Below are 57,671 nucleotides of genomic sequence, written 5' to 3'. Positions count from 1 at the left end.
GTTCGAGGACGCCTTCGACGCCTCCTGGCGGGGACTGGGCGAGTCCGACCGGTTCAACACCCTGGTGGTCCGCGCCGGGCTGGACTGGCGCCAGCTCACCGTGCTGCGCGCCTACGCCAAGTACCTGCGCCAGGCCGGGTCCACCTTCACCCCCGACTTCCTGGCCGACATCCTGGCCGCCAACGTCGGGATCACCGGCCTGCTCGTCGACCTGTTCCAGACCCGCTTCGACCCGGACCAGTCCGACGAGGGGCGGACCGAGCGCACCGAGGCCCTCGTCCGCAAGATCGAGGGCGAACTGGAGTCGGTGGCCAGCCTGGACCACGACCGCGTGCTGCGGTCCTTCCTGGCCGTCATCAGGGCCACCCTGCGCACCAACCACTACCAGGAGCACCCCTACCTGGTGCTCAAGCTCGACCCGCAGAGCATCCCGGACCTGCCCCAGCCCCGGCCCAAGCTGGAGATGTACGTCTACTCGCCGCGTGTCGAGGGCGTCCACCTGCGCTTCGGCAGGGTCGCCCGCGGCGGCCTGCGCTGGTCGGACCGGCTGGAGGACTTCCGCACCGAGGTCCTGGGCCTGGTCAAGGCGCAGATGGTGAAGAACTCGGTGATCGTCCCCAGCGGCGCCAAGGGCGGTTTCGTCTGCAAACGCCTGCCCGAGGGCGGCACCCGCGAACAGGTCATGGCCGAGGTCATCGCCTGCTACAAGGACTTCATCAGCGGCATGCTCGACGTCACCGACAACCTGGTCGACGGCGCCATCGTCCACCCCGAGCGCACCGTCCTGCACGACGGCGACGACTCCTACCTGGTGGTGGCGGCCGACAAGGGCACCGCGACGTTCTCCGACACCGCCAACGCGATCTCCAAGGAGCGCGGCTTCTGGCTGGGCGACGCCTTCGCCTCCGGCGGCTCGGTCGGCTACGACCACAAGGCCATGGGCATCACCGCCCGCGGCGCCTGGGAGTCGGTCAGGTACCACTTCCGGGAGATGGGCGTCGACGTCCAGAACGAGCCCTTCACCACGGTCGGCATCGGCGACATGTCCGGCGACGTGTTCGGCAACGGCATGCTGCTGTCGCAGCAGATCAAGCTGATCGCCGCGTTCGACCACCGGCACGTGTTCCTCGACCCCGCCCCGGACCCGCACACCTCCTGGGTGGAGCGCAAGCGGCTCTTCGACCTGCCGCGCAGCAACTGGGAGGACTACGACCCGGCGCTGATCTCCGAGGGCGGCGGCGTGTACCCGCGCTCGGCCAAGTCCGTCCCGGTCAGCCCGCAGGTCCGCGCGGCCCTGGGCATCGAGGACGAGATCACGGCGCTGACCCCCGACGAGCTGATCCGCCGGATCCTCACCGCGCCGGTGGACCTACTGTGGAACGGCGGCATCGGCACCTACGTCAAGGCCGTCTCCCAGACCCACGCCGAGGTCGGGGACAAGGCCAACGACCAGGTCCGGGTCGACGCCACCGAGCTGCGCGTCAAGGTCGTCGGCGAGGGCGGCAACCTGGGCCTGACCCAGCCCGCCCGCATCGAGTTCGCCCGTGAGGGCGGCCGGGTCAACACCGACTTCATCGACAACTCGGCCGGCGTGGACACCTCCGACCACGAGGTGAACATCAAGATCATGCTCGACCGGGAGGTGCGCGACGGCTCCCTGGACGCCGACGAGCGCGACCGCCTGTTCATCGACATGACCGACGAGGTCGCCGAGCTGGTCCTGGACAACAACTACGCGCAGAACACGGTGCTGGCCACCGCCCGCAAGCAGGCCCGCCAGATGCTGCACGTCCACGGCCGCTACATGCGCCACCTGGAGCGCACCAAGGTCCTCAAGCGCAAGCTGGAGGACCTGCCCTCCGACAAGGCGATCGCGGAGCGGCGCGCCGCGGGCCAGGGCCTGACCGGCCCGGAGTTCGCGACGCTGCTCTCCTACACCAAGATCAGCCTCAAGGACCAGATCGGCCTGTCCGACCTGGCCGAGGACCCGTACCTGACCGACACCCTGGTCCGGTACTTCCCGACGCCGCTGCGCACGGAGCGGTTCGCGCAGGCGGTGGCCACCCACCCGCTGCGGCGGGAGATCATCGTCAACCAGGTGGTCAACCAGATGGTCAACCGCTCCGGGCTGACCTTCGCCTTCCGCCTCAACGAGGAGCTGGGCTCCAGCGGCGCGGACATCGCCCGCGCCTACCTGGTCTCCCAGGAGGTGCTGCGGCTCCAGGAGTTCTGGGGCGGGGTGGAGGACCTGGACCACCGCATCTCGGTGGACGGCCAGCTCACCCTGTTGCTGGAGACCCGCAAGCTCGCCGAGCGCTCGGCCCGGTGGCTGCTGCGCAACCGCACCTTCCCGTTCGACATCCGCACCGAGATCGGGTTCTTCGCCGAGGGCGTGGGCGAGGTCCTGGGCCGACTGGTGGACCTGCTGCGCGGCCGCGACCGGGAGGCGTTCGTCGAGCGCCGCGACCGGTACATCGGCCAGGGCGTCCCGGCCGACCTGGCCGAGCGGGTCGCGGTCATGGTGCCCGCCTACTCCACCCTGGACCTGGTGGAGATCGCGCACCGCACCGGCCGACCGGTGGAGAAGGTCGCCGAGCTGTACTTCGAGCTGGCCGACCGGCTCAACATCAGCTGGTGGCGGGAGCGGATCATCGACCTGCCGCGCGACGACCGGTGGAGCACGACGGCGCGCGGCTCGCTGCGCGACGACCTGTACGCGGCGCACGCGGCCCTCACCGGCCGGGTGCTGGAGTCGGGCGCACCGGACGACTCGGTCGAGACGCTGATGCGCTCCTGGTTCGAGCAGAACCGCGAGGCGGTCCAGCGGGCCGGGATCACCCTGTCGGAGATCCAGGAGAACGAGCGGTTCGACCTGGCCACCCTGTCGGTGGCACTGCGGTCCTTCCGTTCCCTGATCGACGACTGACCCCTGCCCGCTCCGGCCCCCCGCTCCGCCCGACCGTCGCCCGCCACCGCCCCCGAAGGGCGGCCCGGCGGCCGACGGTCCTTCCCGGGCGGTGCCCGGGCGCCCGCGGGTCGGGAGTCGGGTTTTCAGGAAGCACGACGGCCCGGAGCGGAGGTCCTCGCCCGCCACCGCCCCCGAAGGGCGGCCCGGCGGCCGACGGTCCTCCTCCTCGAAGGCGTCCGCTCCGGGCCTCCGGAACCCCGTGCGCCCTCGCCGGGCGAGCCGCCTGCTGACCGGGGCCGTCCTTTCGGGCGGCCCCGGCCGCGTTCGCCGGTGGCCGTCCCCGCGGGGCGGGGGCCTACACTGGGATCCGTGGCAGAACTGGACCCAGCAGAGAAGATCAAGGACCTCGCGGCGACCCTGGCGAGCGTCACCGCCGTCTTGGACCTGGAGGCGATGGGCACCCGGATCGCGGAGCTGCGCGAGCAGTCCGCCGACCCGGAGCTGTGGGCCGACCAGGGCAACGCGCAGAAGGTGACGCGCGAACTCTCCAGCCTGGAGTCCATGGTCAACAAGATCGAGGGCATCGGCCGGCGGCTCGACGACCTGGGCGTGCTCTACGAGCTGGCCGAGGCCGAGGAGGACGCCGACACCAGGGCCGAGGCCGACCGCGAGCTCGACCAGCTCCGCAAGGAGATCGGCGAGCTGGAGGTGCGCACCCTCCTCAACGGCCCGCACGACGAGCACGAGGCCCTCGTCACCATCAACTCCCAGGCGGGCGGCGTGGACGCCGCCGACTGGGCGCAGATGCTCCAGCGCATGTACCTGCGCTGGGCCGAGCGGCACGGCTACCCCACGGAGATCTACGAGACCTCCTACGCGGAGGAGGCCGGCATCAAGTCCACCTCGTTCGCGGTCAAGGCGCCGTTCGCCTACGGCACCCTGCGCGGCGAGCACGGCACCCACCGCCTGGTCCGGATCTCCCCGTTCGACAACCAGAACCGGCGCCAGACCTCCTTCGCCGGGGTGGACGTCGTCCCCGTGGTGGAGCAGAGCGACCACATCGACATCGACGAGACCGAGCTGCGCATCGACGTGTACCGCTCCTCGGGACCCGGCGGCCAGGGCGTCAACACCACCGACTCGGCGGTGCGCATCACCCACCTGCCCACCGGGATCGTGGTGTCCTGCCAGAACGAGCGGTCCCAGCTCCAGAACAAGGCGACCGCGATGACGATGCTCCAGGCCAAGCTGCTGGCGCGCAAGCGCGAGGAGGAGCAGGCGGCGCTGAACGACATCCGCGGCGAAGCGGTGAGCAGCTGGGGCACCCAGATGCGCAACTACGTGCTCCAGCCCTACCAGAGCGTCAAGGACGTGCGGACCGGCATGGAGACGGGCAACACCGCCGCGGTGCTGGACGGCGAGATCGACGGGTTCATCGACGCCGAGATCCGCTGGATGCGCAGCCGGGAGCGGTCCGAGGAGGCCTGACCCCGCGACACGCCGACCGGCCGGGAGGCCCGCACGGAACCGGGGACCTTCCCCGTAATGTGCGGGAACCCGGCCGTTCCGGTCTCCCGGGGGGGCGGGTATCGGTCCGCGGGCGACCCCGCGGACCGGGGTCCTTCTCCCCGTAATATCCGGGATCCGGCCGCGCGGAGCGACGGCGGTGGCACCTTGGGTGCCGGTGCGGATGCTACGGGTGAGCACACCGGGAAAAAGTGCAGGTTGTATCCCAATGGTGATGCTCACGACTCCGCGGTTTTACCGAAACGGCTATATGTGAACGTTATCATCGGTTGACACCTCCGATATGCTCGGGGCTGTTGTCCGATAGTGTGCGGAATCTTCGGGTGCGACGCGGCCTGGACGATCCGGGTCGTTCCCCCCTCTACACTGTCGGTTGGCCATGCGGCCGGTACGATCCCCGCACGGAGTCCTCTCCGCAGCGGGTACCCATACCTTCGAGAACCTTGTGATGCGCCTGTGATCCACTTCGACAACGTCACCAAGGTCTATCCGACCCAGAAACGCCCCGCGCTCGACGGCGTTTCCATTGACGTAGACAAGGGCGAGTTCGTCTTCCTCGTCGGCCCGTCCGGCTCCGGCAAGTCGACCTTCCTCCGCTTGGTCCTCAAGGAGGAGAAGCCCGACAAGGGCCGCGTGCACGTGGCAGGCAAGGACCTCGCGCGCCTGTCCAACTGGAAGGTGCCGCACCTGCGCCGCCGCATCGGCTGTGTCTTCCAGGACTTCCGGCTGCTGCCGAACAAGAACGTCTTCGAGAACGTCGCGTTCGCGCTGGAGGTCATCGGCAAGCCCCGCAGGTTCATCCGCAAGGTCGTCCCCGAGGTCGTCGAGCTGGTCGGCCTGGAGGGCAAGGCCGGCCGTATGCCCAACGAGCTCTCCGGTGGTGAGCAGCAGCGTGTCGCGATCGCCCGTGCGTTCGTCAACCGCCCGCAGATCCTGCTGGCCGACGAGCCCACCGGCAACATCGACCCCGCGACCTCCATCGGCATCATGAAGGTCCTGGACCGGATCAACCGCACGGGTACCACCGTCGTCATGGCGACCCACGACGCCGCCATCGTCGACTCGATGCGCAAGCGCGTGATCGAGCTCGAAGAGGGCCTCGTGGTGCGCGACCAGTCGCGCGGCGTCTACGGCCAGGCTTACTGACCTTCTGGCGCGCCCGGCGCCGGGCGTCCCACCCCGCCGAGGACCCGACCGGCGCGGCGAACCACCCAAGGATGGACCTTTAACAGATCATGCGAGCACAATTCGTTCTCTCCGAGACGTGGATCGGCCTGCGTCGCAACCTGACGATGACGATCGCCGTCATCACGACGGTGGCCATCTCCCTCGCCCTCTTCGGCGCGGGCCTGCTGGTCAACCAGCAGGTATCCGAGATGCGCAACTACTGGGACGAGCGGATCACGCTCACCATCTACATGTGCAACGACATCTCGCCGACCGCCGTCTGCCAGGAGAACGGGCCCGCGACCGACGAGGACCGCTCCGCGCTCCAGGACAAGCTGGAGGGCATGGACCAGGTCCAGGACGTCACCTACCTGACCGCCGCCGAGGCCTGGCAGGACTTCCAGGAGCGCCTGGGCGCCTCCAACGAGGCCCTGGCCGCCGCCGCCCAGGAGGGCGACATCCCGGACAACTTCCGGGTGCAGCTCAGCAACCCGGAGTACTACGACACCGTGCGGGCCGCCGTCGAGGGCAGCCCCGGCGTCGACTCCATCTCCAACGACCAGCGGGTCCTGGAGCAGTTCTTCGGCCTGCTGGACGGGCTCAAGTGGTCCGCGCTGCTGGTCGCCGGCGTGCAGCTGGCCGCCGCCGCGCTGCTGATCGGCAACACCATCCGCCTGTCGGCCTACAGCCGCCGCCGCGAGACCGGGATCATGCGCCTGGTCGGCGCCTCGAACTTCTACATCCAGCTGCCCTTCCTCCTGGAGGGCGCGATCGCCGGCCTCGTCGGCGGTCTCATCGCCTCCGGGTTCATCGTGGCCACCCGGTTCACGCTGCTGACCCGCGTGGAGGAATGGTTCCAGTTCGACATCGCACTGGGCACCGGCGCGCTCATGTACGTGATCGGTGTCTCGATGATCCTCGGTGTGCTGCTGTGCACCGTCACCTCGTTCCTCACCCTGCGCCGTTACCTCAAGGTCTGACGCGGACAGTCGGGGACGGACACGACCGAACCGGGGGGCCTCGTGCCCCCCGGGCGTATTGAAAGGGACACCGCTGTGGCACGGGAAACCGGGCGCAAGCTCATCGCGCAGAACCGGCGCGCCCGGCACGAATACCACATCGACGAGACCTATGAGGCGGGCATCGTCCTCACCGGCACCGAGGTGAAGTCGCTCAGAGAGGGCCGGGCGTCCATCGTCGACGGTTTCGCGCACATCGGCGACGGCGAGGTGTGGCTGGAACACGTGCACATCCCCGAGTACTCACAGGGCACGTGGACCAACCACGCGTCCCGCCGATCGCGTAAGCTACTCCTGCACCGCGCGCAGATCTCGCGGCTCATCGGCAAGACCCGCGAGCCCGGGTACACCCTGATCCCGCTGGCCCTGTACTTCAGCGACGGCCGGGTCAAGGTCGAGATCGCTCTGGCGCGCGGTAAGCGCGAATACGACAAGCGTCAGGACATCGCCGAACGCGAGGCGAAGCGGGACATGGAACGCGCGCTCCGCCAACGCAACCGATGAGGCGCCCGAAAGGAACACACACGGTGTCCCCCCGTCCCACCGGCCGCAGGATCGCGGCCGCCGGCAGCGCCCTGATCCTCGTTGCCACCCTGGCCGCCTGTACCCCGAACCCCAGCCCCGAAGTGGCGGTCAGGTCCTTCCTGCTCGCCTGGCAGGGCGGGGAGCACGCGGAGGCGGCCCGGTACACCGACGGTGACCCCGAGGAGGTCGAGCGCGCCCTCACCGACATGAAGGAGCAGCTCGACCTCGCCTCCCTGCGGTTCGGGCTCGGCCCGATCTCCCGGGAGGAGGACAACGCCACCGCCGAGTTCTCCGTCCACGCCGACCTCGGCATGGGCGACCCGACCTGGGACTACACCGGTCGGATGCCGCTCACCTGGGGCCCCGACGGCTGGAAGATCACCTGGTCCTCCGGGGTCCTGCACCCCGACCTGAACGCCGAGGAGCGCCTCGCGGTCAGCTACCAGGCCCAGGAGCGCGGCCAGATCCTCGACAGCCAGGGGCGGCCCCTGGTCACCGCCGACCGGGTCAGCGCCTTCGGCGTGGTGCCCGCCGAGATGGAGGACAAGGAGGCCGGGGTCACCGAGCTCGCCGACCTGCTCGAAGAGGACCCCGACCGCCTGCTCAACCGGGTGCGCTCCGCGCCGCCCGAGCAGTTCCAGCCGCTCGTGCTCATGCGCAACTCCAGCGTGAACGGGGCGCTGCTGGCCGACGTCCGCGAGATCTCCGGCGCGGACGTGCAGGAGGTGGAGATCAACCTGACCCCGGCCGCGGCGCCGTTCGTGGTCGGCGAGGTCGCCGGCACCGCCGAGCACCGGGTCTCCTCCCGCGTCCCGGGCACCTACCAGGCCGGCGACACCGTCGGCCTGAGCGGGCTCCAGAACATCTACCAGCACGAACTCGCCGGCTCGGCGACCACCCAGGTCGTCACCCTGGACGCCGACGGCCGGATCACCGGGGTCCTGGAGTCCTGGGAGGGCGAGCAGAGCGGCGGTGTCGACACCACGCTCGACGCCGACGTGCAGCGGGCCGCCGAGCACGCGCTCACCGGGATGCCCGGGAACGCCTACCTGGTGGCCGTCGACCCCGGCAGCGGCGAGATCCTGGCCGCCGCCAACGCCTCCGGCAACACCGGCGACGACAACGCCTTCACCGGCTCCTACAAGCCCGGCGGGACCTTCGGCGTGATCGCCGCCCTGGCCGCCCTGGACACGGGTGCCGCCACCCCGACCAGCGAGGTGCCCTGCGGGCCCAGCGTCGAGATCGGCGGGCAGACCTTCACCAACCCGAGCCAGGGGGCGCTGAGCTTCGACCCCAGCCTGGTCCGCAACATCGCCTTCGGCTGCAACGTCGGTTTCGCCGCCCTGGGCGAGGAGGTCGGCGCCGAGGCGCTCACCGCGACCGCGCGGGACCTCGGCATCGGGCAGGAGTGGCAGCTGCCGGTCCCCGCGTCCGCCGGCGAGGTCGAGATCAGCGGCGGGGAGGTCGAGCTGGCCTCGGCGATGATCGGCGAACACGGGGTGCGGGTCAGCCCGCTGGCCATGGCCCTGCTCGCCGGTGCCGTCGCCGACGGCTCCTGGCACCCGCCGCAGCTGGTGACCGACGAGGCCGCCGCCGCGGGCACCGCCCTGGACGGGACCGGCCTGGGGGTGGTCCGCGAGGGACTGCGCGAGGCCGTCGTCCAGCGGATGCCCGAACTGACCATCGGCGTCGGCGAGGGTGAGGTGTACGGCCAGGCCGCGCGCACCCAGCAGGGCGAGACCGCGCTGCACTGGTTCGTCGGCTACCAGGGGGACGTGGCGTTCGCGGTGCTGGCCGAGGTGGACCCCGCCCAGACACAGTGGTCGCAGTACGCGGTCACCGCCGCCCAGTCGTTCCTGTCGGGTATGGCCAACGGGGTGCCCGAGACCACCACCGAGACACCCCTGACCGAGGCCGACCTCACCGCCACCGAGGAGACCGGCTGGTAATCCGGTCGTACATACCATGACCCAATGGGGCAAAACGGGCGGCTCTTCCGCAACCTTCGGAAGGGCCGTCCGCGTCTTCCCGGATACCTGGCACCGCGACAGGGGGTAGCGGGCCAGCGTGGAGGCAGGACCTCATCTCGGGGGAGATCCTGTCGGTTTCCAACGGTCGGCCCGACCCTGCCGACCGGCCCCCGCGGGAGAGCGTCGACCACTCTGAGTCCGCCCCGCGGGGGTTTCTCCCTGTTCGAAACCTGTTCACGCCCGCGGGAATCGGCTTGGCCCCCGCGGCGTTGACCCGGTAGAGTGACAAACGAGCCGAAGGACCACGGTCCGGACGCTCGTTGCGGGCACCGCCGGCCACGGCCGCCGGAGCCTTGACAACTTCACAGGGGGTGATCGGTTTCGACTTCGGTAGGCGTTTCAGGGGAAGCGGGTCGAGGGTTGTGTCTGTGACCTCGTTAATCCTGCATTCACGCTAAACACAAGTGCCAATTCCAAGCGCACTGAGTTCGCTCTCGCTGCCTAAGCGATAGTGACTCTGTCGGTCCGGGCTCGTCATCGGCCCGGGTACCGGCATCAGCCAGATGACTCACCGCACGGATCAGGCCACAGGGCCCGAGCGGGACATTTCAGTGGCTGGGCCCGTCAGCGATGTGTCTGTACAAGCGCTGGGGCCGAGTAGAACGACACTACAGACTGCACCCGGAGAAGCTCTGGTGCGTCATCGAAGGACGCGGGTTCGATTCCCGCCACCTCCACTCGACTCTGGGCGACTCGTGCTCGGGGGCCTACGGCCGCCTCGCAGGAGTCGCCTTCGTCATGTCCGCCGGGGGGAGACCCCCCGAACCCCCCGAGGTGACCCCCTTGGGTTGCGGTCGCGGGTATCGGGATCGTTTGCGGTCTGTGCTGTTACGTCGTGGTGCTGCGGGCCGTGCCCGTGTGGGGCGATTCGTGCTCGGGGGCCTTCGGCCGCCTCGCAGGAGTCGCCTTCGTCATGTCTGTCGGGTGAGATCCCCGCACCCCGAGGCGACCCCCTGTGGCGGGGGTCGCGTGCGTCGTTCAGGTCGGCGGGGTGTGCTGTTGCGTCGTGGTGCGGGTCGTGCCCGTGCGGGGCGACTCGTGCTCGGGGGCCTATGGCCGCCTCGCAGGAGTCGCCTTCGTCATGTCCGCCGGGTGAGTTCCCCGCACCCCCTGAGGTGACCCCCTGTGGCGGGGGGGCGGTCCTGCCGGTGGTGTGTGCTGTTGCATTGTGATGCGGGCTGCGCCCGTCGTGGTCGAGGCGACTCCTGACGGAGTCGCCTTTTTGTGTGCTGGCGCCGGTTTCTGGCCGGGGTGCGGTTTTGTCGGCATGATGGGGGTCCGCGCCCTGCTCCTGCGTTCGTCGACGGGGAAGGGCGTGGGGATGCGGTCTCGGCGGGGGTTTCTGATCGGGGGAGGGGTCGCGGCAGCGGCAGCGGTGGTGGGCGGTGGGGCCGCGGTGCGATGGGCGTCCAGGAGTCCGGAAGAGCGGCTGGCGGACCTGGTCCCCGAGGGGCCCGAGGTCAGTGTGGTGGCGGCGGACGGCGATCCGTTGGTGGCCGTGGGGATGGACACCGCGAGGGACGTGTGTTCGGTGACCAAGCAGTTCACCGCGGCCGGTGTGATGCGGCTGGAGATGGACGGGGAACTGTCGGTCGAGGACCCCGTGGACGCCTTCCTGCCCGGGGCGCCCGAGGGGGTGACCCTGCACCGGCTCCTGACGCATACGGGCGGGCTGCCGGACGCATTGGGGGACGACTACGAGCCGCTCGGGCGGGAGGAGTTCGTTGCGGCGGCGGCCGCGGCGGAGCCGGTGCGGGGCTACCTGTACTCGAACGTCGGCTACGGGTTGCTGGCGGCGGTCATCGAGGTGGTGGCCGGGTCGTACGAGGGGTTCCTGGCGGAGACGCTGTTCGGGCCCGCGGGGATGACGCGGACCGGGTACGTGCTGCCGGAGTGGGACGACGCCGGGGTCGCGGTGGAGTACGACGCCCAGGGTGTTTCGGTGGGGCGGCCGTACGAGCGGCCGTGGGCGGACGACGGGCCGTACTGGAACCTGCGGGGCAACGGCGGGATGCTGTCCACCGCGCGGGACATGCTGGCCTGGCACCGGGCCCTGGACGGGGGCGCGGTGCTGTCGGAGCGGGCACTGGAGCGGATGTTCACGCCGCACGTGGCCGAGGACACCCAGGGGACCTCGCACTACGGGTACGGCTGGGTGATCCTCGAAGCGGAGGGCCGGACGGTGGCCTGGCACAACGGGGGGAACGGCGCGGCCTACGCGGAGATGCTGCACGTGCCAGGCGGGCCGATGGCGTTCTGGGCGACCGGGGCGGTCGCCAGGGATGGGGAGTGGGACCTGGAGGACGCCGATGTGGCGGCGCGCATGGGGGAGATCCTGTTGAGGATGTGAGCCGGACCGGAGGCGGAACCGGACGACCTGCCCGCGCCGGGGGCCTGCCGGTCATCGCCGTGTCGCTGGTGGTCGCACTGGGTGCGATCGTGTCCCGGGCGGCTGGCGGCCGAGGGGCCGGAGGAACCGGCGGGCCCCGTGGTGGGCGCGCTCGTCGGCGTGGGACTGGTCGTGGGCGTGATGTGGGCCGGGGGCCGGGTGATCCGGCTGGTCCGCGACCGGCACTGAATCGAGACCGGCACCGGCTGCCTCCTGTCGTTCACCCGGTCGGGTGGGTAACGTCGGGGACTTCTCCGTCCCCGTTCGATGGGAGCCTCGCGATGTCCACGTCCTCTGCCCCTTTGGACCGAAATCGAGCTTCTTTCCTGCACAAGGTCCGTTACGCGCTGCGCAATCCGGGGAAGATGGGGCCGTATCTGCGCCGCTCCGCCCGTGACCTGGGGCTGCGGCTGCGACACCGCGACCACGTCTCCTACTACCGGGCGGTGATGGCCGCCGACACCGCCCGGGACCCCAGGGCGGCGGTGGGCAGCCGCAACGAGGAGCGGTGGCTGGAGCTGGGCCGGATGCAGTTCGACTACCTGGTCGGCCACGGGCTGCTGCCCGGGCACCGGCTGCTGGAGATCGGCTGCGGCAACCTGCGCGCCGGATGGCGGTTCATCGACCACCTGGACGCCGGCGGGTACTACGGGATCGACATCTCCCCGGACATCCTCATCTCCGCGAAGGAGACGCTGACCGCGAGGGGGTTGCAGGCCAAGCTGCCGCACCTGACCCTGGTCCGGGACCTGACCTTCGACTTCCTGCCCGACGGGTACTTCGACGTGGTGCACGCGCACAGCGTGTTCTCCCACTCGCCCCTGGAGGTCATCGACGAGTGCCTGGCGCACGTGGGGCGGGTGCTCGCCCCCGGCGGGTTCTTCGACTTCACGTTCGACCGCACCGAGGGGGCCGAGCACCACGTGCTGCGGGAGGACTTCTACTACCGCACGGAGACGCTCGTCGCCCTGGCGGAGAAGCACGGGCTGCACGCCCGGTTCATGCAGGACTGGGAGGAGCTGCCGCACGGGCAGTCGAAGATCCGCGTCACCGTTCCAGAGCGGAGCTGAGCCGGGCCCGGATGCTCGGCCGGTTCCCCGACGCCGTCGACGGACCAGGAACACGGTGTCGGGTCCTCGCTTTGATCGACTTCCAGAACCGAGTCCACCTGGTACGGTAAAGCCGTACGAGTCAAGAGGAGGGTCATGTCGATCAGCGCGAACGAGGCCAGAGCGAACCTCTACCCCTTGATCAAGAAGGTCCAGGAGGATCACGACGTCATCCACATCACCTCTCGCCAGCACGGCAACGCCGTCCTGATGAGCGAAGAGGACTGGAATGGCTGGATGGAGACCGTCTACCTGATGCGTTCCCCCGCCAATGCCTCCCGCCTGCTGGCGGCGATCGCCCGTGATCAGGCCGGCGGCGAGGAAGTCGACGTCACCCTGGACGAACTTTCCGATATGGCGGAGGACCGGTGAGGGATGTCCGGTTCGACCCGGTGGCGTGGGAGGACTTCCGCTACTGGCTGGAGGCGGACAAGAAGGTCGCCCGCAGGATCGTCGGATTGATCGAAGAGGTGCGACGTGCACCGTTCGAGGGCATCGGCAAGCCTGAACCCCTCAAGGGAGATCTCTCCGGCTACTGGTCGCGCCGCATCACGGATGAACACCGCATCGTCTACCGGGTGACCGAGAACGAGGTGAGGATCGTTCAGACGCTTTACCACTACGGGTGACGGGTTCGCCACCCGGTCCGGCAGGGGACCGGGTGGCCCAGGTCGTCGCGGTGCCGGATCAGGTGCTCCGGCTCGGGTGGTCGGCCAGGCGGCCGGTGCGCCGGCGGACCAGGGAGGGGCCCAGGATCTTCATCTCCGGGTCGCCGTTCCACTCCGGCGCCAGGCCGTGGCGGCGCAGGGTCTCCACGATCTCGCGGCCGACCGCCTTCTCGGCCTCGGCGCCGGTGGTCCCGACGGCGCCGAACCCCAGGTAGGGCCGGAGGCGTTCGGCGTCCTGGGCGTGGTAGAACACGAAGCCGTGCGCCGGGGGCGATTCCTCGCGCTCGCCGTTCGCGGACGAGATCTCCCCGGGCATGGCGGTGTACGCGCACCTGTTGCAGCACTCGAAGCTCTCCCGCGCGACGATCCCGGCGGCGTCGAGCTCCTCGAAGGCCGCGGTCAGCCGCTCGGCGTCGGTGGGCTCCCCGTCCTCGCCCTGGGCGCTCAGGTGGGCGGCGAACTCGGCGTCCAGGACCGAGACCAGCCAGGCCCGGGTCTGCTCCCTGTCGGCCTCGGGCAGCAGGTGGGGCTCGAAGACGTAGTTCTCCAGACCGTCGATGACGTAGTCCTCGACCTCGTGCGCGACGATCTCGTCGAAGGTGCGCAGACCCAGGGCGACCTGGGTCCGCAGGTTCTCCAGGACCTCGCCGAGGACGTCTTCGGGGTTCAGCCCGTCGAAGGGGGTGCTCATACGCCGATTATGGTCCCGCCGTACGACGTCTCGGGAACGGTGTCCGTCATGGACGCGGCGGAATCGGACGGCCGGCGGGAGATCGCCCACCTGTTGCGCCCCCTCGCCGGTGCCGCTCGCCGGCGGCGGTCACCCGGGACCGGGCGACCGCCGAGGCGGGCCGTCAGTGGCCGACGACGGGGCGGGGGGTGTAGTGGCGCTCCAGGGCGGCGGCCTCGTCGTCGGTCAGGTCCAGGGAGAGGGCGGCGACCGCGTCCTCCAGGTGGTGGGGCTTGGTGGCGCCGATGATCGGCGAGGTCACCACGGGGTTGCGCAGCAGCCAGGCCAGGGCGACCCGGGCCCGGGACACGTCGCGCTCCTTGGCGATCGCGCCGACGGCGTCCACGATCTCCCGGTCGCCGTCACGGTAGAGGGTGCCGCCGAAGGCGTCGCCCCTGGTGCGTTCGGTCTCGGTGCCCCACTCCCGGGTGAGCAGGCCGCGGGCCAGCGGGCTCCACGGCAGCACGGCGACGCCCTCGTCCGCGCACAGCGGCAGCATCTCCCGCTCCTCCTCCCGGTAGAGCAGGTTGTAGTGGTTCTGCATGCTCGCGAACCGGGTCCAGCCGTTGAGCTCGGCGACCTTCAGGGCCTTGGCGAACTGCCAGGCGTACATGGACGAGGCGCCCACGTAGCGGGCCTTGCCCGCCTTGACGACGTCGTGCAGGGCCTCGACGGTCTCCTCGATCGGGGTGTCCGGGTCCCAGCGGTGGATCTGGTAGAGGTCGACGTGGTCGGTGCCCAGGCGGCGCAGGCTGTGGTCGATCTCGGTCATGATCGCCTTGCGGGAGAGCCCGCCCCCGTTGGGCCCCGGCCGCATCCGGCCGAACACCTTGGTGGCCAGGACGATCTCGTCCCGGTCCGCGTACTCCTTGAGCAGGCGGCCGACGATCTCCTCGCTGGTGCCGTCGGAGTACACGTTGGCGGTGTCGAAGAAGTTGATCCCCATCTCCAGGGCCCGGCGGATGAAGGGCCGGGCGGCCTCCTCGTCCAGGGTCCAGGGGTGCGTGCCCCGGTCCGGCGCCCCGTAGCTCATGCACCCCAGGGTGATGGGGGAGACCCGCAGTCCGGTCCGGCCGAACGCGATGTGTTCCATGGAGCGCTCCCTCTCCTCGATGTGGTGTCCGTGCGGAACCCTAGACCCCGGCTGTATGCGGGGAAAGGGCCAATCAGGTGACCATTGGGACGCATCGGATTCCAGTCGGACATAGGGCGCAAAAAGGAATCTACGTCGTAAGGGGCGGCCGGGGGAGGACCCCGCACGGCGGCGGGGCGGTGCCGGTCCGGCACCGCCCCGCCGCCGAGTGGTCAGGCCTTCGTGGCGCCCACCAGCCAGGCGATCTTGTGCGCCGTGACCCCGAGGCTGCCGCTGCTGCCCAGATGGACGCCGAAGGAGGCGATGAAGGCGTAGTCGTGCTCCCGACGCTCACAGATCACGTCCTCGACCGCGTAGGTGGACGCCGGGTTGCTCACCCGCAGACAGGGGCCGTGATCGTCCACCACGTCCGCGCGGACGTCGTAACGGGACAGCTCATCGGCGAGTTTGTCCAGGTGCCCGCGCTCCTCCGAGGGTGCACAGGTCTCCTGTTCCTGTCTGGGTCGGATCATGGCGGTGGGTCCTTTCACGTCACGGAACCGGGTCGGTGTCCCACCGCCATTGTCACCCAGCGTCTTATAGCGACAACGGAGTGTTGTGGCGACACGCCGTTACTCCACCCTCTCGCCCCGGTACAGCACCTCGGCGACCGAAAGGTCGTCCGCCAGCACCAGCAGGTCGGCGGGCGCACCGACCTCGACCCGGCCCGCACCGGACAGCCCCAGCGCCGCGGCCGGGACCGACGAGGCCGAGCGCACCGCCTCCGGGACGTCCACGCCCAGGCCCTCCACGGCGTTGCGCACCGCCTGGGGCAGCACGATCGTGCTGGAGGCGATCGCCCCCGTCTCCACCAGGCGCGCCTCGCCGCCGCTCACCCGCACCCGCAGGTCGCCCAGCGTGTACTCGCCGTCGCCCAGCCCGGTCGCCGACATCGCGTCGGTCACCAGTGACACCCGCCCTGCGCCCGCCGCCGCGAAGACCAGCCTCGCCGCCCCGGGGTGGACGTGGACGTTGTCCATGATCAGCTCCACGGTCACCCGCTCGTCGCCCAGCAGCGCCGCGATCGGGCCCGGGTCGCGGTGGCCCAGCGGGCGCATCGCGTTGTAGATGTGGGTGGCCACCGTCGCGCCCGCGTCCACGGCCGCCAGCGTCGTCTCATAGGACGCCTCGGTGTGCCCCACCGCGGCCACCACTCCGGAGGAGGCGGCCGCCCGGACCAGGTCCAGGGCGCCGGGCAGCTCAGGCGCCACCGTGATCATCCGGACGTGCCCGCGGCCCGCCTTCAGCCAGGCGTCGAACTCGGCGGTGTCCGGGTCGCGCAGCAGGTCCGGGTCGTGCGCGCCGCACTTGGACCTGGCGATGAACGGTCCCTCCAGGTAGATCCCCGCCAGCTCGCCCGCGTCGCACAGCTCGGCCAGCGCCGCCACCTGGCGGACCGTGTCCTCCGGGGTGGCCGCCACCAGGCCGCCCACCATCGCGGTCACCCCGCGGGAGCGGTTGAACCGGACCGTGGCCAGGGCGCCCTCGGGGTCGGCGTCGGGGAAGGCGTGCCCGGCCCCGCCGTGCACGTGGACGTCGACCAGGCCCGGGGTCACCCAGGCCCCGCCCAGATCACGGACCTCTCCGGCGGGCGTGTCCGCGGAGTCGGGCTCCAGGGCGGCGATCCGGCCCTCCTCGATCCGGACGCGGCCCCGGTGGACGCCGTCGGGGGTGACCACTCGCGCGCCGGTGAGCGTGACGGGGTCGTGCACCATGTTCGTGACTCTCTCTCGCGTCGAACCCCGTGCGCAGGGCATGTGTGTCGCACATTACATTCGCGTGACCGGGCTGCCGGGAAGCGGACCGTGCACCTCCGCTCCGGCCCGCACACCCCCTGCGGAGCTGGGAAATCCCGATCCTCGGGACGCCTGTCCGAAAGGTGGACCGTCCGATCCGGGGCGGAACGGATCCCGGGCGGGTCGCCGGTACGCATTGACGATAGCGGCCGCGTCGCCCCATGATGGAGGCATGTCCGCCGGTGAGCTGCTTGTCCAGCGCCTGCACGTCGATCTCCGACAGCAGGCGAGCGCGCTCTGTCGTAGCTAGCGCCAAGCGGGGCCTCGCGCCCCGCGCCACGGGTGTACCCCGTGGTCCGACCTTCGCAGACACCGGACGCTCATCTTCTCCCAGTTCTGGGTCCCGGACCGTGCATCGGTCCGAGGGAGCACCCCTGCCAGACCCGACACACCACGTCTTGGACGACGAGGTCCGCGCACCGTGTCGGTAAGGGGAACGACGGTCCTCTCCGGTGTCACCGAACCGCAGTCCCCACTGTCGGGGAACCAGGTCCCGATCACCGCCCCGACGGTTCCTCCGGTCGATCCCGGCTCGCTCTGACCGAACCCAGGAGTTCTCGCATGACCCGCTTCACCGTGCTCGTCGCCGCCCCCCGTTCCCGCGCCTCCGTCCGCTCCGCCGCCCTGGCCGCCGCCGCCGAGGTCGCCGCCCGCGCCGGCGTCACCGAGGCCCCCGAGGTCATCGACCTCGGCGACCTGGGCCCGGAGCTGCTCTCCGACTCCTCCGCCGCCGTCGACGGCGCCCTGGAGAAGGTGAGCGAGAGCGATGTCCTGCTGGTCGCCTCCCCGCAGGCGCACGGCACCTACACCGGACTGCTCAAGGTCTTCCTCGACCGCCTGCCCGAGCTGGGGCTGGGCCACACCGTCGCGGTGCCCCTGGCGATCGTCGACGACCTGCGCAACAGCCGCGGCATCGAGGAGGACCTGCGGGTCCTCCTGGCCGACCTGGGCGCCTGGGTCGCCGAGCCCGGCCTGGTCCTGGCCGAGGACGAGACCGATCGCCCCGAGAGCGTGGTGCGCGCCTGGGCCGACGTCGCCGCCCCGGGCCTGCGCCGGGCCGTCTCGGTCGCCGTCTGACATCCGCCGGCCGCCGGGGCCCGTCCGGGGTCCCGGCGCCGCCGTGTCAGCCCTCGACGAGGGAGGCGGCGCGCTTGCGGCTGGTGTCGGCCTCGGCCCGGGCCACGTTGCCGCGGACCAGCACCACCACGACCAGGGTCAGGGCGAAGCCGCCGATCCGCAGGCCCAGCAGCACCGGGTCGTCGGGCAGGTCCTCGCCGAACAGCAGGGTGCCGGCCACGACCATGAACACGTTCCCGACCACGTTGGACACCGGTGCGGTGATCGAGGCCCGGGAACGTTGCAGAGAGGTCTGGAACAGCACGATCCCCACCGCCCAGCCCAGGGCGTACAGGTAGGGGAACGGGGAGAGGAGCGCGGGGACGACCGCGTTCCACAGGCCGTGGTCGCTGAGCAGCCCGCCCAGGCCCTTGCCCTGGAGCCCGGCGCTGCCTTGGGCGAGCCCCGCGGCGGCGCCCATGGCGGCGGCCGACACGTACCGGCCGCGGCCGCCGACGAACGCCATCACGGCGACGCAGGCGATGACGGTGGTCACGCTGACGCCGACCAGCAGCGGGGTGTGCGCGGTGGTGCCGGTCTCGCCGCCGTCGGCGGTGGACAGGCCCAGCAGGCCCAGGGCCACCGGCATCAGGCCCAGGGCGACGTACTCGCCGCGGGTGATGCGCTCGCCCAGGACGAGGGTCGTCACGAGCAGGCCGCAGGCCACCCCGGCGGCGAAGGCGGGCTGGACGACCGACACCGGGGCCAGGCCCAGGGAGACGATCAGGCCGACGCTGCCCAGCGCCGCGAACACGCAGCCGAGCACCCAGCGGGGGTTGCCCAACAGGACGCGGGCCAGGTGCAGGGGGCGGTTGACGGAGATCGACTCCGAACCGTGCAGCGCCCGCTGCTCCACGGTCAGGCCCACGGTGTAGACCACGGCGGCCAGCAGGGCGACCACGAGTCCGATCACGGATGCGCCTTTCGGATCGGGGAGGGCGGCGGGGGCGGGAGGGGGGTGTCGCGCCGGGTACGGGGTGCCGCTAACGTCGTGTTCTGCGGCCCTCTCCTCCTGGACGGGGTGTGCTCGGGTTGACGGCCTCCATATAACCAGTTCTAGTCTGGTGTGGCCAGCTTTGTGTCGCGCCCGTCACCCCTTACCGCAGGTAGAGAGTGCGGCGGGTGTTGATATAGAACACGTTCCGATACCGCTGTGGCGGTGGAATTGGGGAACGGTGCGGGAGCCGGGTGAGCCCGAAGAGGACGCCTCCGCATCCTCTTCGGCGGAGGGCGGAGCCGAGTCGAGTGCTGTCCGGGCTCCGCTGCGGGAGACGCTCGCCCGCCGCCGCGACGCCCTGCGCGCCGCGCTCGCCGAACGCCTCGCCCACTGGCGCACCCTCACCTGGCAGGACGTCAGCTGGCGCACGCTCACCTGGCGCGGACTGGCCGCCTGGCGCCACCGGGGTTCCGGGACCCCCCGTTTCGAACCCGGACCCCTGGGCCTGCTCGGCGTCATGCTGGCGGCGATGGCCGTCACCCTGCTGTTCATCCAGGTCGGTTCCCCGGGGCTGACCGGGGAGGACGGCCCGGCCGCCGACGGTCCGCTCCCGGTGCCCGGGCCGCCCCCGGGCGAACTGAAGGTGATGGTCGTCGGGGACTCCCTCACCCAGGGCAGCAGCGGTGACCACACCTGGCGCTACCACCTGTGGCGGCACCTGACCGGGAGCGAGGTCGCGGTCGACTTCGTGGGCCCCTACGACGACCTCTACGACCTGGCCGGCGAGGAGTTCGGCGACGACTCCTACGCCGCCCCCGACTTCGACCGCGACCACGCCGCCCGCTGGGGGCACTCGGCCGGCGAGCTCTCCGACGAGGTGTCCTTGCTGGCCGCCGAGTACGAGCCGCACTACCTGCTGCTGCTCTCCGGCCTGGAGGACATCCTGGCCGGCGGCAGCGCCGACCGCGCCCTGGAGGGGGTCGGCGAGACCATCTCGACGGTGCGCGTGGTCCGGGGGGAGACGCGGTTCGTCGTGGGCGAGCTGCCACCGGTGGAGGGGACCGCCGACGACGCCCGGGCCAACTCCGAGATCGCCCGCTTCAACATGGGCGTGGTCGCCCTGGCCGAGCAGCTGACCTCGGCGGACTCCCCGGTCGTCATCGCCCGGGTCGCCGACGGGTACTCGCCCGCCCGGGACAACTGGGACCAGGCGCACCCCAACGCGCGGGGGGAGCTGCGCATCGCCGCGGCGTTCGCCGACGCGCTCGCCGACCCCCTGGGGGTGGGGCCGGCCCACCCGCGGCCCCTGCCCGAGACGGAGGTCGGTCCGCTGACCGCGCCGGCGCCCGAACCCGAGGAGGGCGAGGACGGCCTGGTGCTCAGCTGGGCGGCGGTGCCGGGGGCGACCGACTACCGGGTGATCCAGCGCCGGGTGGGTCCCGACCCCGACGGCGAGACCGTGCTGCCGCTGGAGATCGAGGAGGACGGCGGGAAGCGCTCGGCACTGGTGGAGGGGCTGTTCAGCGGGGCCCGGTACGAGTTCACCGTGATCCCGTTCAAGGGGCGCGACTCCGGTGAGGCCTCCGAGCCCATCCAACTGGTGTGGCGCGAGGACCCGCCGCCGGGGCCCGACCGGATCCGCCTCCAGGACGGCGGTTCCACCCTGGTGTGGGAACAGGTGGAGGACACCACCCACTACGAGGTGTGGGTGCGGCCGCTGGACTGCACGTTCGCCGACGACCGGCGGCCCCCGGCCGACACGACCGACGGGGCGCGCTCGCCCGACGACGGGTCGGAGGAGCCGGCGCCGGACGGGGGCGACCCCAGCCCCCGGCCGCCCGGCCCGCAGCCGACCCCGACGCCCCGGCCCGAGCCCGAGCCCGAGCCGCCGGTGTCGCCGCCGCCCGGGGAGCCCCGGTGCGAGCGGCGCGACGACCGGGGTCCCGACGGCGGCGAGGGGTGGCGCACCCTGGGCTCGACCGGTACGGAGTCGCGGTGGACGGTGACGGTGTCGGGCGACTACGAGATCGTCGTGCGGTCCCACCGCGACTACGTCGAGGGAGGGTTCTCCGACTCGATCCTGACGGCGCGTCCCTGAGGTGTGGTCGTACCGGTGAGGAGGGCGCGCATGTCCCGCTGGCTGCCCTGGGCGGTGGGTCTGGTCGCGGCGGTGCTCGCACTGGGCCCGGCGCTGGGGCGCGGCTACGTGCTGCGCTACGACATGGTGTTCGTGCCCGACCTGTCGCTGCCGACGGTGCTGCGCGGCGCGGACGGGTTCCCCCGGGCGATCCCCAGTGACGCCGTGGTGGCGGCGCTGTCGTGGGTGCTGCCGGGGGGCGTGGTGCAGTCGCTGGCGCTGGCGGCGGTCTTCGTCGTGGGCGCGGCGGGTGCGGCCCGGCTGATGCCGTCCCCGGCGGCCGCGGTGGTGGCGGGTGCGGCGTACGTGTGGAACCCGTTCGTGGCCGAGCGCCTGCTGCTGGGCCAGTGGGCGATGCTGCTGGGCTATGCCGGGCTGCCCTGGGTGGTGGGGGCGGCGCGCGGGCCGTTGGCGGGTGTGGTGCGTTCGCTGGTACCGGCGGCGGTGGGCGGGTTCTCCTCGGTGGTGCTCAGCGCCCTGACGGCGGGGCCGGTGGCGCTGTGGGGGCGCGGCGGACTGCGCCGCGGCGGGTTCTTGGCGGCGGCGCTGGCCGTGGTGTCGCTGCCCTGGCTGGTGCCTGCGCTGACGGCGGGTGCGGCGGGTGCGACGACCGACCCGGCCGGGGTGGCGGCGTTCGCGCCGCGGGCCGACACCCCGTTGGGGACGGCGGGGTCGCTGTTCCTGCTGGGCGGGGTGTGGAACGCGCACGCGGTCCCGGCGGGGTACGGGGATCCGGTGGCGGCGGCCCTGCGTCTGGCACTGTGCCTGGCCGCGGTCGCGGGTTGGGCGTGGTGGCTGTACCGGGACCGTCCGGAGTTCGGCCCGGGGCTGACCGCGGCGGCGGTGCTCGGGTTCGGGGTGGCCCTGCTGGGCGCCACCGAGCCGGGCCGGGGCGCGCTCGCCTGGCTGATCGGCCTGTGGCCGGGGTTCGGGCCGCTGCGCGACGGCCAGCTCTACGTGGCGCCCCTGGCGCTGGTGCAGGCCCTGGGGCTGGGCGCGGTGGCCCTGTGGCTCTCCCGGCCCGCCGTGGGGGCCGCGGCGGCCTCCGGTGCCGGCGAGGCGGTCCGTGGTACCGGGGAGCGGGTGTCGGCGGCCGGGCGGATCGCGGGGGCGGTCGCGGTCGCGGGTCTGGCGCTGCTGCCGGTGGTGGCGCTGCCGGGGCTGCTCTGGGGCGCGCGGGGGGCGCTGGCACCGGTGGAGTATCCGCGGGACTGGTCGGCGGCGCAGGCGGCGGTGGCCGCCGACGACCGGCCCGGGGCGGTGCTGGTCCTGCCCTGGAGCGCCTACCGGGGGATCGACTGGTCGGGTGGGCCCGTGGTGGTGCTGGATCCGGCGACCAGGCTGTTCGACCGGCGCACCGTCTGGAACGACGACCTGGCGGTGGGCACGCCCGACGGCGGGACCGTGGTGGTGCGCGGGGAGGACGAGCGGGCGCGGGAGGCGGCCGGGGTGCTGGAGCCCGATCCCCGGACCGGTCTGCCGGAGTCCCTGGACGCGGCCGCGCTGGCGGGTCTGGGTGTGCGGTACGTGGCGGTGTCCGCCCCGGTCGATAACCGGTTCTGGTCTGATGCGGACGGGTTCTCGGTGGTGGTCGAGGGGCCTGATATGACCCTGTTGGAGGTGCTCGAAGCCCCGATCAACACCGAAGAAGCGGACATTCCGGGGTTGGAAGTTACCTGTGGGTTAGTTACAGTTGGGGCAATCATCTGGTCTGTAGGTAGATCAGGTTCTAGTCTCGGGTTCCAGCGCACCGGCGTCGAACGGCGTCCGGGCGCGCGGAAGGAGATCCCCTAGTGATCAAGGTAATCGCCGCCTGCGTGATCGGTGCGGCTCTGGCTGGCGGGTCGGCCTACATGGTCACCAACATCGCCACCGAGTCCACCGCCACCGCGGAACCGGTGAACGAAACCCTCTACAACTACGGCGACCGCTAGTCCGGTCCGCCCGAGTTCGTCGAGGTCCTTCGGGCGCCTCGCCCCCAGCGGGGCGCCCATCCGTTCCCTCGCCCCGGCGGTCCCCTGTCCCGGCCGCCACCATCCCCACAGACGTCCGGTCGATGGGCCTGTTCGGCGTGCGCACCGCTCTTCCCGTGCGCCATCGCTCTCCGTGTTGTCTTGAATTCGGAGGGTGTCGAGCGCGCCGGGTCCCGGACACCCCGCGGAAGGAGAGCGCGTGGTCTTCTCGAAGGTCCACCACCGAGGCCTGCCCACGGTCACCGCGAACCCCGCCCCGGTCCCGGCGGCCGCCGAGGAGGACCCCATCGACCCCGGCCCCCGGCTCGACGGCGTCCGCCTGGTCATGATCAACTGGCGCGACCCCTGGCAGAGCGCCGCCGGCGGCGCCGAGGAGTACGCCTGGCGGATCAGCCGCCACCTGGCCGAACGCGGTGCCATCGTCACCTTTCTCACCAGCCGCGAGCCCCACCAGGCCCGGGTGGAGACCAAGGACGGGATCGTCATCCGCCGCATGGGCGGCCGGTTCACCGTCTACCCGCGCGTGATGGCCTGGCTCGCCCTGTGGCGCCGCGAGTACCAGCTCGCCTTCGACTGCATGAACGGCATCCCCTTTCTGTCCCGCCTGGTGCTGCGCCGCCGCACCAGGGTGGTCAGCGTCGTCCACCACGTCCACGACCTCCAGTTCAACGCCTACTTCTCGGCGCCGCTGGCATGGTTCGGGAGGTTCGTCGAGTCCACCGTCGCCTCGTGGGTCTACCGCGGCTGCACCACCGTCACCGTCTCGGAGTCCTCCCGCCGCGCCCTGCGCGAGAAGCTGGGCTGGCGCGCGCCCATCGAGATCATCCACAACGGCGGTGTGCAGGGCCCCCTCAAACCGCTGGACGACGCCCCCGAGGACATGGGCGACCCGGCGATCGTCAGCCTGGGGCGCCTGGTGGTGCAGAAGCGCGTCTCCCAGGTCGCCGACCTGGCCCGCACCCTGGAGGGGGAGTACCCCCGGCTGCGGATCCACATCGTCGGCCGCGGCCCCGAGGGCGGGCACCTGGCCGCGCAGATCTCCCGGGACGGCACCGCCGACCGGGTCCGCCTCCACGGGTTCCTGCCGGAGGAGGACAAGAACAGCGTCCTGACCTCCAGCCACCTGCACGTCACCGCCTCCGAGTTCGAGGGGTGGGGCCTGACCGTCATCGAGGCCGCACGCCTGGGCGTGCCCACCGTGGCCTACGATGTGGACGGACTGCGCGATTCGGTCCGCGACGGCGAAACCGGATGGCTGGTGCGCGAGGGTGAGGAACTGGCCGACGTCGTCTCCCGGGCGTTGAAGGAGCTGTCCGACCCCCACCGCAGAGCCGCCGTCCGCCGGGCCTGCCGGGCCTGGGCCGACCGCTTCACCTGGGAGGCCAGCGGCGCGGAGATGACCCGCCTGGTCGCCCGCGAACTCGATCTCCCCGGTGGCGCGGACGCCCCCGACACGACGTCAGGCAGGGAAGCAGAGAAGTGATTTCGGCGGAATCCACCGCCAGGCGCGGACCGGAGGATTCCAGGACACCGTCCCCCGCCCCCGGGGGAGTGGACGAGAAGCTGCTGCGGCGGCTCAAGGTCCTCGCGGTGTGCCTTCTCCTGGGCGCGCTGGCGGCCAGCATCGACCCCGGTCGGATCGTCAGCGACACCAAGCTGGACCTGACGGTCAACCCCCTGGGGTTCATGGAACGCGCCCTGCACCTGTGGGACGCCTCCTACTTCGGGCAGATCCAGAACCAGGCCTACGGGTACTTCTTCCCGAACGCGCCCTTCCACCTGCTGCTGGAGTGGCTCGGCATGCCCGAGTGGCTCGTCCAGCGCTCGTGGATGGCGGTGCTGCTGATCGCCGCGTTCCTGGGCGTGTACAAGGTCGCCGAAGCGCTGGACATCGGCACCGTCAACACCCGCATCCTGGCCGGCGTCGCCTACGCGCTGGCCCCCCGGGTGCTGACACTGCTGTCGTACAACTCCGCCGAACTACAGCCGATGCTGCTCATGCCGTGGGTGCTGCTGCCGCTGGTCCTGGGCGCCCGGCGCGGGTACCCGCCGGCCCGGATGGCGCTGCTGTCGGGGGCGGCGTTCCTGCTGTGCGGCGGCACCAACGCCGCCTCGGAGCTGGCCGTCCTCATCGTCCCCGGCCTGTACCTGATCACCCGCGCCCGCGGCCCGCGCAAGCGGCGGATGATCCTCTGGTGGTCGGTCGCGCTGGTCGCCGCCACGTTCTGGTACATAGCGCCGCTGCTGCTCATGTCGCGGTACGTGTACTCGTTCATGCCCTACACCGAGGACGCCGCCGTCACCACCGGCATCACCTCGCTGCTCAACGCGCTGCGCGGCACCTCCAACTGGATGGGCTTCCTGCCGGACCAGGGCAACACGGCGCTGCCCTCGGGCGCGGCCCTGTCGCTCACCCCCTGGCTGATCGCGGTGACCGCGCTGGTCGCCGGGCTGGGCCTGGCCGGGCTCATCAACCGGCGCACCCCCGAACGCCTCTTCCTGGTCACCACCCTGCTCACCGGCACGGCGATCGTCGTCGCCGGCTACACCGGCGACCTCACCGGCCCGTTCGCCCAGACCATGCGCGAACTCCTCGACGGCGCGCTGGCCCCGTTCCGCAACGTCCACAAGTTCGACGCGCTCATCCGGCTGCCGCTGGTGCTGGGCCTGGCGCACCTGCCCGTGGTGGTCGCCCGCGACCGGGCCGACCGGCGCGGCGAGCCCGTCTCGGGCCGGGTACGGCGCACGGTGGCCGCCGTGTGCGCGACCGCGTTCCTGGTCACCCTCATCCCCATCGCCACCGTCGGCGTTGCCCCGGCGGGCGGGTTCACCGCCATCCCCGGGTACTGGCGCGAGGCGGTGGACTGGCTCGACGACCGTTCCGACGAGCGCGGCATGACCATGGCGCTGCCCGGCTCCGGGCGCGGGGAGTACGAGTGGGGCCGCCCCCTGGACGAGCCCCTGCAACCCCTCCTCGACGGGGCCTGGACCAACCACCAGATCATCCCGTGGGGTTCGGGGGGCGTCTCCCGGCTCACCCACGAGATCGACCAGCGGGTGTCCTCCGGGCGGGGCTCGGCGGGGCTCTCCGCCACCCTGGCCCGGATGGGCGTCACCCACCTGCTGGTCCGCAACGACCTCCAGCGCGTGGACAACCACGGCGGCTGGCCCGCCCGGGTCCACCAGGCGCTGAACTCCTCGCCCGGCATCACCCCGGTGGCCGAGTTCGGGGCGCCCATGGGCTCCCTGGACCACCACTCCGCCTCGCAGTGGTTCGACCAGCCCTACCCGGCGCTGACGATCTACGAGGTGGAGGACGCCGCCCCGATGGTGGGCGTGGTGCCCGCCGGCGAGGCGGTCCGGGTCACCGGCGGCCCCGAGTCGCTGCTGTACCTGGCCGAGCAGGGGCTGATCACCGACGACCGGCCGGTGCTGCTGGGCGACGACCCCGGCGCCGAGCAGGTGCCTGCGGAGAACACCATCGTCACCGACACCGCCCGCCGCCGCGAGGTCGTCTACCCCGACGTCCGCCGCAACGTGTCGGCCACCCTCACCGAGGACGAGGAACTCGAACGCGACGTGCCCGCACCCGACATCGTCGACCCGGCCTGGGAGGGCTACACCGCCCACGCCGAGGACATCGGGATCGCGTCGGTGCGCGCCTCCTCCTCCGAGGCGGGCGCGGGCGCCCGCGCCGCCGACCGCGACCCCGGGCACGGCCCGCAGGCCGCGCTCGACGACGACCTCACCACCTCGTGGCGGTCCAGCGCCTTCACCGGCGCCCTGGGCGAGTGGATCGAGGTCGAGTTCACCGAACCCCAGGACCTCACCGGCCTGACGGTCGCGTTCGAGCAGTTCGCCAACGACCCGCCGCCCTCCCGGATCAGCGTCGTCACCGACACCGGCGAGGTGGACGCTCCGGTCGCCCAGACCGGTGACCCCCAGGAGGTCATGGTCCCGCCCGGGGCCACCACCACCCTGCGGCTGCGGGTGGACGAACTGGCCTGGGAGCCCGAATACCGGTTCGGTACCCGGGTGGGCGTCACCTCCATCTCCGTGCCCGGCCTGGAGCCCGCCCGCACCCTGCGCGTGCCCGGCCCGACCGACGCCGGGACCCTGCTGTTCACCGGGTCCACCGGCACCGCGCCCGGGTGCATGGAGGGCTCCCACGTGTGGGTGTGCAACAGCGGCCTCCAGGTGCAGGGCGAGGACGCCCGCCGCCTGGACCGCACCTTCGGCCTGTCGGGGGCCGCGGCCGCCGCCCCGCACTCGGTGTCCGGCGAGGTCGTCCTCACCGACCCGCGCGAGGCCGAGAACGCGGCCAACCGCGCCGGGACGTACCCGTACGTCACCTCCTCCTCCACCGCCGTGCAGCACCCGGCGGCGATGGGCCGCGGCGCCCTGGACGACGACGAGGGCACCGTCTGGTACCCCGACCCCGAGGAGAAGCACCCCTGGCTCGACATCGAGCTGGGCCGGGCGGTCGAGCTGGGCCACCTCGCGGTGGACTTCCCGCGCGCCGACAGCGTGCTGCGCCCCATCAAGGTCACCGTCGAGGGCGGCGACACCGTGCGCGAGGGGTGGCTGGACGGCAGCGGCCGGGTCGACTTCGCGCCGTTCGTCGCCGACGAGCTGCGGATCACGTTCGAGCGCCCCGAGGGCCAGGCCCTGGAGATCGGCACCATCACCCTGCCGGGCGTGGACCCGGTCGACCCGGTCCCCGACGGCGACGCGTCCACCGCCTGCGGCCTGGGCCCCACCCTGCGGGTCAACGGGCAGCGGGTGGAGACGCGGATCAGCGACGGCACCCTGGCCGACCAGCTCACCGGGCGGCCGCTGCGCTACGAGAGCTGCACCGCACTGGACCTGGTGGAGGGCGAGAACCGCATCGTCGTCGACCCCGGCAACCGGTACGAGGTCCGCTCCGCCGTGGTGGCGTCGGGGGAGTCGGCGGCCGAGCGCCCCGAGGTCTCCCTGACCGCCCCCGCGACCGTTCACGAGTGGGGCCCCGGGGAGCGCCGCTTCGACGTCGAGGCCGTCGGCGCCGACTCCTTCCTCGTCGTCAACGAGAACTACAACGAGGGCTGGCAGGCCCGCCTGGAGGGCGGGGAGGTGCTGGAGCCGATCCGGCTGGAGGGGTGGAAGCAGGGCTGGCTGCTGCCCGAGGGCAGCGCGGGCACGGTCACCCTGACCTACACCCCCGACGCCGCCTACCACCGGGCCCTGATCGCGGGCGGCGTCCTGGCCGCACTGCTGGTGGTCGCCGCCCTGTGGCCGCGTCGGCTGCTGCCGGGCGGCCGCGGTGCCGCCGGGGCCGTGCGCGGATCGCGCGCGCTGCCCGCGGCCGGGGCGGCCCGGCCGTCGCGGTGGCTCGTGCTGCCGCTGGGCCTGGTGTACGGGGTCTGGGTCGCCGGCGCGGTCGGCGCCGCCCTGGTCGGCGTCATCCTGCTGTGCATGTGGTGGCTGGGCCGCCGCGCGCCCGCCCGGCTCCGGCACGCCAAGCCGGGGAGCCCGTCCATGGGCGGCCGGGTCCTGCCCTCCCTGGCCGGGCCATGGCCGGTGGCGGTGTCGCTGGGGCTGGCCGGGCTGTCGATGGCGGTGGGCACCCACCTGGCGATCCACATGCCGTTCCACGACGTCACCGACCTGGTGGGCCGGCCCCTGCGCGGCTGGGTCGCCCAGCTGCTGTGCCTGCCCGCGCTGGCCCGCCTGGTGCTGGCCCTGGGACAGCGCCCCGACCCGTCCCGGGCGGACGCCCACCCCCGGAAGGCGGGCGGTCGGAGCGCCTCCGGTCCGGGGGCCGCACAGCGGTCCGGGCCCCGGACCCGGCCGCGGAGCGGCAACGGCTCCGGCCCCGACCCGGTGGCCGGCGGCCGGGAGAGCGACCACGAGGAGGCCCGCACATGAGCGCGGACGACACCGCGGGGCGGCGCCCCCTGCCCCGGGGCACGTTCCCGGCCGCGATCGGCGCCTTCCTGCTGACCCTGGCCGCGATGCTGCCGCTGTACGTGTACGACCGGGTGGCGGTGCTGCCCGCCCAGGGCCGGTTCGAGGTGACGATGGTCGCCGACGGCGCCGGGTACCTGGACACCTCCCGGTGGGTGTGGGTGGACGGGGTGCGGATCGTCCGCAACACGTCCGTCGGCGCCCAGGCCCACGGCCCGGACTGGTCGGCCTGGGAGATGTCGGTGGACACCGTCGTCGAGGGCGCGATGATCGACCACTGGAGCCGTCGCACCATCGTCGACCGGGGCACCGGCCGCGCCGTCAACTGCTGCGGCGAGCACGTGAACGGGGACCGGGCGGTCCGCCAGGCCGGGCTGGTGTTCTCCTGGCCCCCCGGGGTGGGGGAGGCCGACCACCCCTTCTACGACGCCGAGGTGCGGGCCGCGCCCGTCATGGAGTTCCAGGGGGCCGACGAGGTCGCCGGGATCACCGTGCGCCGCTACACCCAGGAGATCCCGGCGACCCAGGTGCCCGAGTCGGCCCGCGAGGTCCCCGCGTGGCTGTTCACCCCCGGCGCGGAGGGCACGGTCACCGCCGGGCGCTGGGTACAGGTGATGCGCACCTACTGGGTGGAGCCGGTGTCCGGCACGGTCGTCAACACCCACGAGGCGCGGCTGGAGACACTGCGTCCGCAGAACGCCCCCGGCGAGGTGTACCTGCTGTACGCCGAACTGGGCCTGCGGGAGAACCAGATCGTGGGCCGCGCCGAGCAGGCCCGGGTGCGCTCGCTGCTGCTGCGTTCCCTGGACTCGTGGGCGCCCTGGGCGCTGGGACCGGTCGGCGGCCTGCTGCTGGCCGCCGGGGGGGTGATCGCCCTGCGCGACCGCTCCCGGGACGCGGACCGGAACGGTCCCGGCGACGCGGAGGAGGCGGGAGCGCCCGCGGATTCGGATGCCACGGGCGGGGAGCGGGTGCCGTCGGCGTAGGATCGGACGCATGTGCGGTCGTTATGCCCAGTCCAGGAACGTACAGCAGCTCCGGCTCGACTTCGGCCTCCCGGAGGAGTCCCTGCCCGGCGAGGACGTGGACACCCGCGCCTGGCCGCCGCTGGAGGAGCTGGAGCCGGACTACAACATCTCGCCCGGCCGCCCGGTGTACGCCGTGCTCGGCCCACCCCCGCAGGGCGGGGACACGGCCCCGCCCGGGCCGCGTTCCCTGCACACCCTGCGCTGGGGGCTCATCCCCTCCTGGGCCAAGGACCGCAACATCGGCTACCGGATGATCAACGCGCGCAGCGAGACCGTGGCCGACAAGCCCGCGTTCCGTACGGCGTTCCGGCGCCGCCGCTGCCTGCTGCCCGCCGACGCCTACTACGAGTGGCAGCTCATCGGCAGGGACGGCACCGTCCAGGCCAGCACCTCGCCCGCCACCGACCCCGAGCACAGGAAGCGCAAGGCCAAGGCGGACAAGAAGCCCTACTCCATCCACTACCCCGGTGGTGGGGAGCCGCTGGCGATGGCCGGGATCTTCGAGCGCTGGCGCGACCCCGAGGCCCCCGAGGAGGACCCGGCGGGCTGGGTGTGGAGCTGCGCCGTCATCACCACCGAGGCCGCCCCCGCGCTCGCGCACATCCACGAGCGGATGCCGGTCATCGTGCCCCGGCAGGACTGGGCGGCCTGGCTGGACCCGGGCACCGGGCCCGACGAGCTGACGCACATCATGGCCGACACCCCGGCGGACCGGCTCACCGTGGACGAGGTGTCCACCGACGTCAACACCATCAAGAACAACCGCCCCGACCTGCTCACGCCGCTGGCCGCCGGGGGCGGCGGTCCGGAGCCGGGCGCCCTTTTCTGACCGCGGAGCCCCCCGGTTCCGGGCCCGGCCCCCCTGGACGGGACCGGGGTGTCCCTGTGTACAGTGTCCGGGGCCGCCCGCGATCGCGGGCGTGCCCGGGTACGGCCGAGCCGTGCCCTACAACGTGATAACGCAACGCGGGAGCTCGCGCCATGGCGGGCTGAGAGGGCGGCTCAACGGTGTCGCCGACCGCAGAACCTGTTCGGGTAATTCCGACGTAGGGAGGCATGCCATGACGGCTTCGCAGAGCCGTGACACCGGTCCCACCACCGGGGAGCACCGGGTGACCACGGGTCCCATCATGGGATCATCCAAGGTCTACCGGGACATCGAGACCCCCGAGGGCTTCACCCTCCGGATCCCCGGGCGCCGGGTGGGACTCACCGACGGCGGCCATTTCGACCTGTACGACACCTCCGGCCCCTACACCGACGACACCGCGCACATCGACGTCCGCGCCGGGCTGCCCGCCCTGCGCGAGGAGTGGATCCGCTCCCGCACCCCCGTCGGCGGGGCCGACACCCAGCTCGCCCACGCCAAGGCCGGGACCATCACCCTCGAGATGAGGTTCGTCGCCGAACGCGAGGGCCTGGACCCCGAGTTCGTCCGCGCGGAGGTCGCGGTGGGCCGGGCGGTCATCCCCGCCAACCGCCGCCACCCCGAGTCCGAGCCGATGATCATCGGCAAGAACTTCCTGGTCAAGATCAACGCCAACATCGGCAACTCGGCGGTCACCTCCTCGGTGGAGGAGGAGGTCGAGAAGATGGTGTGGGCCACCCGCTGGGGCGCCGACACGATCATGGACCTGTCCACCGGCAAGCGCATCCACGAGACCCGCGAGCGCATCCTGCGCAACTCGCCCGTCCCGGTCGGCACCGTCCCCATCTACCAGGCGCTGGAGAAGGTCAACGGTGACCCCGCCGAGCTGTCCTGGGAGATCTACCGCGACACGGTGATCGAGCAGTGCGAGCAGGGCGTGGACTACATGACCGTGCACGCGGGCGTGCTGCTGCGGTACGTGCCGCTCACCGCCCGCCGGGTCACCGGCATCGTCTCGCGCGGCGGCTCCATCATGGCCGCCTGGTGCCTGGCCCACCACCGGGAGAGCTTCCTGTACACCCACTTCGAGGAGCTGTGCGAGATCCTCCGGGAGTACGACGTCACGTTCTCGCTCGGCGACGGGCTGCGGCCCGGCTCCATCGCCGACGCCAACGACGAGGCCCAGTTCGCGGAGCTGCGCACGCTGGGCGAGCTCACCCACATCGCCCGGGCCCACGACGTGCAGGTGATGATCGAGGGCCCCGGGCACGTGCCCATGCACAAGATCGCGGAGAACGTGCGCCTGGAGGAGGAGCTGTGCGGCGAGGCGCCGTTCTACACGCTCGGCCCCCTGGCCACCGACATCGCCCCGGGCTACGACCACATCACCTCGGCGATCGGCGCCGCCCAGATCGGGTGGCACGGCACCGCGATGCTCTGCTACGTCACCCCCAAGGAGCACCTGGGGCTGCCGGACCGGGACGACGTCAAGACCGGCGTCATCACCTACAAGCTCGCCGCCCATGCCGCCGACCTGGCCAAGGGGCACCCGCGGGCGCAGGAGTGGGACGACGAGCTGTCCAGGGCCCGGTTCGAGTTCCGGTGGAAGGACCAGTTCCACCTGTCGCTGGACCCGGAGACGGCGACGGCGTACCACGACCAGACGCTGCCCGCCGAACCCGCCAAGACCGCGCACTTCTGCTCCATGTGCGGGCCCAAGTTCTGCTCGATGAAGATCACGCAGGACGTGCGCCGCTACGCGGCGGAGAACGGGTTGGACACGGTCGAGGCGATCCAGCGCGGGATGGCCGCCAAGTCCGCCGAGTTCGAGGAGCAGGGCGGGCGGGTGTACCTGCCCCTCACCGAACGCTCCGGGTGATCCCGCGGTCCCGATGACCTGGACGTTCACCGGACGTCCATGAGTGAACCGGCAGTATCGATACTGCCGGTTCACTATTTCTGGCTTTGCTTGGTTCCGTTCGACCCCTCCCTCACCAAGGACGGACGGAATGCGCCGCACCCCACGCACCCTGACCCTGATCGCCGCCCTGTCCGCGCTCGCGCTGACCGGCTGCTCCGCCGCCGACCCGGCGGCGGACGACGACACCCTGGTCTTCGCCTTCCCCCCGGGCACCGACGACCCCGAGCAGCTCGCCCAGATCGAACCCCTCGCCGACCTCGTCGGCGAGGTCTCCGGACGCGAGGTCACCACCGAGAGCCCGGCCGACTACATGGGCGTCGTCGAGGCCCTGCGCCAGGGGCACGTCGACGTCGCCTTCCTCAGCCCGTTCGCCACCGCCATCGGCCAGGAGGCCGGGGGACTGGACGTCGGCCTGGTCTGGGAGGCGGGCGACGACCCCGCCTCGGTCCTGCTGGTCCGCGCCGACAGCGGCATCGAGTCCGTCGACGACGTCGCCGGGCACCAGGTCGCCTTCGTCGACGCCGGGTCCACCACCGGGCACTTCATGCCCAGGGCCCTGCTCGCCGAGGCGGGCCTGGAGGCGGACGAGGACTACGAGATGACCTTCTCCGGCGGCCACGACTCCGGCCTCCTCGCGCTCTCCCAGGGCGGGGTCGACGTCGCGGCCACCTCGTACATGCTCGTCGAGACCTTCACCGAGGCCGGGCTCATCGACCCCGAGGAGGTCGTCGTCCTCGCCGAGAGCGACCCCATCCCGGTCGGCGGCACCATCGTCTTCTCCGAGGACGTCGACCCCGGGGTCCGCGCCGCCATCGTCGAGGGCCTGCCCGGCGGGGTCGAGGGACTGGCGGGGATGGAGCAGATCTTCGGCGGCCAGGAGGTCATCGCCGACCCCGGCCCCGAGGTCTTCGCCCCGCTGCTCGCCGTCGCCGAATCGGTCGGCCTCAGCCTGGAGGACATCCGATGACCGCGCTGGACTCCGCGGTTCCGGCGGGCGGCCCGGACACCGCCCCCGGCCCCGCCCCGGTCGTCGACGTCTCCGGCCTCACGGTGGTCTACGACACCGCCCCGGTCCTGGACGGCGTCGACCTCACCCTGGTCCCCGGCGAGGTGGTCGCCCTGCTCGGCCACAGCGGATCGGGCAAGTCGACGCTCATGCGGGCCCTGACCGGCATGGCCCCCGTCACCGGCGGCCGGGTCCACGTGGCCGACCGGGACGTCACCGCCCTGCGCGGACGCGGACTGCGCGCGCTGCGCGCCGACGTGGGCCACATCTTCCAGCACTTCCACCTGGTACCGCGGCTGTCGGCCCTGGCCAACGTCCTCGCCGGCGGGCTGCACGCGGCCGGCCCGGCCTCGCACATCGGCCTGTTCTCCCGGGAGCAGCGCACCCGGGCGCTGTCCCTGCTCGACCGGGTCGACCTGCTGGCCCAGGCCCGGCAGCAGGCCCGCACCCTCTCCGGCGGCCAGCAGCAGCGCGTGGCCATCGCGCGCGCCCTGATGCAGGACCCCCGGCTCATCCTCGCCGACGAACCCGTCGCCTCCCTGGACCCCCGCCTGGCCGGGAACGTCCTCGGCCTGCTGTCCGACCTGGCCCGCGAACGCGGCGTCCCGGTCCTGGTCAGCCTGCACGTCGTCGCCCTGGCCAGGCGCTACGCCGATCGCGCCGTGGGCCTGAGAGAGGGCCGCGTGGTCGTCGACATCCCCGCCGCGGACGTGGACCGCGCGGCGGTACGCGGGATCTACGGGGCCGACACCGAGTTCGGCACCGACGAGGAGGAGAGGCCGTGACCGCCCCGACCACCCCGCCCCCCGCCCGGGACACCGGGCTGCCCGAGGAGGCGCGCCGCCTGGCCGCCCCCTGGCGGCCGCCGGGGGTGAAGGGGGCCCTGACCGCCGTCATCGTCGCCGCCGCCGTGTTCTGGTCCGCCTCCGGCGCGGGCTTCAGCGCCACCGCGCTCATCGAGGGGGCGCCCGCCATGGGCTCCTTCCTCTCCCGCATGTGGCCGCCCGACTTCGGCAAGGCCGCCACCATCGTCGAACTGCTCGTCGAGACCCTCCAGATGGCGGTCATCGGCACACTGCTCGGCGCCCTGCTCTCCCTGCTGCTGAGCTTCGCCGCCGCGGGCAACATCGCGCCCCGCCCGGTCTACCTCGCGGCCCGGTTCGTCCTCAACGCCCTGCGGTCCGTCCCCGAGCTCATCTTCGCGCTGATGTTCGTCTCCGCCGTCGGGCTGGGCCCCTTCGCGGGGATCCTCGCGCTCACCGTGGGATCGGTGGGCACCATCGCCAAGGTGTACGCCGAGGCCATCGAAGCGGTCGACCCCGGTCCGGTGGCCGCCCTGCGCTCGTCGGGGGCCGCCCCGGGCCAGGTCATCGCCTTCGGGATGCTGCCCCAGGCCGCTCCCCTGCTCACCTCCTACACGCTGCTGCTGTTCGAGGGCAACGTCCGCGGCGCCACCATCCTCGGCCTGGTCGGTGCCGGGGGCATCGGCCTGGAGCTGACCACGGCCCTGCGCCTGTACGACTTCGGACACCTGCTCGCGATCGTGATCGGCATCGTCCTGCTGGTCACCGTCATCGACCGGTTCAGCGCCGCCGTCCGGGCCCGGCTGACCGCCTGATCCCCGCACCCGATCGGAGAACGCCCGTGCACACCGCCACCGCCCCGGCCCCCGGGGCCCCCGTCAACTTCCGCGACCTGGGCGGGGTCCCCGTCCCCGGCGGACGACTCCGCCCCGGCCTGGTCTTCCGCAGCGACGACCTGGCCACCGCCCCCGCCGGCTTCGTCCGGGACGCCTGCGCCCGGCACGGCATCGGACACGTCCTCGACCTGCGCTCGGCCGCCGAGGCCGCACACACCGGGCGTGGCCCGTTCGCCGACCCGGCGGTCACCGGCCGCGCGGTCGCCTACCACCACGTCCCCCTGACCGTCGACACCGACCCGGACCCGCTCTCCCCGCCCGCCGACCCGCGGGAGGTCGGTGTCCTCTACGCGGACATGGCCGACCGGTCGGCGCCCGCCCTCGCCGTCCTGCTGACCCTCATCGCCGTGACCGACCGCCCGGCCGCCTTCCACTGCGCGGCGGGCAAGGACCGCACCGGGGTCCTCGCGGCCCTCGTCCTCACCGCGCTGGGGGCCGACCCCGGCCACATCGCGGACGACTACGCTCGTACCGAGGACGCGCTCCCCGCGCTCCACCGCCGCCTGTCCGCGTCCGCCGGCGCGTTCGCCGGGCTGTCCCCCGAGACCGCCCGACGGCTGGCGGAGAGCCCGATGGCCCGCGCCCCGCGCGAGAGCATGCTCGCCTTCCTGGAGACCGCGGCGGACCGCCACGGGGGAGACCCCCTGGGCGGGGTGCGCGCGGCCGGACTCGACGACTCCGTCGTCCACCGGCTGCGCACCCGCCTGGTCGGGGAGGAGTGAGGGGCGCCCCGCACGCGAACCGAGACCGGACCCCGCCCCGGCGGGGTCCGGCACCGCCACGAGAGGAACCCGGTGTCCGAACGGAACGAACGCCGCCCAGGCCGCCCGCGCGAGGAGTCGGCCGAGCGGGCCCTGCTGGAGGCGACGGTCGGCCTGCTCCTGGAGCACGACGACCCGGGGCGGGTGACCATCACCGCCATCACCGAGCGGGCGGGCGTGGCCCGGGCCACCCTGTACCGCCGCTGGGACTCCCGGGAGGAGCTGATCGCGGCGGCCCTGGACACCGTGCGCGAGGTGCCGCGCATCCCCGACACCGGCGACCTCGCCGCCGACCTGGAGGTCTGGTACGGACCCCAGACCGTGAGCGAGGACCCCGAGGCGCTCCGCCTGATCCGGGCCCGCGTGGTGCAGACCCTCAACAGCCCCGAACTGCGCCGGGTGTACTGGGACCGTTACGTCAGCGTCCGCCGCGAGCCCCTGCTGGCACGCCTGCGCGCCGAGGTCGCCCGGGGCGGCCTGCCCGGGGACACCGACGTGTCGGCCTTCGCCGAACTCCTGTCCGGTGTCGCCTACTACCAGTTCCTGGTGCGCCCCGACGACGGCCGCCACCTGGAGCGGATGCGCGCCGCCGTCCGCCTGCTCACGGGCCGGCCGGCCGAGGGCGACCCGGCCACGGCCGACGGAACCGGGTGTGGAAGGCTGCCGGGGTAGACGCCCCCGATCAGTGAGGTCCCATGGACATCCTTCTCCGAGACGCCACCATGACCACGGCGATCTTCGGGTTCTTCGCCGCCGCCTGGTTCGGGTGGGCCCAGGAGCGGCCCCCCGCGGGCCCGGCCAAGTGGTGGCTGGGCGCAGGCTCGTCGGTGGGCATGCTCCTGGCGGTCGCCGGGGGAGTGCTGTCCTGGCTGAACTGGGACTCGGGGTCGGTGCTGGGCGAGGGCTCGGGGATGACCCTGTACCTGATCATCCTCGGCATCGAGTTCGGCGCCGCCCTGGCAGGGGTGCTGGTGCTGCTGGCGATGGGCCGCCGCGAGTACTTCGCGCCGTGGATCTGCCTGGTGGTCGGCGTGCACTTCTTCCCGATGGCGCCGGTCCTGGACAACGTTCTGCTGTACCCGCTCGCGGTGTGGCTGACCCTGTGGCCGTTCCTCGCCGTGCGCTGGGCCGACCGCCGGGACCTCGCCCACAGCTTCACCACCGGCGTCGGCGCCGGCCCGGCGCTGCTGCTGACCGCCCTCCCGGCACTGGTCGCGGCCCTGGCCGGTCTCTGACCCGCCCCGCGCGCACGGGGCGGGCACACGGGCGCCAGGGCGCATTCGGCGGAGCGTTCCGGGCCCGCCCGTCGCCCGCCGCCGCCCTCAACGGGCGCCTTCGGCGCGGTACTTCCGCGGAGCCGCGAGGTCGCCTCTCGCTGCGCCGCCCGCGCTCGGACGGCGACCCCCCGGGCCGGCCTCGCCGGTCGTCTCGCCAGAGATCGTCTGACGGCCGCTCCCGGCACTCGGCGCAAGCGCCGAGCCGCACGAAGGCAGCGGAGCCGCGAGGCCGCCTCTCACCGCGCCGCCCGCGCTCGGACGGCGAACCCCCGGGCCGGCCTCGCCGGTCGTCTCGCCAGAGATCGTCTGACGGCCGCTCCCGGCACTCGGCGCAAGCGCCGAGCCGCACGAAGGCATCCGCCGAACACTCCCTAGCCGGGCTTGCGGGCCGCGGCGACGAGGTGGACGCCGACGTAGTCGTCGGACTCGGTGGCGCGCAGCTCCATCTCGACCAGCCGGTTCATCGAACGCGGGTCGCGGGCGAGCATCATCTCCACCGTGGACGCCGACAGCACCGTGCGGGGCTTGATCCACTCCAGTTCCAGGCCCGCCTCGGTGAGGGTGTCGGTGAGCTGCTCGGCGGTGAAGCAGCGGGTGATGGACCCGTCCGGCCAGGGCACCAGCAGGACGTCGGCGCTGGGCGCGTGGCTCAGCTCGGGCCAGCAGTCCTGTTCGGCGAGCAGGGCCATGCCCAGCACCACCGAGTCGACGCACAGCAGGATCCGGCCGCCGGGCCGCAGCACCCGGGCGATCTCGGCCACCGACTCCTCGGTGGCCAGCTGCCGGGACAGCACGCGGTTGTCGGCGATCACCCCGTCGAAGCTCTCGGCCGCCAGGAAGCGCAGGAACGCCGCGTCCCCCACGACCTGGCGCAGCCGCCCGTGCCGGGCCGGGCGGGGCACCGCGGCGCGCCTGTTGACCAGCCGCAGCGGTCGGTGCACCGCCGAGTCCATGGAGGGCAGCAGGGCGACCACGTCGTGCCCCGCGGCGACGGCGCGCGGGGTGCCCTGGTAGTCCGGGCTGGACAGGTCCAGCAACCGGGAGGGGGCCTCCGGGAGCCAGCGGGCGATCTGCGCCTCGGCGACGGCCCAGTAGAACCGCCAGTAGTCGGAGAGCCGGTCGGGGGTGGCGAACTGGGCCGCCGGTGACCGGGGGCGGTCGGAGGCCGGAGTCGAGGACGGTCGCACGTGCACTCCTCTCCCATCCTTCAAAAGGTCTTACCCGCACTCTGCCATGCCTCACCTCCTCTGACGCGTCCGATCGGTGAAGTTCCGCCGGGGAAGGGACCTTCGGCCCGCGCCCGGTCCGGAATCAGTGGGCGGTGACCGTTGTTGTGACCGAACACCGTGACCGGGGAGGGCCCCGGTTCCACCGCCATCAGGGATTTTCCGAGGAGGACCGCCAGACCATGCCGATCGCCGGTGCGTGCCTCGAACGCGAGGAGGCGTTGTCCACGCCACGTGGTGCCGATGCGCGGCCCCGGGCCGGGGAACCGTATCTTGGAGGTACGGATTTCCCAGCCGGGACCAGTGCGAGGAGGCCGACAGGCTTGGATCAGGGCCAGGAGACAGCCGAGGAGCGGGAAGAGCGCTTCGAGAGGGACGTGCTTCCCTTCCTCGATCAGCTCTACTCCGCGGCGCTGCGCATGACCCGCAACCCCGCCGACGCGGAGGATCTCGTCCAGGAGACCTTCGCCAAGGCGTTCGGTTCGTTCCACCAGTTCAAGGAGGGGACGAACCTCAAGGCGTGGCTGTACCGCATTCTCACCAACACCTTCATCAACTCCTACCGCAAGAAGCAGCGCGAGCCGAAGCAGGCCGGCACCGAGGACGTCGAGGACTGGCAGCTGGCGCAGGCCGCCTCGCACACGGCGGCGGGCCTGAAGTCCGCCGAGGCCGAGGCGTTGGAGCACCTCCCCGACAGTGACGTCAAGCGGGCGCTCCAGGAACTGCCGGAGGACTTCCGGATCGCGGTCTACCTCGCCGACGTCGAGGGCTTCGCCTACAAAGAGGTGGCCGAGATCATGGGGACGCCGATCGGGACGGTCATGTCCCGGCTGCACCGGGGGCGTCGCCAGCTCCGGTCCCTCTTGGAGGAGTACGCGGTCGACCGCGGGTTCCTTCCCGCGGTGCGCGCCACGGCCGGCGCGGCCGCCTCCGGATCGTCCGCGGGCGGGCGGGGTCAGGACGGGTCGGATCGAGGAGATCGGCGATGAGCGGCCAGGGTCGGCACGGGGACACCCCGTGCAGTGAGGTGCTCGACAAGCTCTACACGTACATCGACGGGGAGCTGGAAGAGAACAACTGCGAGCAGATCAGGCGGCACCTGGACGGGTGCGACCCCTGTCTGGAGGAGTACGGGCTGGACGAGGCGGTGAAGAAGCTCGTCGCCAAGCACTGCGGATGCGACCCTGTCCCGCTGGATCTGCGGGACAAGGTGCTGGGCCGGCTCGCGCAGGCCCGGGACGAGCAGGCGGCCCACGAGACGGCGGGGCCCGGAACGTTCACCTGAGCCGCGCACGGACGCGGTCCCCACCCGGACCCGGTTCTTTTTTCGGAGGACCGGAACGCCCCGAGGCGGAAGCTGGAATTCCAGCTTCCGCCTTTTTGTCGTATTCTAGGTATTTCTTGATTCTTGTCATGTGATGCGGCCTTGGTGTGCTTTTGCTCCATTTCTTGGGAATGGTTCCACGGGTTCCCCTATGGTGTGGGGGTTTTTGGTCACGGACTTTCCGGGTGACGCCTTCGTCCTCTCCTGCGACACGCCCGGCCCCGTTCGCTCGCCGCGGTCTGTGATCGACTCGGAATGATTTTTCCCGCAGGGGAGAAGGGCGCTCGTGTGCGGTCACTTTGTGTAGTCGGTGCTGATGGCCTTCTCAGAGGGTTGCCAGGCAAGGGGGCTCAGGTGTCGGTCTTCCGCGATCGCGGCGCCGAAGATGTCGATCACTGAGAGTAGTCGCCCGGAGTTGCTAATTGAATTAGTAATTCCATATCTCGGAACTTCGCATGCCCTTCGGGGTGCAAGGCGCCGATGGTTCGGGTTGTGGGGAATCCGGGTGCCTTCAGGGCCCGTTAAACTGGACGCCATATCCAACGAATGGGGTAATTTACGCGGCGTGCCCGGGGAAAAGGCGGCATGCCGTTCAGGGGAGAGGGGACGACGATGTTCATGGCTCTGCTTCACACCGCTGCCGCGGCGATCCTGGCCGCTTCCTCCTTCACCGGATGGTCCTGGTGGTAGAACAGAACCGGTGAAACCATGACAGTCCGGTCGTCGCTGGTGGGAGGTGAACGAGAGTGCGGGCTCTTCCCGGGGGCGCGCGTGTCTACGTCGGGATCATCGTTGTCAGTGCTGTCACCATCTTGCTCATCGGGCCCTATACGGGCATAGATCTACAGACGCTCATCGTCGTGGCGCTGCTGTTCGTGGTCGCCGAGTCGATCAGTACGAGCGTCGGGTCGGGCGGCAAGGCGGGGATGTCACCGAGTTCGGCGGTCTCACTGGCCGCGGTGGTCCTCGTCGGTCCGGTGGGGGCGGCGCTGGTCGGTTTCGCCTCATGCTTCGCGGTCCGCAGGCTGGCCCCGGTCAAACGGGCCTTCAACGGGGCGCAGTTCGCACTCGCGGCGTTCGCGGCCGGACACGTCTATCTGCTGTGCGGTGGCGTGGTCGGAGAACTCGGCCGGGAGGACTTCCCGGCCGTGGTCCTCCCCTACGTCGCCGCGGTCCTGGCCCACTCCGCCGTCAACTCGCTGCTGGTGGGGGTCCTGTTCTGGACGCTCGGCCAGGTCCGCCCGCGCGGGCGCGGCAGGTTCAACTGGCGGCCCCTGGTGGCGGTCGAGCTGTCCTCGATGGGCTACCAGATGCTCGGCCTGGCCATCGCGGCGGTCTGGGGCGGCGTGGGGATCGTCGCGCCGCTGCTGGTCCTGCTGCCGCTGTTCATCGCCCGCTGGGCGTTCGCGCAGCAGGTCGACGAGGCCCGGGCGCACGAGGCCACCCTGGCCACGCTCTGCCAGGCGGTGGAGACCAAGGACTACTACACGCGCGGCCACTGCATGCGCGTCGCCGAGGGCGCGGCCATGATCGCCCGCGAACTGGGCATGTCGGCCGAGCGGGTGCAGAAGATCCGTTACGCGGGGATGCTGCACGACATCGGCAAGCTCGGCGTGCCCACGAAGGTGTTGCAGAAGACCGGCAAACTCACCGACGAGGAGTACGCCGCCATCAAGCTGCACCCCACCCGCGGCTACGAGATCGTCCGGGAGATCGGCTTCCTGGACGAGGCGCTGGCCGGGATCCGGCACCACCACGAGCGCCTCGACGGCCGCGGCTACCCGATGGGGCTGGTGGGGATGGAGATCCCCGAGTCCGCCCGCATCATCAGCGTCGCCGACGTCTTCGACTGCCTCACCTCCACGCGCTCCTACCGCAAGGCGTGGTCGGTGGAGGACGCCATCGTCGAACTGCGCGCCTGCGCGGGCACCCAGTTCGACCCGCGCATGGTGGAGGCCCTGGTCCGCGCCGTGGAGCGCGAGGGCTGGGAGACGCCCGACATCGCCGAGCCGCCGGGCGGCTGCTACGGCTCGGCCGCGGCGGAGGCCGCCTCCCTGGAGGACGAGGCGGCCGCCGTGCCCGACCCGGGCACCGAGGTCTCCGAACCCGCGGCCGTGTCCGCCGAGGAGCGGGCGGTGCCGGCGCCCGCCGAGGGCGCCGCCCCGACGACGGCGCTGTCCACGGGGACCGCGACGGGCGGTCGGGACCGGTGATGACACAACGGCAGACGGAGGGGCCGCCCCCGCGGCGGCCGGTGGGTCCCGAGGGCGGCGCGCTCAGCCACCAGCGCCGGAGCGGGCCGGTCTGGCGGACGCCCCGCCCGGTGCGCGCCCTGCTGGTGGCGGTGGTGGGCGCGGCCTCGCTGGCCTCCCTGGTGTGGACCTCGGCCACCGGGTTCGTCGAACCCTATGTGGCCCTGTGCTTCTGCCTGGTCATCGCGGTCGGCGAACTGGTGCGGATCACCCTGCCCGGCCACCGGGAGGTCGCGCCGATCGCCTCGGCCGGGGCGGTCGGGTACGCCTTCCTGCTGAACCTGGGGGAGGGGCCCTCGGACCACTCGCCCTGGCAGGTGGTGGCGGTGGTCGCCTGCGGCGTGGCGGTGGGGGAGCTGCCGCACATCGCGGTGGGCCGCGCCCCCCGGGTGGAGGACGTCGCCCGCCGGGTGCTCTCCGCCGGGCTGCTGGCCATCGGCTTCCGCCCCATCGCCGAACAACTGGGGCTGTCGGGGCCGTCGGTGACGGCGAGCCTGCTCATGTTCACCCTGGTGCTGACCGTGTGGGCGGTGGACGCCCTGCTGGCCGCGGTGCTGCGCGCCGAGCGGCTGCGCACCCGGCTGCGGGTCGCGGCCGGCGACGAGATGCGCGCCCAGTTCGCCTCGGGCATGGCCATCGGCTCCAGCGGTGTGCTCATCGCGCTGTCCTGCACCGTCACCGGCCTGGCCGGGCTGCTGGTGTTCAGCGCCCCGCTGCTGGTGGCGCAGGTGGCCTTCCGCAGACACGCCGAGGTGCGCCGCACCTACCTGGAGACGGTGCGCGCGCTGTCGCGGGTCACCGAGGTCGGCGGATACGTGGAGAACGGGCACTCGCGCCGGGTCAGCCACCTGTCCCACCTGGTCGCCTGCGAGCTGGGCCTGGCCGAGGCCGACCTGTTGGAGCTGGAGTACGCGGCGCTGATGCACGACATCGGCCAGCTGTCGCTGCGCGAGCCCATCGCGGGCGGGGCGACCGTGTTGGCCTCGCCCCGCGAGCAGCGGCGCATCGCCGAGCTGGGCGCGGGGATCATCCGGGAGACCGGGGTGCTGGACTCGGTCGCCGAGACGGTCCGCCGCCAGTGCGAACCGGTCACCGGCGACGGTGACGAGGGCGTGCCGCCGCTGGGCAGCCGGATCATCAAGGTCGCCAACGCCTTCGACGACCTGGTGGGCGAGAACGGCGACGCCGAGCGCCGGGAGGCCGTGCTGGACCGGTTGCGCATGGATGCGGGCACCGAGTACGACCTACAGGTGGTGGAGGCCCTGGCCACGGTCCTGGGTCGCGGTCGGCCGTACGGTGCGTGACCCGCGCGGTGGACGCGGCACGGCCGCCCGCCGGCGGGCGTTGGTCGGTCGGGTGAGCGGAGGCCGTCGGGTGGTGGAGGCCCTGGCCACGGTCCTGGGTCGCGGTCGGCCGTACGGTGCGTGACCCGCGCGGTGGACGCGACACGGCCGCCCGCCGGCGGGCGTTGGTCGGTCGGGTGAGCGGAGGCCGTCGGGTGGTGGAGGCCCTGGCCACGGTCCTGGGTCGCGGTCGGCCGTACGGTGCGTGACCCGCGCGGTGGACGCGGCACGGCCGCCCGCCGGCGGGCGTCAGTCGGTCGGGGGACGCAGACGCGTGACGAACTTGTAGCGGTCGCCCCGGTACAGCGAGCGCACCCACTCCACCGGGTGCCCGTCCCGGTCGAAGCTGTGCTGGCAGTGCAGCACCAGCGGCAGGCCCACGTCCACACCGAGCAGCCGGGCCTCGTTGGGGGTCGCCAGGACGGTCTCGATGGACGCCTCCGCCTCGGCCAGCGAGACGTCGTAGGCACTCGCCAGCGCCTCGTACAGCGAGGCGTAGCGGTCCAACTGCCGACGCAGGCCGGGGAAGCGCCGGGCGGCCAGGTGGGCGGTCTCCACGGCCATCGGCTCACCGTTGGCCAGCCGCAGCCGCTCGATGCGCAGTACCCGCCCGCCGGAGCGGATCGCCAGCAGCTCGGCGAGCTGGTCGTCGGCGTTGATGTAGCTCACGTCGAGGATGCGGGTGGCCGGGTGCAGGCCGTGCGAGCGCATCTCCTGCGTGTAGCTGGTCAGCTGGAGCACCTGGGCGACCTTGGGCTTGGCCACGAACGTGCCCTTGCCCTGGATGCGCAGCAGCCGCCCCTCCACGACCATCTCGGTGAGCGCCTGGCGAACGGTGGTGCGCGAGGTTCCGAACTGGGTGGCCAGTGCCCGCTCGGGGGGCACCGGGTTGCCCGCCGGCATCGCCTCGATCAGTTCCAGGAGCTGCTTCTTCACCTGGTAGTACTTCGGTACCCGGGGGTTGCCGTCCAGCGTGCCCTGACCGGTCATCACTCTCCTCCACGTTCGGCCGCGCCCGAATTGGTGTGGACCACTGGTAGAGCGCGTACCTCTTGAGTATGCACTCCTTCATGGGATGATTTGTGAGTGCCTCACCTCAGTGATCTCATCAGGCGACAGACGTCCCTCAAGCAGGCCGATCTGGAGTGGATCCACTCCCTCGTGTCCGATTGGCAACTGTTGGCCGACCTCTCCTTCGCAGACCTGGTGCTGTGGGTACGGTTGCGCGAGGACGACGGCTGGGTGGCCATCGCGCAGATGCGCCCCACCACCGGCCCCACCGCGTTCCAGGACGATCTGGTGGAGACCGTTCTCTACGACGATATGACGGATGTCACATCGCGTACCGCGCCCCGGGTCGTGGGCCGGCGGGCGCTCATCGACCGGGCCTGGCACGAGGGCCGTATCTGCCGCGACGGCGACCCGGACTGGTCGGGCGGGGTCCCGGTGCGCGAGGAGACCATTCCGGTGCGCCGGGAGGGCAACCTCATCGCGGTCATCCAGCGCAGCACCAACCTCAGCTCCGCCCGCACCCCCAGCCGTCTGGAGCTCACCTACCTCCAGAGTGCGGGCGACCTGGCGCAGATGATCGCCGAGGGCGTGTTCCCGTTCATCGACCAGGGCCCGCTCATGGTGCGCTCGCCGCGCGTCGGCGACGGTCTGCTGCGCCTGGACCAGAACGGCGAGGTCGTCTACGCCAGCCCCAACGCCCTGTCGGCCTACCGGCGGCTGGGGCTCACCGCCGACCTGGTGGGCGCCCGCCTGGACCGCATCACCCTGGAGCTGGCGGCGCCGGGGGAGGCCCGCGACGAGAACCTCACCTACACGGCGGGCGGCCGGGCGCCGCAGGAGGCGGAGGTGGAGGCGCGCGGGGTCACCGTGCAGCTGCGCGCGATCCCGCTCATCATCGACGAGGTGCGCATCGGCGCCCTGGTGATGGTCCGCGACGTCACCGACCTGCGCCGCCGTGAGCGCGAGCTGATGACCAAGGACGCCACCATCCGGGAGATCCACCACCGGGTCAAGAACAACCTTCAGACGGTGGCGGCCCTGCTGCGGCTACAGGCGCGGCGGCTGGACGTGCCCGAGGCGCGGGCGGCACTGGACGAGGCGGTGGGCCGGGTCGGTTCCATCGCCATCGTCCACGAGATGCTGTCGCACACCCCCGATGAGGTCGTGGACTTCGACGACATCGCCGACCGGGTCATCCAGATGGCGGCGGAGGTCTCCTCCACGTCCGCGGGCAGCACCGTGGTGCCGCGCCGGGTGGGCGGGTTCGGCCTGCTCAACGCCCTGGTGGCGACGCCGCTGTCGATGGTGCTGGCGGAGCTGGTGCAGAACGCCGTGGAGCACGGCCTGGGCCAGGGGCCGGGATCGATCGAGGTGCGGGTGCGCCGGTTCGAGGGCGGCCCGGGGTACACGGGTGCGGGAAGTCTGGAACTGGCCGTGTCCGACGACGGCGGTGGCCTGCCGGAGGACTTCGACCTGGAGGGCACCACGAGCCTGGGGTTGCAGATCGTGCGGACCCTGATCGTGGGCGAGCTCGGGGGGACTCTGGCCATCAAGCCCAAGGAGAACGGCGGGACCGAGGTGGCGATCACCCTGCCGCTGGACCGGGAAGAGGCGTCGTTGCCCTGACGGAAGGCACGAGGGCGCCCCGCTGCGCCGGGCGGGGACCCTTCGGAGCCGCTTCCGGCCGTTGACCGGGGGGCGGCGTCGCCGCGTCGGATCAGCCGCGTACCATCGGACGGTGGGAGATGCCCCGCCTCTTCTTGATCAGGCGGCGCTCGTCCTCGCTGGTGCCTCCCCAGACACCGCCGTCCTGACCGCTCTCCAGAGCCCAGTTCAGGCAGGCGGAGCTGACCGGGCAGCGGTGGCACACGGCCTTGGCCTCTTCGATCTGCATCAGGGCCGGGCCGAAATTGCCGATGGGGAAGAAGAGTTCGGGGTCTTCGTCACGGCAGGCTGCGTTGTGGCGCCAGTCCATGCGGTCCACTCCTCATGTCGAGGTCCGGGGGCTTGTGAAGATTTTCACGAACACTGCACGGCGGGCGCCCGATGGATGGGTCCCACCGGTGTGGTCCGGCCACGGGTTCATCCCGCGGCCACATGGGAAACGCCCAAATTAACTCGCCCGTAACTCGCGGCGATATCTTGAGCGTGGCAGGCCCGCCCCCCGGCGTGCAAGGGCTCTCGGGGTCAAAGGTCCCGTAAGGCATGTCGCATGCGTCACAGTGCCGTTGAATGGCCGCGACACCGACAATTAACAGACGATTCGTAATGCCTTCGGTACGGAATGGAAGTTGACCTCTTCCCGCTCTCCGAGGTACTCACCGTCGATTTGGAACGCCCGCGGATGGGATGACGTGATCCGCAGCGTCTCCTGATCGTGCCAGGTCAGATAGCCGTCGCCGCGGGCGGGCAGCCCTTTGGGGAAGAACATCTGCGAAAGAATCCACCCCGTGAGCGGGTGGCCGGCCTGGGTGAGCGCGAAAGCGTCCAGCCCCAGCTCGAAACGGGAGGAGGGGGTGGGCTGGAGCGGCAGCGCGCCCGCGTAAGTCCACGGCGTGGTGTTGGTGACGAGAGCGAAATAGACGTCGTTCACCTCGCCCTCGCGGGTCTGCACTCCCAGTGAGGGATCGCGGATATCGCCGCCGAAGAACAGCTTGACCGCGACCTCCGCGTACAGCGCCGGGGTCGCCCTGCGCCCGTTCGCCCGCTCGTGCTCCACCCGCTGGACCACGTCCGCGTCCCAGCCGAACCCGGCGCAGAAGGTGAAGTAGCGGTCGTCCCGGTCGCTGGTGATCCGCCCCAGGTTGATCTCGCGCTCCCGGCCCGACCGCAGCGCCTCCAGGATCGTCCCGGTGGCCTCCACCGGGTCCCCGGGCACTCCCAGGGCGCGGATGAAGACGTTGGCGCTGCCGCCGGGGATGACCGCGTAGCGCGGTCGCTTCACTCCCGGCGGCGTGGCCAGCAGGCCGTTGACGACCTCGTTGACGGTGCCGTCTCCGCCCAGGCTCAGCACCAGGTCGTACCCGTCGGCGGCCGCATCGCGGGCCAGTTCGACCGCGTGGTCGCGGTACTCGGTCTCGGCGACGGTCACGTCCAGCTCCGACGCCAGGGCGCCCAGGATCACCTCGCGGGTCCGCGATGTGGTCGTGGTCGCCTGGGGGTTCACGATGAAAAGGGCGCGCACACGGCCAGTGTAGGGCCATCCGGTGCGCCCCCGGCGATCCGGGAGCGCCGGGGGCGCCGGGCGCGGCGGCCCGCAGCGGGCGGGGCGGGAACGGGGCGGATCAGGGCCGGGATAACCTCGAAAGGTGTCTTCCGAGGTCTCTTCCCGCCCGTTCACCGTCGTCGCAGCAGCAGCGCTGGAGGCGCTGATCGGGCTGGCCGCCGGCATCGGCGGGCTCTACAGCATGTTCACCGCGGTCACCGGCCGCACCGGCGAACTGGACAGCGCCCTGCCGCTCACCGTCATCGGGCTGGGGGTGGCGGCGCTGCTGGTCTTCGTCGCCCAGGGCCTGTGGCGGCTCAAGGAGTGGGCGCGCACACCGGTCTTCGTCACGCAGATCTTCCTCGGCGTGGTGGCGTACTACATGTTCACCAGCGGCCAGTACCTGATCGGCGCCGTGCTGGCGGCCGTGGCGGTGGCCGCCTCGGCGGCGGTGCTCTCGCCTCCGACGACCGCGGCCCTGTTCCCCGGTGAGTGGGGAGAGAAGAAGGATCGGTGAGCCGCGGCCGTCGGTGCGCGTCAGTCGTCGGTGGTCAGGGCCTGTCGCAGCTGGGCCAGCGTGCGCGCCAACAGGCGCGACACGTGCATCTGCGAGATGCCGAGTTCCTGGGCGATCTGCGACTGGGTCATGTTCCCGAAGAACCGCAGCAGCAGGATCCGCTTCTCCCGGGGCGGGAGCTGCTCCAGGAGCGGCTTGAGCGACTCCCGGTACTCCACACCCTCCAGGGATTCGTCCACGATCCCCAGCGAGTCGGCCACCGCGGGTGCGTCCTCGTCGCCGCTGTCCGGCGCGTCCAGCGACACCGTCGAGTAGGCGTTGGCGGACTCCAGGCCCTCCAGCACCTCCTCCTCGGTCATCTGCAAATGCACCGCCAGCTCGGCGACCGTCGGCGAGCGCCCCTCGCGCTGCGACAGGTCGCTGACCGCCTTGGTCAGTGAGAGCTTCAGCTCCTGGAGACGCCGGGGGACCCGGACGGCCCACCCCTTGTCCCGGAAGTGGCGCTTGATCTCACCGACGATGGTCGGTGTGGCGTAGGTGGAGAACTCCACCCCCCGCTCCAGGTCGAACCGGTCGATCGACTTGATCAGCCCGATCGTGGCGACCTGGGTGAGGTCGTCCAGCCACTCCCCCCTGTTGCGGAACCGGCGGGCCAGGTACTCCACCAGTGGCAGGTGGAGTTCCACGAGCTCGTCACGGATCCTGCGCCGCTCCTCGGAATCGGCGTCGAGTTCGTTGAGGCGTTCGAACAGCGCTCTCGCGCGCGCCCGGTCGGGCACCGCGTGCTCGGTCTTCGCGGTCAGAGCGGGCCCCCTTTCGCTCACGCCGGCTCCAAGGTGCCACGGCGTTTGTACAGGACGATGGAGACACGGTCGTCGGGGCCGACCTCGGCGTCGACCTCTCCGGCCAGGGCGGACAGTACCGTCCAGGCGAAGGTGTCGCGTGCGGGAAGCCGGCCGTCGGCGGTGATCACCGAGACGGAGATGCGCATCCCGTCCGCGGCGAGCTCGAACTCGGTGGTCAGTTCCGTGCCGGGCAGCGCCTGGGAGAGGAGCATGGCGCAGGCCTCGTCGACACCGATCCTCAGGTCCTCGATCTCGTCGAGGGTGAAGTCGAGTCGGGCGGCCAGGCCCGCCGTCGCCGTGCGCAGGACGGACAGATATGCGCTGTCCGCAGGCATGTTGACGGTGACAGCGTCGCGTACACCGATGGCGTCGGCCATGGGCACGGCGGTTTCTTCGGTCACGTCCCTCCTTCGGGGGGCGAGGTTGCCGCTTGAATGCAATGTATCTCGTTTCACCCTGCCACTGACGCAGGGAGAAAGGATCGTGTCCGCGCGATCGGATCGAACGCGAGACGAACGGTCGTGATCAGGGGCTCGGGGAGCCCAGAGAGGTCAGGGCTTCGCCGTCCAGGCGGCGGACCGTCCACTCGCTCATGGGGCGCGACCCGAGCGCCTCGTAGAAACGGATGGACGGCTCGTTCCAGTCGAGCACGGACCACTCCAGGCGGGTGTGGCCCCGCTCCACGCAGATCCGCGCCAGGGTGCGCAGCAGCGCCAGGCCGTGCCCGCCGCCGCGGGCCTGCGGGCGCACGTAGAGGTCCTCCAGGTAGATCCCGTGCCTGCCGGTCCAGGTGGAGTAGTTGAGGAACCACACCGAGAAACCGACGGTGACGGGGACCCCGTCCGGTCCGGGTGCCTCGGCGATGTGCGAGAACACCTTGGGCTCGGGGCCGAAGAGCGCCGTGCGCAGGTCGTCCTCGGTGGCGACCGCCGCGTCCGGCTCCTTCTCGTACTCGGCCAGCTCCCGGATCATCGCGACGATCTCCGGGACGTCGTCGGGCACGGCGGGACGGATCATCGGATCACCTCGGTCGCGGAAGGAGACAGGGCCTCTTCCCAGCCTACGCGCACGCCGACGGGCGTCAGGGGCGGTGGGCGACCAACCGTTCGACCGTTCCGAACAACAGCCGGTCGTGGTGGCCGACCCGGAAACCCGCCTCGGCGGCCGCCTCGCGCGGCGCCCGCCGGGGGTTCTCACGGCGGCGTTCCCACAGGCGGGCGGGGAGGCGGGGGCGGCCGATCCGCTCCGCGGCCAGCAGCCGCCCGCCCGGCACCAGGACCCGGTACATCTCCCGCAGCGCCTCCTCCCGGCCGTCGACGGCGCCCAGGGCGAGCGTGCACACCACGGTCTCGAAGCTCTCGTCGGAGAAGTGCAGGGACCGGGCGTCGCCCTCGGCGAAGCGGGCGACCAGTCCCAGTTCCTCGGCGTGCTTGCGGGCCGAGGCCAGCGCCGCCGGGTCCGGGTCGATCGCGGTCAGCCGCACCTGGGGCGGGTAATAACGCAGGTTGGCGCCGCTGCCCACACCGACCTCCAGGGTGCGCTCGCGCGCCCCCGCGCACAGGATCTCCCGGGTGCGCCGCAGGGAGGGGCCCTCCCAGGGCTCCGCGCGCCCCGTCCACGGTCGCCGTACGTTCATGTCCTCGCCCGCTGTGCTCACCACCCCGACTCTGTGTCCCCTGCGGCCCCGGGTCAAGAGGTGGCGGCGCGTTTCTCCGGGAGAGGGCACGAAAAACGGGCGGCCCGCCCCCCACGGGGGAGCGGGCCGCCCGCGGGGTGGTTCACAGCACCTTGGACAGGAAGGCCCGGGTGCGCTCGTGCTGCGGGTTCCCCAGCACCTCGGCGGGGTCGCCCGCCTCCACGACCACGCCGTCGTCCATGAACACCAGGGAGTCGCCGACCTCGCGTGCGAACCCCATCTCGTGCGTGACGACCATCATGGTCATGCCGTTCTCGGCCAGGTCCCGCATCACGTCCAGGACCTCGCCGACCAGCTCCGGGTCCAGGGCGCTGGTGGGCTCGTCGAACAGCATCAGCGACGGCTCCATCGCCAGTGCGCGGGCGATCGCCACACGCTGCTGCTGGCCGCCGGAGAGCTGGTCGGGGTAGGCGGTGGCCTTGTCGGGCAGACCCACACGCTCCAGCAGGTCCAAGGCCTTGGCCGTGGCCTGGGCCTTGGGGACCCGCTTGACCTGCACCGGCGCCTCGATGATGTTGCCCAGCACGGTCAGGTGCGGGAACAGGTTGAAACGCTGGAACACCATGCCGATGTCGCTGCGCTGGGCGGCGACCTCGGTCTCGCGCAGCTCGTAGAGCTTCCCGCGCTTCTGCCGGTACCCCATCAGTTCGCCGTTGACCCACAGGCGTCCGGCGGTGAGCTTCTCCAAGTGGTTGACGCACCGCAGGAAGGTCGACTTGCCCGACCCCGAGGGGCCGATGATGCACATGACCTCGCCCCTCTCGACCTGGAGGTCGATGCCCTTGAGCACCTCCAGGCGGCCGAAGCTCTTGTGCACGTTCTCGGCGACCACGAGGGCGTCGGAGGGCAACTCGACGCCCTCGGGGGTCTCGATGACCGACTCGTTCTGCTCGCTCATCAGTGCGCCCCTCCGACGATGCGGTTGCGGATGCCGCCGTACTGGCCGGGGTTGAAGCGGCGTTCGATGAAGTACTGGCCGACCATCAGGACGCTGGTGATGGCCAGGTACCACAGGCACGCCGCCACCAGCATCGGGAAGATCTGGTAGGTCCGGGCGCCGATCGCCTGGAGCTGGTAGAACAGCTCGATCGTCACCGGGACGTACGCCAGCAGCGCGGTGTCCTTGAGCATCGCGATGGTCTCGTTGCCGGTGGGCGGGATGACCACCCGCATCGCCTGCGGCAGGGTGATGCGCCGCAGCACCTTGGACCGGCTCATGCCCAGGGCCTGGGCGGCCTCGGTCTGGCCCTTGTCGACCGACTGTAGGCCCGCCCGGATGATCTCGGCCATGTAGGCGCCCTCGGAGAGCGACAGCGCCATCAGGCCGGCGACGTAGCCGCTCAGCAGGGTGCGCGTGTCGATCTCGAAGAAGCGGGCGTCGCCTTCGAGGCCGAGCCAGGCCATCCAGTAGTTGTCGAACGGCAGGCCCAGCTCGATGGTCTGGTAGAGGATCGCCAGGTTGCCGAAGAGCACGGCCAGGACCAGGCGCGGCACGCCCCGGAAGAACCAGGTGTAGAGCCAGGAGACGGTGCTCAGCACCGGGTTCCCGGACAGCCGCATCACGGCCAGCACGATGCCCAGGACGATGCCGATGACCATCGACAGGACGGTCGCGCTGATCGTGACCCACACGCCTCGGACGACGGGGTCCGAGAACATGTGATCCACCATGAACGGCCAGTTGAAGGCGTCGTTCGTGAAGAGCATGTGCACGAACATCGATGCCAGGAGCAGGACGGCTCCGGCGGCGACCCACCGTTCGGGGTAGCGGACGGGGACGGCGGTGATGGGTTCGGCCGGTCGGCCCGGAGCCGGGGTGTTGCTCGGCTCCGGGCCGCCCACCGGTGAGGTCGGTGAGGTCACGGGTCGGACTTTCGCTCGGTGACGGACAGGGGAGGTCTTCCCTTACTCCGTGATGGCGGGGTTCACCTCGGCGGACTCCAGGCCGCCGGCCTCGACGCCCCACTCGGCCAGGACCTGCTCGTAGGTGCCGTCCTCGATCATGGCGTTGAAGGCGGCGGCGATGGCGTCGGCCAGCTCGGTGTCGTCCTGGTGGGTGAGGATGCCGTAGGGCGCGGCGGAGTACTGCTCGCCGATGAACTCCAGGACGCCCTCTCCGGTCTGCTCCAGGGCGTACGCCGAGGTGGGCATGTCGGCCAGGGAGGCGTCGTTGACGCCGGAGACCACCGTCTCGGTGGCCAGCGGCTGGTTCTCGAACTTCTGGATGGTGATGGGGTCCTCACCGGCGTCCACGCAGGCCTGGCTGCGGGCCTCGATGTCCTCGTCGTGGGTGGTGTCGGACTGCACCGCGATCCGCATGCCGCAGGCGTTGTCGGGGTCGACGTCCTGCGGGTTGCCCGCCTGGGCGAACCACTGGGTGCCGGAGGAGAAGTAGGAGACCATGTTGACCTGCTCCATGCGCTCCTCGGTGATGGTGAAGGAGGAGGAGCCGAGGTCGTAGGTCTCGGTGTCGACGCCGATGATGATGGAGTCGAAGGTGGTGGGCTCCCACTGGGCCTCCAGGCCGAGCTTGCCCAGGGCGGCCTCCAGCAGGTCGACGTTGAAGCCCAGGACGGTCTCGCCGTCGGCGTCCAGGAACTCGCCGGGCGGGTAGGACGCCTCCACACCGATCGTCACGGAACCGGCTTCGGCGATGTCGGCGGGGACCAGGGCGGCCAGCTCCTCGTCGACCTCGACGGTGGGCGCCTCGGGCGTCGCGCCCTCGTCGTCCGCCGGGTCGGAACCACCGCAGGCGCTGAGGGCGAGGACACCGGCCAGTGCGAGGGCGCCGACGGAGAAGGGCGCGGACAGGGGCTTGTGCAGGGCCATCGTGAATCTCCTCCTGGAGCACGAAGTGCCTGGTCGGAGTCGGGTTCGCGGCCCCTTCACCCGAACCAAAGCGACATACGGTGCGATATGTGGCAAATGTTGATACGTCGGTGACGTCCTATCGTGCCGACCCTGCGATTTTCCTGCGGTCACCGTTGTGAGAGGATTGCGTAACGGGTCATCCCCGTAGTGAGGCGTACGCGCAGAACTCGCATAAGAGTCAGGCGAAGCACGACCTCTCCGGCGACACCACCGGTCATGGCCGACCGGCGCTGGAGGGGGCTCCCCTAGCACGGCACACCGGCTTCGCGCGCGGTACGCACCGACACGACACCACCCGCCACGTCATGGCCGACGGCGGCGGCAGCAAGACCTTGAAGGGTTTTCGATGACCAGCGATTCTTCTTCGCGTACCCGGAATCCGAACCTGGACGACGACCCCGCCTTCGCTCTGCACCGCGGCGGGAAGCTCCAGGTCACCTCCACCGTCGACGTGCACGACCACGAGGGCCTGTCCCTCGCCTACACCCCGGGCGTCGCCCGCGTCTGCAACGGCATCGCCGACTCCCCCGAACTGGTGGAGGACTACACCTGGCGCAGCAACCTGGTCGCCGTCGTCACCGACGGCACCGCGGTCCTGGGCCTGGGCGACATCGGCCCCGAGGCCTCCCTGCCCGTCATGGAGGGCAAGTCGCTGCTGTTCAAGCAGTTCGGCGGCGTCGACTCCGTCCCCATCGCGCTGGCCTGCACCGGTGTCGACGAGATCGTCGAGACCGTGGTGCGGATGGCCCCGTCCTTCGGCGGCATCAACCTGGAGGACATCTCCGCCCCCCGCTGCTTCGAGATCGAGAAGCGGCTGCGCGAGCGGCTGGACATCCCCGTCTTCCACGACGACCAGCACGGCACCGCGATCGTCACCGTCGCCGCCCTGCACAACGCCGCCCGCCTGACCGGGCGCACCCTGGGCGACCTGCGCGCGGTGGTCTCGGGCGCGGGCGCGGCCGGGGTCGCCGTCACCAAGATGCTCATCGACGGCGGCATCGGCGACATCGCCGTGGCCGACTCCAAGGGCATGATCTACGACGGCCGCGAGGGCCTGACCCCCGTCAAGCAGGAGCTGGCCGCGATCAGCAACAGGGCCGGCCTGCGCGGCTCCATCGAGAGCGCCCTGGCCGGGGCCGACGTGTTCATCGGCCTGTCCGCGGGCGAGGTCCCCGAGGCCGTCGTCGCGACCATGGCCCAGGACGCGATCGTGTTCGCGATGGCCAACCCCAACCCGGAGATCCACCCGGACGTCGCCCGCAGGTACGCCGCGGTGGTCGCCACCGGGCGCAGCGACTTCCCCAACCAGATCAACAACGTCCTGGCCTTCCCGGGCGTGTTCAGGGGCGCTTTCGAGGCCCGCGCCACCGACATCACCGAGAACATGAAGCTGGCCGCCGCCACGGCGCTGGCCGGACTCGTCGGTGACGACCTGGCGGCGGACTACATCATCCCGAGTTCCTTCGACGAGCGGGTGGTCCCGGCGGTCTCGGCCGCCGTCGCCGCCCAGGCCCGCGAGGACGGTGTCGCCCGCCGCTGACCGGACACACGGGAGGGCCCGGAAGGCGCGCCCCCGCGTCGCCTTTCCGGGCCCTCCCCATCCGTGTGCCGTGGATGCGGCTACCTGTCGGTGCCGCTCCCGCTGCCGGGGTCGTCGACCGCCTGGCTCCAGGGGTCGCCGCCGCCGTCGGCGGGCGGCATGGGCCGCGCGGCCCTGGGCTCCTCCTCGGGCTCCGCGGGCTTCCCGGCCTGCGGGGCCTCCTCGGCCTTCGGAGTCTCCTCCGGCTCCTGCGCCCCGGGCTCCGGCCGCTCGGCGGAAGGGGTCCCGGAGCCGTCGGCCCGGTCGGTCTCCGGCTCCGCGGAGTCCTTGCCCGGCGGGCCCCAGGTGCGCGCGTCCCGGCGGATCACCTCGACGGTGTCGTCCAGGATGCGGCGCAGGTCGTGCAGGGCGGCCCCGCCGACCGTGCCCGCCTCCCTGGCCACGTCGCGGACCCGCTCGCTGAACTCGCGCAGGGCCTGGTCCAGGTCCGGGGTACGGCCCTGACCGCCCCGCCCCCAGACCGCGCCGAAGGCGCCGAACCCCTGGGTGAACTTCTCCCACTCGCGCGACCAGCGCTGGCCGTCGTCGCAGGAGTGGTCGGCCTTCGCCTGCTCGCGGTCCCGCTCCCGGGACTCCTGCCCCGCCTCGGCCCCGGAGGCCCCGGCGGCGGTCTCCTCCTGCCTCGGAGCCTCCTCGGCCGGGGCCTCCCGTCCGGTGTCCTCCTGCTTCGGCGGCTCCTCCGCGGGACGGCGGGCACCGCCCGCGGCGAACTTCAGCTCCTCGCGCAGCGAGCTGATGGTCTCCCGCACGTCCTGCTTGACCGCCCGGGCGATGTCGCGCACCGAGTCGGTGATCTCCCGCTCCAGGTCGTCCAGGTCGCGCTCGCGCGCCCGCAGCTCCTCACGCCCCTTGTCGGTGAGGCTGTAGACCTTGCGGCCGCCCTCCTCGGTGTGGGTGACCAGCCCCTCCTCCTCCAGGCGGGCCAGCCGCGGGTAGATGGTGCCGGGGGAGGGGGAGTACACGCCCAGGAACCGGTCCCGGAGCAGGCTGATGATCTCGTATCCGTGCCTGGGGCTCTCGTCCAGCAGCTTGAGCAGGTAGAGCCTGAGCCTGCCGTGTCCGAAGAAAGTGCTCATTCATGCCCCCTCGGGGATCGCGGCCGGAGTCTCGGGCGCGCGCCGCAGCAGCGCGGTCCGGTTGGACGCCGAGTTGATGGTGATGGTCGCCGGGTCCACGCCGCTGCCGATGCGCCCGCTCAGGACGGTGCGGGCGCGGCCGCCGCTTCTGTCCAGGCCGAAGTCGGAGTCCACCGACGAGCCGGCGTTGCGGATCTCCACCGAGGCGGAGGTGTCCGCGGGCACCCGCAGGGCGACCTCGCCGGAGACGGTGTTGATCCGGACCCGGGCGGCCGGGGCCACGTCGGTGTCGGCCAGCACGGAGCCGGAGACGGTCTTGGCGCTCAGGGAGGAGACGCGCCCGCCGGCCACGGCCAGCTGCCCGCTGACGCTGTTGAAGGCCAGGCTCCCCGACACGTCCCGCAGGGAGGCGTTGCCGGAGACGGTGCCGATGTCGGTCTCGCCGTTCGCCCCGTCCAGGGTGACCTCGCCCGAGGCGGTCTTGAGCTTGGTGCGCGATCCCACGCCGGCGACCACGATCGGCGCGCTCATGGTGGTGACGTCGACCGGGCAGTCCCGGGGGACGCGCAGGTTGACGGTGGCGCTGCGCCGCTGCACCTGCTTGTAGCCGCCCAGCTGGACCGGGCGCAGCCGCTCCAGCAGCCCGGACCCGGTGAGGTCCTCGTAGTGGATGGTGAGGATGCCCGCCTCCTGGACGGCCAGGAGGGGCTCGCCGACGATGTCGGTCACCTCGAAGGTGACCGGGTCGTCGGTGGGAAGAATGTTGACCTGGCCGCCGAGGATCCGTACCCGCAAGGCCACGATGCCGTCGAGGGTCTGGGTCGTCGGCCTGTCGATGGTCCAACGTGCCATCGTGTGCACCCCTTCGCTCGCTCCGATGCCTTCACGATATGTCGCGAGTGGGGCGAACTCAAGATATGTCGCGGATTCTCGGGGGTGTCTCCGGGTTCTCCCCGACGCGCCCCGGGGAACCGCGGCCGACAACGCACGGAGTCACGGAGAACGGCACCCCGGAAACGCGAGGGGGCCCGGGATC

General features: G+C 71.8%; 51 protein-coding genes, 1 other RNA gene and 1 riboswitch (1 of these 53 running past the window's edge). Of the genes, 34 read left to right on the top strand and 18 right to left on the bottom strand.

Annotation, left to right across the window (positions count from 1 at the left end; translation table 11 throughout):
- The 12 genes from QJS33_RS02755 to QJS33_RS02700 form a co-directional block, all read left to right on the top strand.
- On the top strand, nt 1-2,926 hold the 3' portion of the coding sequence (locus QJS33_RS02755) for an NAD-glutamate dehydrogenase (protein ID WP_306366234.1). It extends 1,943 nt beyond the left edge of the window; the window shows 2,926 of its 4,869 coding nt (coding positions 1,944-4,869); its start codon lies beyond the left edge, outside the window; its stop codon occupies nt 2,924-2,926.
- Nucleotides 2,927-3,277: 351 nt separating this feature from the next.
- Nucleotides 3,278-4,396: a peptide chain release factor 2 gene (gene prfB / locus QJS33_RS02750; RefSeq protein ID WP_306366233.1), complete on the top strand. Its 1,119-nt coding sequence runs from the start codon at nt 3,278-3,280 to the stop codon at nt 4,394-4,396.
- Nucleotides 4,397-4,891: 495 nt separating this feature from the next.
- Nucleotides 4,892-5,581 carry a cell division ATP-binding protein FtsE gene (gene ftsE, locus QJS33_RS02745; protein ID WP_220565084.1) on the top strand — a complete coding sequence of 230 codons (690 nt, stop codon included), beginning with the start codon at nt 4,892-4,894 and terminating at the stop codon, nt 5,579-5,581.
- A gap of 89 nt (nt 5,582-5,670) precedes the next feature.
- On the top strand, nt 5,671-6,582 hold the full coding sequence (gene ftsX / locus QJS33_RS02740) for a permease-like cell division protein FtsX (RefSeq protein WP_306366232.1): 912 nt from the start codon (nt 5,671-5,673) through the stop codon (nt 6,580-6,582).
- 75 nt (nt 6,583-6,657) lie between these two features.
- Complete coding sequence (gene smpB / locus QJS33_RS02735; RefSeq protein ID WP_073384230.1) at nt 6,658-7,125, top strand: SsrA-binding protein SmpB; 468 nt, start codon at nt 6,658-6,660, stop codon at nt 7,123-7,125.
- A gap of 23 nt (nt 7,126-7,148) precedes the next feature.
- A complete protein-coding gene (locus QJS33_RS02730; RefSeq protein ID WP_306366231.1) occupies nt 7,149-9,095 on the top strand; it encodes a penicillin-binding transpeptidase domain-containing protein in 1,947 nt (648 codons plus the stop codon).
- Nucleotides 9,096-9,483: 388 nt separating this feature from the next.
- Nucleotides 9,484-9,856, top strand: a transfer-messenger RNA (tmRNA) gene (gene ssrA / locus QJS33_RS02725).
- A 587-nt stretch (nt 9,857-10,443) separates the two neighbouring features.
- The gene (locus QJS33_RS02720) at nt 10,444-11,526 is read left to right on the top strand and encodes a serine hydrolase domain-containing protein (RefSeq protein ID WP_372339569.1); all 1,083 of its coding nucleotides are present in this window, start codon (nt 10,444-10,446) and stop codon (nt 11,524-11,526) included.
- 81 nt (nt 11,527-11,607) lie between these two features.
- Nucleotides 11,608-11,754, top strand: coding sequence for a hypothetical protein (locus QJS33_RS02715; protein WP_306366229.1), 147 nt, complete (start codon nt 11,608-11,610; stop codon nt 11,752-11,754).
- Nucleotides 11,755-11,846: 92 nt separating this feature from the next.
- Complete coding sequence (locus tag QJS33_RS02710; protein ID WP_306366228.1) at nt 11,847-12,635, top strand: class I SAM-dependent methyltransferase; 789 nt, start codon at nt 11,847-11,849, stop codon at nt 12,633-12,635.
- Between the two features lie 135 nt (nt 12,636-12,770).
- The gene (locus tag QJS33_RS02705; RefSeq protein ID WP_306366227.1) at nt 12,771-13,046 is read left to right on the top strand and encodes a type II toxin-antitoxin system Phd/YefM family antitoxin; all 276 of its coding nucleotides are present in this window, start codon (nt 12,771-12,773) and stop codon (nt 13,044-13,046) included.
- Nucleotides 13,043-13,303, top strand: coding sequence for a Txe/YoeB family addiction module toxin (locus tag QJS33_RS02700; RefSeq protein ID WP_306366226.1), 261 nt, complete (start codon nt 13,043-13,045; stop codon nt 13,301-13,303). Before QJS33_RS02705 ends, QJS33_RS02700 begins: the two co-directional genes overlap by 4 nt.
- A 58-nt stretch (nt 13,304-13,361) precedes the next feature.
- On the opposite strand, the gene QJS33_RS02695 is transcribed toward QJS33_RS02700, so the two are convergent.
- The 4 genes from QJS33_RS02695 to nagA form a co-directional block, all read right to left on the bottom strand.
- Nucleotides 13,362-14,033: a hypothetical protein gene (locus QJS33_RS02695; RefSeq protein ID WP_306366225.1), complete on the bottom strand. Its 672-nt coding sequence runs from the start codon at nt 14,031-14,033 to the stop codon at nt 13,362-13,364.
- Nucleotides 14,034-14,196: 163 nt separating this feature from the next.
- The gene (locus QJS33_RS02690; protein ID WP_306366224.1) at nt 14,197-15,165 is read right to left on the bottom strand and encodes an aldo/keto reductase; all 969 of its coding nucleotides are present in this window, start codon (nt 15,163-15,165) and stop codon (nt 14,197-14,199) included.
- 212 nt (nt 15,166-15,377) lie between these two features.
- Nucleotides 15,378-15,677, bottom strand: coding sequence for a hypothetical protein (locus QJS33_RS02685; RefSeq protein WP_306366223.1), 300 nt, complete (start codon nt 15,675-15,677; stop codon nt 15,378-15,380).
- 99 nt (nt 15,678-15,776) lie between these two features.
- A complete protein-coding gene (gene nagA, locus QJS33_RS02680; RefSeq protein ID WP_306366222.1) occupies nt 15,777-16,919 on the bottom strand; it encodes an N-acetylglucosamine-6-phosphate deacetylase in 1,143 nt (380 codons plus the stop codon).
- A 642-nt stretch (nt 16,920-17,561) separates the two neighbouring features.
- Between nagA and QJS33_RS02675 the strand changes: the two genes are divergently transcribed.
- Nucleotides 17,562-18,077 (top strand): NADPH-dependent FMN reductase, encoded by a 516-nt coding sequence (locus QJS33_RS02675; RefSeq protein ID WP_306366221.1) that lies wholly within the window; start codon nt 17,562-17,564, stop codon nt 18,075-18,077.
- Nucleotides 18,078-18,123: 46 nt separating this feature from the next.
- Here QJS33_RS02675 and QJS33_RS02670 read toward each other — a convergent pair whose 3' ends face one another.
- Nucleotides 18,124-19,029, bottom strand: a complete 906-nt coding sequence (locus QJS33_RS02670; RefSeq protein ID WP_306366220.1) for a hypothetical protein — start codon at nt 19,027-19,029, stop codon at nt 18,124-18,126.
- Nucleotides 19,030-19,570: 541 nt separating this feature from the next.
- On the opposite strand from QJS33_RS02670, the gene QJS33_RS02665 reads away from it, so the two are divergent.
- From QJS33_RS02665 to QJS33_RS02600, 14 genes are all read left to right on the top strand, one after another.
- Nucleotides 19,571-21,151 carry a GDSL-type esterase/lipase family protein gene (locus QJS33_RS02665; RefSeq protein ID WP_306366321.1) on the top strand — a complete coding sequence of 527 codons (1,581 nt, stop codon included), beginning with the start codon at nt 19,571-19,573 and terminating at the stop codon, nt 21,149-21,151.
- A 30-nt stretch (nt 21,152-21,181) separates the two neighbouring features.
- Nucleotides 21,182-22,984 carry a hypothetical protein gene (locus QJS33_RS02660; protein ID WP_306366219.1) on the top strand — a complete coding sequence of 601 codons (1,803 nt, stop codon included), beginning with the start codon at nt 21,182-21,184 and terminating at the stop codon, nt 22,982-22,984.
- On the top strand, nt 22,984-23,124 hold the full coding sequence (locus QJS33_RS02655; RefSeq protein WP_220565106.1) for a hypothetical protein: 141 nt from the start codon (nt 22,984-22,986) through the stop codon (nt 23,122-23,124). The genes QJS33_RS02660 and QJS33_RS02655 overlap by 1 nt, the downstream gene beginning before the upstream one ends.
- Before the next feature lie 238 nt (nt 23,125-23,362).
- Nucleotides 23,363-24,646, top strand: coding sequence for a glycosyltransferase family 4 protein (locus QJS33_RS02650; RefSeq protein WP_306366218.1), 1,284 nt, complete (start codon nt 23,363-23,365; stop codon nt 24,644-24,646).
- Nucleotides 24,643-29,070: an alpha-(1->3)-arabinofuranosyltransferase gene (locus QJS33_RS02645; RefSeq protein WP_306366217.1), complete on the top strand. Its 4,428-nt coding sequence runs from the start codon at nt 24,643-24,645 to the stop codon at nt 29,068-29,070. The genes QJS33_RS02650 and QJS33_RS02645 overlap by 4 nt, the downstream gene beginning before the upstream one ends.
- Nucleotides 29,067-30,095, top strand: coding sequence for a DUF3068 domain-containing protein (locus QJS33_RS02640; RefSeq protein ID WP_306366216.1), 1,029 nt, complete (start codon nt 29,067-29,069; stop codon nt 30,093-30,095). The genes QJS33_RS02645 and QJS33_RS02640 overlap by 4 nt, the downstream gene beginning before the upstream one ends.
- A gap of 10 nt (nt 30,096-30,105) precedes the next feature.
- A complete protein-coding gene (locus tag QJS33_RS02635; RefSeq protein ID WP_306366215.1) occupies nt 30,106-30,966 on the top strand; it encodes an SOS response-associated peptidase in 861 nt (286 codons plus the stop codon).
- 127 nt (nt 30,967-31,093) lie between these two features.
- A riboswitch (TPP riboswitch) is annotated at nt 31,094-31,205 on the top strand.
- Entirely contained in the window at nt 31,199-32,884 is a 1,686-nt protein-coding gene (gene thiC / locus QJS33_RS02630; protein ID WP_306366214.1) for a phosphomethylpyrimidine synthase ThiC, read from the top strand. Its footprint overlaps the riboswitch before it by 7 nt.
- Before the next feature lie 130 nt (nt 32,885-33,014).
- A complete protein-coding gene (locus tag QJS33_RS02625) occupies nt 33,015-33,893 on the top strand; it encodes a phosphate/phosphite/phosphonate ABC transporter substrate-binding protein (protein WP_306366213.1) in 879 nt (292 codons plus the stop codon).
- Nucleotides 33,890-34,717: a phosphonate ABC transporter ATP-binding protein gene (locus QJS33_RS02620; protein ID WP_306366212.1), complete on the top strand. Its 828-nt coding sequence runs from the start codon at nt 33,890-33,892 to the stop codon at nt 34,715-34,717. Before QJS33_RS02625 ends, QJS33_RS02620 begins: the two co-directional genes overlap by 4 nt.
- Nucleotides 34,714-35,550, top strand: a complete 837-nt coding sequence (phnE, locus tag QJS33_RS02615) for a phosphonate ABC transporter, permease protein PhnE (protein ID WP_306366211.1) — start codon at nt 34,714-34,716, stop codon at nt 35,548-35,550. Before QJS33_RS02620 ends, phnE begins: the two co-directional genes overlap by 4 nt.
- A gap of 26 nt (nt 35,551-35,576) precedes the next feature.
- Nucleotides 35,577-36,353 (top strand): tyrosine-protein phosphatase, encoded by a 777-nt coding sequence (locus QJS33_RS02610; RefSeq protein ID WP_306366210.1) that lies wholly within the window; start codon nt 35,577-35,579, stop codon nt 36,351-36,353.
- A 72-nt stretch (nt 36,354-36,425) separates the two neighbouring features.
- Nucleotides 36,426-37,064: a TetR/AcrR family transcriptional regulator gene (locus tag QJS33_RS02605; protein ID WP_306366209.1), complete on the top strand. Its 639-nt coding sequence runs from the start codon at nt 36,426-36,428 to the stop codon at nt 37,062-37,064.
- A 23-nt stretch (nt 37,065-37,087) separates the two neighbouring features.
- The gene (locus QJS33_RS02600; RefSeq protein ID WP_306366208.1) at nt 37,088-37,627 is read left to right on the top strand and encodes a hypothetical protein; all 540 of its coding nucleotides are present in this window, start codon (nt 37,088-37,090) and stop codon (nt 37,625-37,627) included.
- A 413-nt stretch (nt 37,628-38,040) separates the two neighbouring features.
- Here the strand turns inward: QJS33_RS02600 and QJS33_RS02595 are convergent, their stop codons facing one another.
- Complete coding sequence (locus QJS33_RS02595) at nt 38,041-38,862, bottom strand: class I SAM-dependent methyltransferase (RefSeq protein ID WP_306366207.1); 822 nt, start codon at nt 38,860-38,862, stop codon at nt 38,041-38,043.
- Nucleotides 38,863-39,218: 356 nt separating this feature from the next.
- On the opposite strand from QJS33_RS02595, the gene QJS33_RS02590 reads away from it, so the two are divergent.
- The 4 genes from QJS33_RS02590 to QJS33_RS02575 all read left to right on the top strand — a co-directional run bounded on the left by QJS33_RS02590 (nt 39,219) and on the right by QJS33_RS02575 (nt 43,775).
- Nucleotides 39,219-39,884 carry a sigma-70 family RNA polymerase sigma factor gene (locus QJS33_RS02590; RefSeq protein ID WP_220565116.1) on the top strand — a complete coding sequence of 222 codons (666 nt, stop codon included), beginning with the start codon at nt 39,219-39,221 and terminating at the stop codon, nt 39,882-39,884.
- Nucleotides 39,881-40,180 (top strand): mycothiol system anti-sigma-R factor, encoded by a 300-nt coding sequence (rsrA, locus tag QJS33_RS02585; protein WP_306366206.1) that lies wholly within the window; start codon nt 39,881-39,883, stop codon nt 40,178-40,180. Before QJS33_RS02590 ends, rsrA begins: the two co-directional genes overlap by 4 nt.
- Nucleotides 40,181-41,031: 851 nt before the next feature.
- Nucleotides 41,032-42,432, top strand: coding sequence for an HD-GYP domain-containing protein (locus tag QJS33_RS02580; RefSeq protein WP_306366320.1), 1,401 nt, complete (start codon nt 41,032-41,034; stop codon nt 42,430-42,432).
- A complete protein-coding gene (locus tag QJS33_RS02575) occupies nt 42,432-43,775 on the top strand; it encodes an HD-GYP domain-containing protein (RefSeq protein WP_306366205.1) in 1,344 nt (447 codons plus the stop codon). Before QJS33_RS02580 ends, QJS33_RS02575 begins: the two co-directional genes overlap by 1 nt.
- 288 nt (nt 43,776-44,063) lie before the next feature.
- Here the strand turns inward: QJS33_RS02575 and QJS33_RS02570 are convergent, their stop codons facing one another.
- Nucleotides 44,064-44,804, bottom strand: a complete 741-nt coding sequence (locus tag QJS33_RS02570; RefSeq protein WP_073378335.1) for a GntR family transcriptional regulator — start codon at nt 44,802-44,804, stop codon at nt 44,064-44,066.
- Between the two features lie 96 nt (nt 44,805-44,900).
- Between QJS33_RS02570 and QJS33_RS02565 the strand changes: the two genes are divergently transcribed.
- On the top strand, nt 44,901-46,451 hold the full coding sequence (locus tag QJS33_RS02565) for a sensor histidine kinase (RefSeq protein WP_306366204.1): 1,551 nt from the start codon (nt 44,901-44,903) through the stop codon (nt 46,449-46,451).
- A 91-nt stretch (nt 46,452-46,542) separates the two neighbouring features.
- Here QJS33_RS02565 and QJS33_RS02560 read toward each other — a convergent pair whose 3' ends face one another.
- Nucleotides 46,543-46,800, bottom strand: a complete 258-nt coding sequence (locus tag QJS33_RS02560; protein WP_306366203.1) for a WhiB family transcriptional regulator — start codon at nt 46,798-46,800, stop codon at nt 46,543-46,545.
- A 276-nt stretch (nt 46,801-47,076) separates the two neighbouring features.
- Entirely contained in the window at nt 47,077-48,009 is a 933-nt protein-coding gene (locus QJS33_RS02555) for a diacylglycerol kinase family protein (RefSeq protein ID WP_306366202.1), read from the bottom strand.
- Nucleotides 48,010-48,133: 124 nt separating this feature from the next.
- On the opposite strand from QJS33_RS02555, the gene QJS33_RS02550 reads away from it, so the two are divergent.
- The gene (locus QJS33_RS02550) at nt 48,134-48,547 is read left to right on the top strand and encodes a hypothetical protein (protein WP_306366201.1); all 414 of its coding nucleotides are present in this window, start codon (nt 48,134-48,136) and stop codon (nt 48,545-48,547) included.
- 20 nt (nt 48,548-48,567) lie between these two features.
- Here the strand turns inward: QJS33_RS02550 and QJS33_RS02545 are convergent, their stop codons facing one another.
- The 7 genes from QJS33_RS02545 to QJS33_RS02515 all read right to left on the bottom strand — a co-directional run bounded on the left by QJS33_RS02545 (nt 48,568) and on the right by QJS33_RS02515 (nt 53,917).
- A complete protein-coding gene (locus QJS33_RS02545; protein ID WP_306366319.1) occupies nt 48,568-49,326 on the bottom strand; it encodes an RNA polymerase sigma factor SigF in 759 nt (252 codons plus the stop codon).
- Between the two features lie 41 nt (nt 49,327-49,367).
- Complete coding sequence (locus tag QJS33_RS02540) at nt 49,368-49,793, bottom strand: anti-sigma factor (RefSeq protein WP_306366200.1); 426 nt, start codon at nt 49,791-49,793, stop codon at nt 49,368-49,370.
- 124 nt (nt 49,794-49,917) lie between these two features.
- Nucleotides 49,918-50,409, bottom strand: coding sequence for a GNAT family N-acetyltransferase (locus QJS33_RS02535; protein ID WP_306366199.1), 492 nt, complete (start codon nt 50,407-50,409; stop codon nt 49,918-49,920).
- Between the two features lie 64 nt (nt 50,410-50,473).
- Nucleotides 50,474-51,028 carry a class I SAM-dependent methyltransferase gene (locus tag QJS33_RS02530; RefSeq protein WP_306366318.1) on the bottom strand — a complete coding sequence of 185 codons (555 nt, stop codon included), beginning with the start codon at nt 51,026-51,028 and terminating at the stop codon, nt 50,474-50,476.
- 142 nt (nt 51,029-51,170) lie between these two features.
- A complete protein-coding gene (locus QJS33_RS02525) occupies nt 51,171-51,986 on the bottom strand; it encodes an amino acid ABC transporter ATP-binding protein (protein WP_306366198.1) in 816 nt (271 codons plus the stop codon).
- Nucleotides 51,986-52,951 (bottom strand): amino acid ABC transporter permease, encoded by a 966-nt coding sequence (locus QJS33_RS02520; RefSeq protein WP_306366197.1) that lies wholly within the window; start codon nt 52,949-52,951, stop codon nt 51,986-51,988. The genes QJS33_RS02525 and QJS33_RS02520 overlap by 1 nt, the downstream gene beginning before the upstream one ends.
- A gap of 42 nt (nt 52,952-52,993) precedes the next feature.
- The gene (locus QJS33_RS02515; RefSeq protein WP_306366196.1) at nt 52,994-53,917 is read right to left on the bottom strand and encodes an ABC transporter substrate-binding protein; all 924 of its coding nucleotides are present in this window, start codon (nt 53,915-53,917) and stop codon (nt 52,994-52,996) included.
- Nucleotides 53,918-54,305: 388 nt separating this feature from the next.
- On the opposite strand from QJS33_RS02515, the gene QJS33_RS02510 reads away from it, so the two are divergent.
- On the top strand, nt 54,306-55,499 hold the full coding sequence (locus QJS33_RS02510; RefSeq protein ID WP_306366195.1) for an NADP-dependent malic enzyme: 1,194 nt from the start codon (nt 54,306-54,308) through the stop codon (nt 55,497-55,499).
- 80 nt (nt 55,500-55,579) lie between these two features.
- On the opposite strand, the gene QJS33_RS02505 is transcribed toward QJS33_RS02510, so the two are convergent.
- Entirely contained in the window at nt 55,580-56,635 is a 1,056-nt protein-coding gene (locus tag QJS33_RS02505; RefSeq protein WP_306366194.1) for a helix-turn-helix transcriptional regulator, read from the bottom strand.
- Entirely contained in the window at nt 56,636-57,487 is an 852-nt protein-coding gene (locus QJS33_RS02500) for a DUF4097 family beta strand repeat-containing protein (protein ID WP_306366193.1), read from the bottom strand.
- Nucleotides 57,488-57,671 lie beyond the last annotated feature (184 nt).

It is taken from the genome of Nocardiopsis sp. CC223A, from assembly GCF_030766825.1.
GTDB lineage: Bacteria > Actinomycetota > Actinomycetes > Streptosporangiales > Streptosporangiaceae > Nocardiopsis.
This window is presented reverse-complemented; position numbering and strand designations above follow the sequence as displayed.

Excerpts from the sequence above, each read along its gene's own strand:
- QJS33_RS02570 (WP_073378335.1), bottom strand. The coding sequence starts at position 44,804 with ATGACCGGTCAGGGCACGCTGGACGGCAACCCCCGGGTACCGAAGTAC.
- QJS33_RS02660 (WP_306366219.1), top strand. The coding sequence starts at position 21,182 with ATGTCCCGCTGGCTGCCCTGGGCGGTGGGTCTGGTCGCGGCGGTGCTC.
- QJS33_RS02515 (WP_306366196.1), bottom strand. The coding sequence starts at position 53,917 with ATGGCCCTGCACAAGCCCCTGTCCGCGCCCTTCTCCGTCGGCGCCCTC.
- QJS33_RS02600 (WP_306366208.1), top strand. The coding sequence starts at position 37,088 with ATGGACATCCTTCTCCGAGACGCCACCATGACCACGGCGATCTTCGGG.
- QJS33_RS02535 (WP_306366199.1), bottom strand. The coding sequence starts at position 50,409 with ATGATCCGTCCCGCCGTGCCCGACGACGTCCCGGAGATCGTCGCGATG.
- QJS33_RS02690 (WP_306366224.1), bottom strand. The coding sequence starts at position 15,165 with ATGGAACACATCGCGTTCGGCCGGACCGGACTGCGGGTCTCCCCCATC.
- QJS33_RS02500 (WP_306366193.1), bottom strand. The coding sequence starts at position 57,487 with ATGGCACGTTGGACCATCGACAGGCCGACGACCCAGACCCTCGACGGC.
- QJS33_RS02705 (WP_306366227.1), top strand. The coding sequence starts at position 12,771 with ATGTCGATCAGCGCGAACGAGGCCAGAGCGAACCTCTACCCCTTGATC.
- QJS33_RS02640 (WP_306366216.1), top strand. The coding sequence starts at position 29,067 with ATGAGCGCGGACGACACCGCGGGGCGGCGCCCCCTGCCCCGGGGCACG.
- rsrA (WP_306366206.1), top strand. The coding sequence starts at position 39,881 with ATGAGCGGCCAGGGTCGGCACGGGGACACCCCGTGCAGTGAGGTGCTC.
- QJS33_RS02510 (WP_306366195.1), top strand. The coding sequence starts at position 54,306 with ATGACCAGCGATTCTTCTTCGCGTACCCGGAATCCGAACCTGGACGAC.
- ftsX (WP_306366232.1), top strand. The coding sequence starts at position 5,671 with ATGCGAGCACAATTCGTTCTCTCCGAGACGTGGATCGGCCTGCGTCGC.
- QJS33_RS02525 (WP_306366198.1), bottom strand. The coding sequence starts at position 51,986 with ATGAGCGAGCAGAACGAGTCGGTCATCGAGACCCCCGAGGGCGTCGAG.
- QJS33_RS02665 (WP_306366321.1), top strand. The coding sequence starts at position 19,571 with ATGCTGGCGGCGATGGCCGTCACCCTGCTGTTCATCCAGGTCGGTTCC.
- QJS33_RS02675 (WP_306366221.1), top strand. The coding sequence starts at position 17,562 with ATGACCCGCTTCACCGTGCTCGTCGCCGCCCCCCGTTCCCGCGCCTCC.
- QJS33_RS02505 (WP_306366194.1), bottom strand. The coding sequence starts at position 56,635 with ATGAGCACTTTCTTCGGACACGGCAGGCTCAGGCTCTACCTGCTCAAG.
- QJS33_RS02720 (WP_372339569.1), top strand. The coding sequence starts at position 10,444 with ATGATGGGGGTCCGCGCCCTGCTCCTGCGTTCGTCGACGGGGAAGGGC.
- QJS33_RS02685 (WP_306366223.1), bottom strand. The coding sequence starts at position 15,677 with ATGATCCGACCCAGACAGGAACAGGAGACCTGTGCACCCTCGGAGGAG.
- QJS33_RS02625 (WP_306366213.1), top strand. The coding sequence starts at position 33,015 with ATGCGCCGCACCCCACGCACCCTGACCCTGATCGCCGCCCTGTCCGCG.
- QJS33_RS02575 (WP_306366205.1), top strand. The coding sequence starts at position 42,432 with ATGACACAACGGCAGACGGAGGGGCCGCCCCCGCGGCGGCCGGTGGGT.
- QJS33_RS02710 (WP_306366228.1), top strand. The coding sequence starts at position 11,847 with ATGTCCACGTCCTCTGCCCCTTTGGACCGAAATCGAGCTTCTTTCCTG.
- nagA (WP_306366222.1), bottom strand. The coding sequence starts at position 16,919 with ATGGTGCACGACCCCGTCACGCTCACCGGCGCGCGAGTGGTCACCCCC.
- QJS33_RS02695 (WP_306366225.1), bottom strand. The coding sequence starts at position 14,033 with ATGAGCACCCCCTTCGACGGGCTGAACCCCGAAGACGTCCTCGGCGAG.
- QJS33_RS02560 (WP_306366203.1), bottom strand. The coding sequence starts at position 46,800 with ATGGACTGGCGCCACAACGCAGCCTGCCGTGACGAAGACCCCGAACTC.
- QJS33_RS02620 (WP_306366212.1), top strand. The coding sequence starts at position 33,890 with ATGACCGCGCTGGACTCCGCGGTTCCGGCGGGCGGCCCGGACACCGCC.
- QJS33_RS02530 (WP_306366318.1), bottom strand. The coding sequence starts at position 51,028 with ATGAACGTACGGCGACCGTGGACGGGGCGCGCGGAGCCCTGGGAGGGC.
- QJS33_RS02635 (WP_306366215.1), top strand. The coding sequence starts at position 30,106 with ATGTGCGGTCGTTATGCCCAGTCCAGGAACGTACAGCAGCTCCGGCTC.
- thiC (WP_306366214.1), top strand. The coding sequence starts at position 31,199 with ATGACGGCTTCGCAGAGCCGTGACACCGGTCCCACCACCGGGGAGCAC.